This window comes from Chryseobacterium sp. MEBOG07, assembly GCF_021869745.1.
Lineage (GTDB): Bacteria > Bacteroidota > Bacteroidia > Flavobacteriales > Weeksellaceae > Chryseobacterium > Chryseobacterium viscerum.
The window spans coordinates 4,729,064-4,786,734 of the sequence record NZ_CP084579.1; the positions used below are offsets into that span (position 1 = coordinate 4,729,064).

The 57,671-nt window shown below is 35.9% G+C and carries 56 protein-coding genes, 1 tRNA gene and 4 pseudogenes (2 of these 61 running past the window's edge); 15 read left to right on the forward strand and 46 right to left on the reverse strand.

The genetic code is table 11. The annotated features are described in order from the left end of the window. The 3 genes and pseudogenes from LF886_RS21750 to LF886_RS21765 form a co-directional block, all read right to left on the reverse strand. Window positions 1–163 carry the 5' portion of an NADP-dependent malic enzyme gene (locus LF886_RS21750; protein ID WP_236851660.1) on the reverse strand. Its footprint begins 2,123 nt before the window's first position, so only the first 163 of its 2,286 coding nucleotides appear in the window; the start codon lies at window positions 161–163; the stop codon falls past the left edge of the window. Window positions 164–179: 16 nt separating this feature from the next. Then, window positions 180–1,030 (reverse strand): annotated as a pseudogene (locus LF886_RS21755) (ATPase). Between the two features lie 85 nt (window positions 1,031–1,115). Next, complete coding sequence (locus tag LF886_RS21765) at window positions 1,116–1,379, reverse strand: hypothetical protein (RefSeq protein WP_236851664.1); 264 nt, start codon at window positions 1,377–1,379, stop codon at window positions 1,116–1,118. A 362-nt stretch (window positions 1,380–1,741) separates the two neighbouring features. On the opposite strand from LF886_RS21765, the pseudogene LF886_RS21770 reads away from it, so the two are divergent. The 8 genes and pseudogenes from LF886_RS21770 to LF886_RS21805 all read left to right on the forward strand — a co-directional run bounded on the left by LF886_RS21770 (window position 1,742) and on the right by LF886_RS21805 (window position 11,801). Next, a pseudogene (locus tag LF886_RS21770) lies at window positions 1,742–2,199 on the forward strand (GtrA family protein). Window positions 2,200–2,202: 3 nt separating this feature from the next. Beyond that, window positions 2,203–2,940, forward strand: a complete 738-nt coding sequence (locus LF886_RS21775) for a lysophospholipid acyltransferase family protein (protein WP_236851668.1) — start codon at window positions 2,203–2,205, stop codon at window positions 2,938–2,940. 30 nt (window positions 2,941–2,970) lie between these two features. Further along, window positions 2,971–4,416 (forward strand): MFS transporter, encoded by a 1,446-nt coding sequence (locus tag LF886_RS21780; RefSeq protein ID WP_236851670.1) that lies wholly within the window; start codon window positions 2,971–2,973, stop codon window positions 4,414–4,416. 144 nt (window positions 4,417–4,560) lie between these two features. Next, a complete protein-coding gene (locus LF886_RS21785; protein ID WP_236851672.1) occupies window positions 4,561–5,466 on the forward strand; it encodes a DUF3810 domain-containing protein in 906 nt (301 codons plus the stop codon). 835 nt (window positions 5,467–6,301) lie between these two features. Then, a complete protein-coding gene (locus LF886_RS21790) occupies window positions 6,302–7,816 on the forward strand; it encodes a thioredoxin domain-containing protein (RefSeq protein ID WP_236851674.1) in 1,515 nt (504 codons plus the stop codon). A 190-nt stretch (window positions 7,817–8,006) separates the two neighbouring features. Beyond that, complete coding sequence (locus tag LF886_RS21795; RefSeq protein WP_236851675.1) at window positions 8,007–10,202, forward strand: peptidase domain-containing ABC transporter; 2,196 nt, start codon at window positions 8,007–8,009, stop codon at window positions 10,200–10,202. 61 nt (window positions 10,203–10,263) lie between these two features. After that, complete coding sequence (locus tag LF886_RS21800; protein ID WP_236851677.1) at window positions 10,264–10,458, forward strand: hypothetical protein; 195 nt, start codon at window positions 10,264–10,266, stop codon at window positions 10,456–10,458. A 44-nt stretch (window positions 10,459–10,502) separates the two neighbouring features. Then, complete coding sequence (locus tag LF886_RS21805; RefSeq protein WP_236851678.1) at window positions 10,503–11,801, forward strand: HlyD family secretion protein; 1,299 nt, start codon at window positions 10,503–10,505, stop codon at window positions 11,799–11,801. A 420-nt stretch (window positions 11,802–12,221) separates the two neighbouring features. On the opposite strand, the gene LF886_RS21810 is transcribed toward LF886_RS21805, so the two are convergent. The 7 genes from LF886_RS21810 to greA all read right to left on the reverse strand — a co-directional run bounded on the left by LF886_RS21810 (window position 12,222) and on the right by greA (window position 18,148). After that, window positions 12,222–12,295: transfer RNA gene (locus tag LF886_RS21810), tRNA-Met, on the reverse strand. 44 nt (window positions 12,296–12,339) lie between these two features. Beyond that, the gene (locus tag LF886_RS21815; RefSeq protein WP_236851680.1) at window positions 12,340–13,632 is read right to left on the reverse strand and encodes a TlpA family protein disulfide reductase; all 1,293 of its coding nucleotides are present in this window, start codon (window positions 13,630–13,632) and stop codon (window positions 12,340–12,342) included. 61 nt (window positions 13,633–13,693) lie between these two features. After that, window positions 13,694–13,909, reverse strand: coding sequence for a signal peptidase (locus LF886_RS21820; protein ID WP_236851682.1), 216 nt, complete (start codon window positions 13,907–13,909; stop codon window positions 13,694–13,696). 5 nt (window positions 13,910–13,914) lie between these two features. Beyond that, complete coding sequence (locus LF886_RS21825) at window positions 13,915–15,900, reverse strand: T9SS type A sorting domain-containing protein (RefSeq protein ID WP_236851684.1); 1,986 nt, start codon at window positions 15,898–15,900, stop codon at window positions 13,915–13,917. 78 nt (window positions 15,901–15,978) lie between these two features. Further along, window positions 15,979–17,166, reverse strand: coding sequence for an ATP-dependent Clp protease ATP-binding subunit ClpX (gene clpX / locus LF886_RS21830; RefSeq protein ID WP_103232364.1), 1,188 nt, complete (start codon window positions 17,164–17,166; stop codon window positions 15,979–15,981). Between the two features lie 71 nt (window positions 17,167–17,237). Further along, window positions 17,238–17,627, reverse strand: a complete 390-nt coding sequence (locus LF886_RS21835; RefSeq protein ID WP_103232365.1) for an HIT family protein — start codon at window positions 17,625–17,627, stop codon at window positions 17,238–17,240. A 50-nt stretch (window positions 17,628–17,677) separates the two neighbouring features. Next, on the reverse strand, window positions 17,678–18,148 hold the full coding sequence (gene greA / locus LF886_RS21840) for a transcription elongation factor GreA (RefSeq protein ID WP_103232366.1): 471 nt from the start codon (window positions 18,146–18,148) through the stop codon (window positions 17,678–17,680). A 109-nt stretch (window positions 18,149–18,257) separates the two neighbouring features. Here greA and LF886_RS21845 point away from each other — a divergent pair, with 109 nt between their 5' ends. From LF886_RS21845 to LF886_RS21860, 4 genes are all read left to right on the forward strand, one after another. After that, entirely contained in the window at window positions 18,258–18,713 is a 456-nt protein-coding gene (locus tag LF886_RS21845; protein WP_152291030.1) for a hypothetical protein, read from the forward strand. Between the two features lie 8 nt (window positions 18,714–18,721). Beyond that, window positions 18,722–19,171 (forward strand): D-aminoacyl-tRNA deacylase, encoded by a 450-nt coding sequence (gene dtd, locus LF886_RS21850; RefSeq protein WP_103232368.1) that lies wholly within the window; start codon window positions 18,722–18,724, stop codon window positions 19,169–19,171. A 9-nt stretch (window positions 19,172–19,180) separates the two neighbouring features. Beyond that, the gene (locus LF886_RS21855; RefSeq protein WP_236851686.1) at window positions 19,181–19,777 is read left to right on the forward strand and encodes a M50 family metallopeptidase; all 597 of its coding nucleotides are present in this window, start codon (window positions 19,181–19,183) and stop codon (window positions 19,775–19,777) included. A gap of 287 nt (window positions 19,778–20,064) precedes the next feature. Continuing rightward, window positions 20,065–21,723: a S8 family peptidase gene (locus LF886_RS21860; protein WP_236851687.1), complete on the forward strand. Its 1,659-nt coding sequence runs from the start codon at window positions 20,065–20,067 to the stop codon at window positions 21,721–21,723. 86 nt (window positions 21,724–21,809) lie between these two features. Here LF886_RS21860 and LF886_RS21865 read toward each other — a convergent pair whose 3' ends face one another. The 14 genes from LF886_RS21865 to LF886_RS21930 form a co-directional block, all read right to left on the reverse strand. Then, window positions 21,810–22,322, reverse strand: coding sequence for a hypothetical protein (locus tag LF886_RS21865; RefSeq protein ID WP_236851689.1), 513 nt, complete (start codon window positions 22,320–22,322; stop codon window positions 21,810–21,812). A gap of 60 nt (window positions 22,323–22,382) precedes the next feature. Further along, window positions 22,383–22,922 (reverse strand): hypothetical protein, encoded by a 540-nt coding sequence (locus tag LF886_RS21870; protein WP_236851690.1) that lies wholly within the window; start codon window positions 22,920–22,922, stop codon window positions 22,383–22,385. Window positions 22,923–22,993: 71 nt separating this feature from the next. Then, window positions 22,994–23,683, reverse strand: coding sequence for a DUF1361 domain-containing protein (locus LF886_RS21875; protein WP_236851692.1), 690 nt, complete (start codon window positions 23,681–23,683; stop codon window positions 22,994–22,996). A 6-nt stretch (window positions 23,684–23,689) separates the two neighbouring features. Beyond that, complete coding sequence (locus LF886_RS21880) at window positions 23,690–25,060, reverse strand: DUF4173 domain-containing protein (protein WP_236851694.1); 1,371 nt, start codon at window positions 25,058–25,060, stop codon at window positions 23,690–23,692. A 59-nt stretch (window positions 25,061–25,119) separates the two neighbouring features. Then, complete coding sequence (locus tag LF886_RS21885; RefSeq protein ID WP_236851696.1) at window positions 25,120–25,416, reverse strand: hypothetical protein; 297 nt, start codon at window positions 25,414–25,416, stop codon at window positions 25,120–25,122. A gap of 8 nt (window positions 25,417–25,424) precedes the next feature. Next, window positions 25,425–25,718, reverse strand: coding sequence for a ubiquinone biosynthesis protein COQ4 (locus LF886_RS21890; RefSeq protein WP_236851698.1), 294 nt, complete (start codon window positions 25,716–25,718; stop codon window positions 25,425–25,427). A gap of 53 nt (window positions 25,719–25,771) precedes the next feature. After that, complete coding sequence (locus LF886_RS21895; protein ID WP_236851700.1) at window positions 25,772–25,909, reverse strand: hypothetical protein; 138 nt, start codon at window positions 25,907–25,909, stop codon at window positions 25,772–25,774. Between the two features lie 21 nt (window positions 25,910–25,930). After that, the gene (locus LF886_RS21900) at window positions 25,931–26,227 is read right to left on the reverse strand and encodes a hypothetical protein (RefSeq protein WP_236851701.1); all 297 of its coding nucleotides are present in this window, start codon (window positions 26,225–26,227) and stop codon (window positions 25,931–25,933) included. 29 nt (window positions 26,228–26,256) lie between these two features. Continuing rightward, entirely contained in the window at window positions 26,257–26,547 is a 291-nt protein-coding gene (locus tag LF886_RS21905; protein ID WP_236851703.1) for a hypothetical protein, read from the reverse strand. Window positions 26,548–26,612: 65 nt separating this feature from the next. After that, on the reverse strand, window positions 26,613–26,903 hold the full coding sequence (locus tag LF886_RS21910; RefSeq protein ID WP_109739256.1) for a winged helix-turn-helix domain-containing protein: 291 nt from the start codon (window positions 26,901–26,903) through the stop codon (window positions 26,613–26,615). 106 nt (window positions 26,904–27,009) lie between these two features. Beyond that, window positions 27,010–27,627, reverse strand: a complete 618-nt coding sequence (locus tag LF886_RS21915) for a hypothetical protein (RefSeq protein ID WP_236851705.1) — start codon at window positions 27,625–27,627, stop codon at window positions 27,010–27,012. Window positions 27,628–27,782: 155 nt separating this feature from the next. Continuing rightward, entirely contained in the window at window positions 27,783–29,303 is a 1,521-nt protein-coding gene (locus tag LF886_RS21920) for a RagB/SusD family nutrient uptake outer membrane protein (RefSeq protein ID WP_236851707.1), read from the reverse strand. Between the two features lie 11 nt (window positions 29,304–29,314). Next, entirely contained in the window at window positions 29,315–32,260 is a 2,946-nt protein-coding gene (locus LF886_RS21925; RefSeq protein ID WP_236851709.1) for a SusC/RagA family TonB-linked outer membrane protein, read from the reverse strand. Between the two features lie 434 nt (window positions 32,261–32,694). Further along, the gene (locus LF886_RS21930) at window positions 32,695–33,459 is read right to left on the reverse strand and encodes an enoyl-CoA hydratase/isomerase family protein (protein WP_236851711.1); all 765 of its coding nucleotides are present in this window, start codon (window positions 33,457–33,459) and stop codon (window positions 32,695–32,697) included. Window positions 33,460–33,710: 251 nt separating this feature from the next. On the opposite strand from LF886_RS21930, the gene LF886_RS21935 reads away from it, so the two are divergent. Further along, window positions 33,711–34,259 (forward strand): phage tail protein, encoded by a 549-nt coding sequence (locus tag LF886_RS21935; RefSeq protein ID WP_103234318.1) that lies wholly within the window; start codon window positions 33,711–33,713, stop codon window positions 34,257–34,259. A 36-nt stretch (window positions 34,260–34,295) separates the two neighbouring features. After that, window positions 34,296–35,117: a T9SS type A sorting domain-containing protein gene (locus LF886_RS21940; protein WP_236851713.1), complete on the forward strand. Its 822-nt coding sequence runs from the start codon at window positions 34,296–34,298 to the stop codon at window positions 35,115–35,117. Window positions 35,118–35,330: 213 nt separating this feature from the next. On the opposite strand, the gene LF886_RS21945 is transcribed toward LF886_RS21940, so the two are convergent. The 22 genes and pseudogenes from LF886_RS21945 to LF886_RS22055 all read right to left on the reverse strand — a co-directional run bounded on the left by LF886_RS21945 (window position 35,331) and on the right by LF886_RS22055 (window position 56,185). Next, window positions 35,331–37,889 carry a DEAD/DEAH box helicase family protein gene (locus tag LF886_RS21945; protein ID WP_236851714.1) on the reverse strand — a complete coding sequence of 853 codons (2,559 nt, stop codon included), beginning with the start codon at window positions 37,887–37,889 and terminating at the stop codon, window positions 35,331–35,333. Between the two features lie 58 nt (window positions 37,890–37,947). Further along, complete coding sequence (locus LF886_RS21950; protein WP_236851716.1) at window positions 37,948–38,634, reverse strand: SMUG2 DNA glycosylase family protein; 687 nt, start codon at window positions 38,632–38,634, stop codon at window positions 37,948–37,950. Between the two features lie 2 nt (window positions 38,635–38,636). After that, a pseudogene (locus LF886_RS24205) lies at window positions 38,637–39,406 on the reverse strand (DUF4241 domain-containing protein). Window positions 39,407–39,457: 51 nt separating this feature from the next. Beyond that, complete coding sequence (locus tag LF886_RS21965) at window positions 39,458–39,994, reverse strand: SMI1/KNR4 family protein (RefSeq protein WP_236851722.1); 537 nt, start codon at window positions 39,992–39,994, stop codon at window positions 39,458–39,460. 67 nt (window positions 39,995–40,061) lie between these two features. Beyond that, a pseudogene (gene paaZ / locus LF886_RS21970) lies at window positions 40,062–42,556 on the reverse strand (phenylacetic acid degradation bifunctional protein PaaZ). An 8-nt stretch (window positions 42,557–42,564) separates the two neighbouring features. Beyond that, window positions 42,565–42,786, reverse strand: a complete 222-nt coding sequence (locus LF886_RS21975; RefSeq protein WP_236851724.1) for a hypothetical protein — start codon at window positions 42,784–42,786, stop codon at window positions 42,565–42,567. Window positions 42,787–42,851: 65 nt separating this feature from the next. Beyond that, a complete protein-coding gene (locus tag LF886_RS21980; protein ID WP_236851726.1) occupies window positions 42,852–43,679 on the reverse strand; it encodes an alpha/beta hydrolase in 828 nt (275 codons plus the stop codon). Window positions 43,680–43,697: 18 nt separating this feature from the next. Next, complete coding sequence (locus LF886_RS21985; RefSeq protein ID WP_103233834.1) at window positions 43,698–44,291, reverse strand: transferase hexapeptide repeat family protein; 594 nt, start codon at window positions 44,289–44,291, stop codon at window positions 43,698–43,700. Between the two features lie 96 nt (window positions 44,292–44,387). Next, entirely contained in the window at window positions 44,388–45,593 is a 1,206-nt protein-coding gene (gene pcaF / locus LF886_RS21990; RefSeq protein WP_236851728.1) for a 3-oxoadipyl-CoA thiolase, read from the reverse strand. A 51-nt stretch (window positions 45,594–45,644) separates the two neighbouring features. Then, complete coding sequence (locus LF886_RS21995; protein ID WP_236851730.1) at window positions 45,645–46,340, reverse strand: DUF6624 domain-containing protein; 696 nt, start codon at window positions 46,338–46,340, stop codon at window positions 45,645–45,647. A gap of 37 nt (window positions 46,341–46,377) precedes the next feature. Continuing rightward, window positions 46,378–46,791 carry a PaaI family thioesterase gene (locus tag LF886_RS22000; RefSeq protein WP_236851732.1) on the reverse strand — a complete coding sequence of 138 codons (414 nt, stop codon included), beginning with the start codon at window positions 46,789–46,791 and terminating at the stop codon, window positions 46,378–46,380. Window positions 46,792–46,796: 5 nt separating this feature from the next. After that, window positions 46,797–47,105 carry a hypothetical protein gene (locus LF886_RS22005; protein ID WP_236851734.1) on the reverse strand — a complete coding sequence of 103 codons (309 nt, stop codon included), beginning with the start codon at window positions 47,103–47,105 and terminating at the stop codon, window positions 46,797–46,799. A 90-nt stretch (window positions 47,106–47,195) separates the two neighbouring features. Continuing rightward, window positions 47,196–48,332: a 3-hydroxyacyl-CoA dehydrogenase NAD-binding domain-containing protein gene (locus LF886_RS22010; RefSeq protein WP_236851735.1), complete on the reverse strand. Its 1,137-nt coding sequence runs from the start codon at window positions 48,330–48,332 to the stop codon at window positions 47,196–47,198. 79 nt (window positions 48,333–48,411) lie between these two features. Further along, window positions 48,412–49,212 (reverse strand): enoyl-CoA hydratase/isomerase family protein, encoded by an 801-nt coding sequence (locus tag LF886_RS22015; protein ID WP_236851737.1) that lies wholly within the window; start codon window positions 49,210–49,212, stop codon window positions 48,412–48,414. A gap of 142 nt (window positions 49,213–49,354) precedes the next feature. Further along, window positions 49,355–49,819 carry a 1,2-phenylacetyl-CoA epoxidase subunit PaaD gene (gene paaD / locus LF886_RS22020; RefSeq protein ID WP_236851744.1) on the reverse strand — a complete coding sequence of 155 codons (465 nt, stop codon included), beginning with the start codon at window positions 49,817–49,819 and terminating at the stop codon, window positions 49,355–49,357. A gap of 3 nt (window positions 49,820–49,822) precedes the next feature. Further along, window positions 49,823–50,632: an alpha/beta hydrolase gene (locus tag LF886_RS22025; RefSeq protein ID WP_236851746.1), complete on the reverse strand. Its 810-nt coding sequence runs from the start codon at window positions 50,630–50,632 to the stop codon at window positions 49,823–49,825. A 6-nt stretch (window positions 50,633–50,638) separates the two neighbouring features. Further along, window positions 50,639–51,388, reverse strand: coding sequence for a 1,2-phenylacetyl-CoA epoxidase subunit PaaC (paaC, locus tag LF886_RS22030; protein WP_236851753.1), 750 nt, complete (start codon window positions 51,386–51,388; stop codon window positions 50,639–50,641). A gap of 90 nt (window positions 51,389–51,478) precedes the next feature. Continuing rightward, window positions 51,479–51,760, reverse strand: coding sequence for a 1,2-phenylacetyl-CoA epoxidase subunit PaaB (gene paaB, locus LF886_RS22035; RefSeq protein WP_034679196.1), 282 nt, complete (start codon window positions 51,758–51,760; stop codon window positions 51,479–51,481). Window positions 51,761–51,863: 103 nt separating this feature from the next. Further along, window positions 51,864–52,802: a 1,2-phenylacetyl-CoA epoxidase subunit PaaA gene (gene paaA / locus LF886_RS22040; RefSeq protein WP_236851755.1), complete on the reverse strand. Its 939-nt coding sequence runs from the start codon at window positions 52,800–52,802 to the stop codon at window positions 51,864–51,866. 115 nt (window positions 52,803–52,917) lie between these two features. Next, a complete protein-coding gene (locus LF886_RS22045; RefSeq protein WP_236851757.1) occupies window positions 52,918–54,003 on the reverse strand; it encodes a 2Fe-2S iron-sulfur cluster-binding protein in 1,086 nt (361 codons plus the stop codon). Continuing rightward, a complete protein-coding gene (locus LF886_RS22050) occupies window positions 54,003–55,319 on the reverse strand; it encodes a phenylacetate--CoA ligase family protein (RefSeq protein WP_236851759.1) in 1,317 nt (438 codons plus the stop codon). Before LF886_RS22050 ends, LF886_RS22045 begins: the two co-directional genes overlap by 1 nt. 287 nt (window positions 55,320–55,606) lie before the next feature. Then, window positions 55,607–56,185 (reverse strand): TetR/AcrR family transcriptional regulator, encoded by a 579-nt coding sequence (locus tag LF886_RS22055; protein WP_124537038.1) that lies wholly within the window; start codon window positions 56,183–56,185, stop codon window positions 55,607–55,609. Window positions 56,186–56,555: 370 nt separating this feature from the next. Here LF886_RS22055 and clpB point away from each other — a divergent pair, with 370 nt between their 5' ends. Then, a protein-coding gene (clpB, locus tag LF886_RS22060) for an ATP-dependent chaperone ClpB (protein ID WP_236851766.1) crosses the window boundary here: on the forward strand, window positions 56,556–57,671 show its 5' end (the start). 1,479 nt of this gene lie beyond the right edge of the window; the window shows 1,116 of its 2,595 coding nt (coding positions 1–1,116); the start codon lies at window positions 56,556–56,558; its stop codon lies beyond the right edge, outside the window.

The following is a 57,671-nucleotide window of genomic DNA, read 5'->3' on the forward strand; positions in this document are numbered from 1 at the left end:
TACAAGGAACAGCTACCCCAGGAGAGTAAGCCAGTGACAGATCTCTTTGAGAAGAGTGTGGCTTTGACGGTATTACTTCAATTTTTCCTTTGGGTTCTGCTTTATGATAATCTAGCGCGGCCTGGCTAAAGTTCTTTTCGTCACGATTGTTGTTACTTGACATAAAATTTTGTTTTTTGTTAAAGTATATATTTAATGTGGTAATCTACTAAGCTTTCAATTGGTTTCTGCACAACATGTCCCACATTTAAATTAAGTTCTGTAGCTACAGAACGTAGTATGTTTTCATAATAATAGGCAATAGAGCCGATGAAATTGATCTCGGCATCTTTTGCTTCCTCATAAGGGAGAACCTGGTATTCAAAGAAGTTTCTCATTTCTTCAAAAACCATATCCTGGAAATAAGGATGATCTTTTCTTTCGATCACAAATTTGGTAAAGTTTGCCAAATAGGCGTTTGGTCTTGGAGTATGATACATATTTTTCAATGCATCTTCTACAGTAAGCTGATAGTCTGCTTCAAATTCTTTGTGAAGGTCTGAAGGCAGTTTTTTCATGAAATATCTGCGCACCAATTGCTTTCCGATAGCACTGCCACTTCCTTCATCCCCAATCAGGAATCCAAGTGAAGGCAATTCAATCTTCAGATTTTCACCGTCAAAAAAACAAGAGTTTGATCCTGTGCCCAAAATGCATACGATGGCAGGTTTTCCACCATATGCTGCATATGCTGCGGCCATCAGGTCTTCCTTTACAATAATTTCTGCTTTTCCAAATACCTTCTGCAGTTCTTCTTCGATGGTTTCACAATTTTTTTTCACTCCACATCCGGAACCATAAAAAAGACCTTGGTAATTGAATTTTTAACTGATATCAGATTGCTATTCTTCTGTATTTCAGGAGCGATAAGTTCTCTGTTGATAAAATTCGGATTGAAACCTATTGTTTCTGTTTTTAGAAAAACTTTTTTAAAGTCATCAAGTATTACCCAATCCGTTTTAGTAGAACCACTATCTACAATAGCAACCATATTTTAGATTTTAATTTAAGCTTGCTAAATTATGAATTTATCTTCAATTAGCATTTAAAAACAACCTGGAAGCTGTCTAAAATCATTAATGTTTAATCTCTGTTTTTTTTTCATTGAATTGTAAAAGCCAATCTTCTATTTCATCTTCCAGATAGGAAGTCTGTAATACCATTGCATTGATAAAATCATCGGGGACAGATTCCCCGTTGGAGTTTTCAAGATTCCATAATTCATTTGACATATTTTCATATTCAGAATACACTCTTTTGAAGCGGGAATTTTCTTTCTCAAGAGCTTCAATATTTTTCTGTTGAAGCTGGAATTTTCTGTATTTGTTTTGACGTTTCATACAAATATTATTAATAATTGGGTCATAAAATGTTGGAGTATATGCTCTTAATCGTGCACTACAAGATAGAAAAAACCATCAACACAAGGAGTTGAAAATGAATTTATTATCAGGTCATTATTACATCATTCTGAATATTAAAATTAGAAATAATTTTAATTAAAAAAATATTTTAACAACTTTTTTCAGTGTTTAACATATAGTTATAAATTTGCATATTCATATTATGAAGTTTTATAATTATTGGCATTTTAAAATCATTATGAACAATAAGAGTACAGTAAGGCCTTCACCTGCTGAGATATAAACATTCTCTTACTTCATACAATATGTATACAAATTTTTAGTTTTATATTAATTCAATGAAAAATATACTCATACGCCAGAAACAGGTTTTGTTCTTCATCATTGCAGGAGGACTGAGCGCTATTGTAGAAATAGGTAGCTTTAAGATTTTCAGCACCTCACTTCCTCATTTCTTTGTAAGGGAAACCAACTTTCATGGTATACATTATCCTTTAAGTAATATTTTTTCTACAAGCTGTGGGATCATCACCAATTATTTTCTGAGTATCTGGTTTGTGTTTGAAAGAGGAAAACATTCGAAGAAAAAAGAGTTTGCTTACTTTATGGCAGTATCCTTCTTTTCAACATTACTCAGCTTAGGATTTTTCCAGATATTTTATAGTTTTATATTTAAAGACAATATCAATTTATTTTTTTATACCTTGAGCCCGGAAATGATCAGTAAAATTGCAGCAATATTGCTGGTTTCCATTCTTAATTATTCGGTAAAAAGAAAGTAATTTTTAACGGTTAGGCTGTGACAAAAATTTTAAATTATCTATGGAGATTCTGGTTGCTGTTGTTGGCATTTTTTCTGACAGTTACCATTGGAATCCCGGTCTATATTTTATCTTTCAATAAAAAGCATTACAAGTACGGTTATAAACTTGTCAGACTCTGGTGTTTCGGAATGTTCTACGGCATGGGCTTCCGATATGATCTCATTAAGCTTTCGGAACAGGAAAAAGACAAAAACATACCGTATGTCTTTATCTCCAATCATACTTCCATCATGGATATTATGCTTACCTGTATCTTATTACCGAATCATCCGATATGTTTTGTAGGGAAGAAAGAACTGGTAAAGATTCCTATTTTTGGAACCGTATATAAAAGGATATGTGTCATGGTAGACAGAGCGAGTGCGAGAAGCCGTGCTGATGTATACCGAAGATGTGCAGAGAAGATGGAGGAAGGCAACAGTATTGCCATTTTTCCTGAAGGCGGTGTACCGGACGACACTTCTATTATCCTGGATGATTTTAAGGACGGAGCATTTATGCTGTCTTCAAAACATCATTCCCCTATAGCTGTTTATACCTTTATCGGACTCAAGGAAATGTTCCCGTTTGAAAACTCAAAAGGCTTTCCCGGAAGAGTAAAGGTGTATTTCAATGGAATCATTGAGCCTACAGATTCGCCAAAAGACTTAAAGGCAGAGGCTTATGAGAAAATAAAAAAAACCTTAATCAGGTATTCCGTTGAAAGGAAATAGTTATATTTGTTTGTGAAATCTATAATAAATATGTCAAATTATTCTAAACAAACCAATTGGGCCCAATTCATTCCGTTGGTTACTGTATTCTTCTTTTGGGGATTTGTAGCAGCCAGTAATGATATCCTGATCCCAGTTTTTCAAAAAGCCTTCAACTTATCACAAACTGAAAGTATGCTGGTCCAGATATGCTTTTATGTAGCATATACTGTAGGTTCTTTAATTTATATGGTCATATCAAAAAGCATTAAGCAGGATTTGATCAATAAAATAGGGTACAAAAACGGTCTTATTGTGGGACTTCTTATTTCTGCAATGGGAACCTTGTTGTTTTACCCGGCTGCCAATATGCATTCTTTTCCGTTAATGATCTCCGGATTATTTATTGTAGGTTTAGGATTCTCTCTTCAGCAGATTGTTGCTAATCCACTTGCTATTGAGGTAGGTCCTACAGAAACAGGATCTCAGAGATTAACAATGGCTGGGGGAATCAATAACTTAGGAACGACAATAGGACCGCTTATCGTTGCATTTGCTATTTTTGGTTCTGCAAGCGCAGCCAATACAGAAGCAAGTATCGAAAGTGTAAAAATACCTTATCTTATATTAGGAGCAGCTTTTGCTCTTGTAGCTTTAATGCTTAAATTCTCTTCCCTTCCTGCTATAACACCTACCAATAGTACGGATACAGATGATACGACTCCGGGAGAGCACAGAAGTTCAGCTTTCCAGTATCCTCAATTGGTAATGGGAATGATCGCGATCTTCGTGTATGTAGGAGTAGAGGTTTCCACAGCGAGTAATCTTCCTGCCTATATGGAAAAAAACTTAGGATTTGAAACGAAAGATGTAGCCCCTTACATCTCATTATACTGGGCTTCATTAATGATTGGCCGTTGGACAGGTGCTGTAGAGGCATTTGACGTGAATGCAGGCTTCAAAAAGATCTTAAGATTCTTAGCGCCTTATCTTGCGTTTGGTGTCTTTTTATTCGTAAACGCACTGGCTCATCATGATCTTTCTCCATTCTATGTATATGGATTTATCATTATTGCGATGATCATTTGCGATATCATGAGTAAAGGAAACCCGGCAAGGATGCTTTTAATCTTCTCATTAGCAGGGATTACGGCTCTACTTGTTGGTATGTTCACTTCAGGTATGGTTTCTGTGTATGCATTTACCAGTGTAGGTCTTTTCTGCTCTACTCTATGGCCATGTATCTTTGCGCTGGCTATCAACGGACTTGGAAAGCACACCAACCAGGGATCAGGGTATCTTATCATGATGATTATGGGTGGTGGTATCGTAAGCTTTATACAAGGTTATATTGCAGACGTTACAAATATTCACTTCAGTTATATCGTGGGGGTTGTTTGTTTTGCTTATCTTGCATTCTATGCGATCCGTGTGAGTGGGATTTTGAAAGCCCAAGGCATTGATCTGGATAAAGTATCTAAAGGCAATGGTCATTAATATAACAAGGAAAAGATATAATAAGAAAAGATTTTGGGCAGGTGTATTACTTGCCCAATTTCTTTTATTTTACGGTTTCTCAAAATCCAACATGATGATTTCTTTTTTGAAAGTTTCTTTGAGCTTCAGAAAGCAATACATCAGATGCTGTTCAGCTGGATTCCATTTTCTATGGGAGACCTTATCTATATTATATTCGGCGCTTTTATTTTGTACTATATAATCACTTTATTCAGAAAGCAACGAAGAAATAGTTCTATGATAAAGCTCCTGATTATCATTAATATCTTTTATTTTATTTATCAAATCTTTTGGGGGATGCTGTACTTCCAGACTCCTATCATTAAGAAGCTTTCAAGCCAGAAAGAACCGGATGTAGAAAAAGCAAAAAAACTGGCTCTTACCTACCTTGAAAAATGCAAACTAACGCGACAGTCTGTTCATGAAAATGCTAAGGGAGTTTTTATCATCACAAACCTTACTGCTATACAAAAAGAAATTCTCAATCAGCAGGCAAAATTACCCTCTTACATATCAGATAAAAAAACAACTCAGATATTAGCTATTAAACCGAGTGTATTCAAGAATGTGATGAGCTTTACCGGGATTTTGGGATATTACAATCCTTTCACCGCAGAAGCCCAATATAACTCTGAATTACCCCCAACTTTCATCCCTTTTACAACCGCTCACGAGAGTTCTCATCAGCTAGGTTTCGCCAGGGAACAGGAAGCTAATTTTGTGGGGTATTTAATAGGGGTTCATTCCACTAATCTGGAATTGCGGTACAGCACCGAGCTTTTTACTTTAAAGAGTCTTTTAAGGTTCATTGTAGAAGAAGATCCTGAGTTTGTGAAAAATGTTCTTCATCATTATTCTCCTGCTATGAAAAAAGACCGTGTTTATGAAAAAACTTTCGTGTTCAGTCATCAGGGATGGTTGGATGACTTCTTTGGATACACCAACAATCTGTTTTTGAAAAGTAACCAGCAAGAAGGTGCGGTCACCTATTCTTACTTCATAGATCTCCTCTTAAACTACGAAAAATAAACAAAAAAAGAATCGTATCAGGCGATACGATTCTAAAAACACAAATGATGAAAAAAAATTTATTACCTTGACTTGTTCCCTCATTCAAGGCGATGTAAAAGTACGACATATTTTATAAATACAAAAACATTTCCATCCTTTTTTAAAACTTTATGAAAACTTTATGATTTTTTAAGTTTTTTTGAGTTCACACCTAAATATCACAAATCGCAATCAATCCAGATTCCAATATGAAAACCATCAATTAAACACCATATAACCTATAAAAAGACTAACAAATTAAACAATTGTTTAAATATAATTCATTGCACTTTATTCGATTTTTCACACTTTTAAAATTGGAGTTATCACCCCTATTTTACATGATATTTCTAAAATTTGAGTTCAAAAAAACAGAGATATTTGGATCAGAATAGCGTCGTTTATTTTTCCTGTTTTTACCATAATTTATTCCTTGCAGAAACACCCTATATTTTGTTTAAAAGAAAGCTCTTTTTGCTCCCAAAAGGAAAATTTAATGTAAGCTTAACTCTGAAATCTAAAATATCTGCGTCCAAAAACGATCATTAATTTTGTCAAAAACATATCTTCTGAAAATCAGATATTTTACTCAAAAACCTGTTTTATCAAGAAATAATATATCTCTGAAAACAGGGAAAATCATCTAATTTTAATAAAAAAACATACTATAAAATTTAATTTTAAATTCAAGTTTTGTAAAATAAAATACTGAGATTCAAATAAAATCTACCAACACCTGCTTATATCTCACTAATAAAGGAGATTTTTTTTTGTATATTTAAAACATCTGTGTATTTTAGATAAAAATATTAACATGATTTTTGACAAACTAATTAACCACCTAAAACTCGATAAACAGGAATTCATTTTCCAGTTCAACTCACATCCTAACTACCCATCTGCACTTGCCTTTAGTGATACACTCAACTTTATGGGGGTAAAAAATGATGCTTATGAACTAGACAAAGAGTATTGGGATGAGCTTCCGGAAGAATTTATTGCAATTGTTGAAAACTCATTCTCTCTGGTGAAAAAGTCAGGAAGTAACTATTCAGTATATTCAGAAAAAGCAAAAACTTTGGGTAAAGAAGAACTTTATACCAAATCAACAGACTTTGTGCTTTTATTTGAAAAAACGGAGAATGCAGAAAGCAAAACAGCTTTCAATTTCAAACCTGTCCTTTATTTGATTTTTGCTGCTGTTCTGGCCTATTCTTTTATAAGCCAAACGATCTATGAAGCCCTGTTCAATCTTCTTTCGTTAGCCGGCGTATATATTTCATTGGAAATTTTCAATCAGAAATTCGGAAATACATCCACTGTAATTGGGAGTATATGTGGTGGCGGAGGTGCTGCTGCCAGCCAAACGGCCAATTCATGTGATAAAATTATAAAACAGGATAAAACAAGTATTTTAGGATTAAAGTTTTCAGACTTTTCTCTGATTTATTTTGCCGGGCTTGCTGTATTGGGTCTGTTTTTACCCGCAACAGCTTATATTGTAAAAGGCTTTACTTTTGTCTCTGTACTTGCCATAGGATATTCTTTATACATTCAGGCATTTGTAGAAAAAACATTTTGTAGAATTTGTCTCTTGATTATTTCAATCCTTGTGGGACAATTGGTCATCAGCAGTTTATTGTTCGAGAATCTCTCTTTCAGTGTTGGAACTCTTTTATTGACTGTTATTCTATGGGCGCTTGTTTTCTCTTCTATTATTTATTTTAATACTCTGCTTGAGCAAAAAGAAACGCTTCAGAAATCGAATGCTAAAAACCTTAGATTCAAAAGAAATTATGAGCTTTTCAAAAATCAAATGGAGCAAAACCAAAAAATAGAATTCCAGGATACTGAAACTTTTGCCGTTGGAAAAAAAGATGCTAAGCTTCGTATTTCCATCGTTTCAAATCCATATTGTGGTTTCTGTAAAGATGCTCATAAACTTGCAGAAGGTCTTTTGGAGAAATACCCGGATAACATCTCTTTACAGATGAGATTCAACTACAGCCCTGAAAGAGCTCCCGAAAAATACACTGGGCTTATTTCAGACTTAACTTATATCTATCATAACAAACCTGAAAAAGAGTTTTTACATGCTGTAGAAGAATGGTTTGAAACGAAGGATGAAAGCAAAATCAATGCTCTTTCCGGAGGAAATGTAACATCAGAAAACCTGAATCCACTTGTAGAGATGTCTAAGGAAAACAGTAATGCGGGATTAAGCTTTACTCCGATCTTTATCATCAATGGATACCAGTTCCCTGATAAGTATGATCGTGAAGATATTTTGTTCTTTATTGATGAATTAATTGAAGATGATGAGATTTAGTAAATAAATCTTATGCATTCAAAAATTTCACTATCTTAGGAAAAACAAAATAACCATCTGAAAAGGTGTAAAAGAGTAGAAAAGCGGTGATAAATGGACCTATTTCCGGTTCACCATTTCATTGAATTATAATTGAATTAAAGTAAAAATGTCGTCATGTATTGACGGCATTTTATAATGAGTATTAGTTTTGAAAAAAAAATTTCCTTTTTATAAGCAGCCAGATACCAAAGACTGCGGTCCTACCTGTCTCAGGATCGTAAGTAAACATTATGGTAAAAGTATATCCCTGCAGCAGATTCGTAATCTCTCCGAAACCACGCGTGAAGGAAGTAGCCTTCTTGGGCTGAGTGATGCTGCAGAAAATCTGGGATTCCGATCAATGGGAGTCCAAATTGACTTCAATACCCTTACAGAAGAGGTTCCATTCCCTTGTATTGCCCACTGGAATAAAAATCACTTTGTTGTTGTTTATAAAATTGATAAAAACAACAAGGTATATATTTCAGATCCCAGTTATGGGCTGATCACCTATACACGTGAAGAATTTATCAAATTCTGGATCGGAGAAAATGCAAATGAGAAAACAGAAGAAGGTATTGTCCTTATTCTTGAAACAACTCCTGCATTCTTCCAAACTGAATTTGATGCTGAAGAGAGCAAAGCCAGCTTTACTTTCCTTTCCAAATATCTTCTAAAGTATAAAACACTAGTTATTCAGCTTGCTGTAGGACTTTTAGGAGGAAGTTTACTATCCCTGATATTCCCGTTCCTTACCCAAAGTATTGTAGACGTCGGGATTCAGAATCAGGATATCAACTTCATCTATGTGGTTTTACTTGCCCAGATCATGTTGTTCCTGGGAAGAATGGGTATTGAAACTATTCGAAGCTGGATTCTTCTTCACCTTTCGGCAAGAATTAATATTTCGATCATTTCCGATTTCTTTATCAAATTGATGAAGCTTCCAATAAGCTTCTTTGACACGAGAATGACCGGAGATATCATGCAGAGAATAAATGACCACCATAGAATTGAGCAGCTACTTACAAGTTCATCTTTAAATACATTATTTTCATTGGTGAATCTTATCATTTTCAGTATTGTACTCCTGTTTTATGATTACAGATTATTCATTGTTTATCTTGTAGGAGCGATATTGTATATCGGCTGGATCACTTTCTTTTTGAAGAAAAGAAAAGAACTTGACTATAAAAGATTCTCTCAGGTGTCTCAGGAACAGAGTAAGGTGATCGAGCTTATCAACGGTATGCAGGAGATCAAAATGCATAATGCTGAAAAGCAGAAACGATGGGACTGGGAATTTCTTCAGGTAAAATTATTCAAAATCCGAATAAAATCGCTTTCATTAGAGCAATGGCAATCTGTAGGAGGAAATTTCATCAACCAGATGAAAGATATCCTGGTGAGTTTCCTTTCAGCAAAACTGGTTTTAAGTGGAAATCTTACCTTAGGGATGATGCTTTCTGTACAATATATCATTGGACAGCTGAACAGCCCTCTTCTACAGCTTATCGACTTTATCAAACAGACACAGGATGCTAAAATTTCCCTTGAAAGATTGGGAGAAATTCACGACAAAGATGATGAAGAAGATAAGAATGAACAATACGTCACCGATTTTCCAAAAAAAGACATAGAGATCAAAGATATGTCATTCAGATATATTGGTTCTGATGTTCCCGTTTTTGAAGACTTAAACCTTACCATACCTTATCAGCAGACTACAGCTATTGTAGGAGCCAGCGGAAGTGGAAAAACAACTCTGCTAAAACTCTTGATGAAGTTCTATGATCCGGACAAGGGGGAAATCAAAATTGGAAGCACCAATATGAAAAACATTTCTCCAAGAAACTGGAGAGATCATTGTGGAGTGGTAATGCAGGAAGGATATGTTTTCAATGACACTATTGCCAATAATATTGCGGTAGGAGAAGATCATATTGATAAACAAAAGCTAAGGCGTGCCGTAGAAATAGCCAACATCAAAGAATTTATAGAAAGTCTTCCACTTAGTTATAATACAAAGATTGGAAATGAAGGTGTAGGAGTCAGCGGTGGTCAGAAACAAAGGTTATTTATTGCAAGAGCGGTATACAAATCGCCTGAATACATTTTGTTTGATGAAGCAACCTCTGCACTGGATGCTAATAATGAGAAAGTGATCATGGAAAATCTTGAGCAGTTCTTTAAAGGAAAAACAGCTGTAGTTATTGCCCACAGACTTTCCACAGTAAGACATGCTGATAAGATCATTGTGCTGGATCATGGAAAAGTAGTAGAAGAAGGAACTCATGCCGATTTGGTAGATTTAAGGGGAGAATATTACAGACTTGTAAGAAACCAACTTGAATTAGGTAGTTAGCCATCACACAGCGGAATCCGAAAAGCTTGTAGAGTAGGAAAAATAAAAACTATAATTAATCATGAAAAACCTCAAAAAACTTTCGAGAAAAGACCTGGCATTTGTCAGCGGAGGCGTAGTTATTCCGGACAACAACTGCTGTGGTTCCTGGTGTCTTGGCAGCTGGATGTCATGCCATCTCCACCATATTGCATGTCCACCGGATGCAGATACTTCACCACCATCGTGGTATGACGGAAATTGCCCATTTGGTTAAATTATATTCCCTTTGAAATATTGGGGAAATTTTATCTTAGAAAAATGAAAGAAGACGTTTTAGACAATATTGAACTCCGCTCAGAAAGCGTACAGGATATTCTTACCCAGCCTCCTCATTGGATGATCCGCTGGGGGAATACCGTTATATTTATTATCCTCCTGCTCATTCTCTTTATGAGTTACATTATAAAATATCCGGAGTTTGTGCCAGCTCCCATTATTGTAACTTCTCAGAATCCTCCAGAGAAAATAGAAGCCAGAACAAGTTCAAAAATTGAAAAAATATTTATAAAAGATCATCAGGAAGTTAAAAAAAATGATGTACTGATGGTCATGCAGTCTGCAGCCAACTATAAAGATATTTTAGAGTTGAAAAAACTGGTAGACTCTATTACTCCTGATAAATTATACACCTTCCCTATTGCCCAGACTTCAAGTTTTAAATTAGGCGAATTACAGGGGGAATATAACAGTTTTGCCAAGGCATTTCAGGATGAGGCCCTATTTACAAGATTGCAGCCTTATGCTCCTGAAAACCTGGCAGCCAATCAGAGTATTTCTGAATACAGGATAAGAATAGCTACCTTAAAACAACAGAAGAATCTTGAATCTATAAAATATGATCTGACGAGGAAAAACTTCAACAGATCCCAGGAACTTTTTAATCAGGGTGTTATTTCAGCGATGGAACTTGAGAATGAAAAGATCAAATTTCTTCAGGCTCAGCAAAACCTTGAAAATCTTAAAATTTCCATATCACAAATGGATGAAGGTATTTCCAACCTTAATAAAACCAAAAGCGGAACTGCCATTAACACAGAAAAGGACAGAATTACATACTCTTCACAAACTTTACAGCTCCTTGAACAGCTGAGAAAGTCTCTAAAGCAATGGGAACTGAATTACCTTGTCATCTCATCTACTGATGGTGTTGCCAGTTTTCAACAGTTTTTTGGTGAAAATCAGTTTGTAAAATCAGGGGAGCCTATTCTTTCTATTCTCCCTAGCAATAAAGAGCAGTTAGTAGGCAGGATGTCTGTTCCTACAATCAATTCTGGAAAAATAATTCCGGGTGAAAAAGTACTGATTAAGCTCGACAATTACCGATTCCAGGAATACGGGATTATCGAGGGGAAAGTGCAGAATATTTCTCTTATCCCCGATGAAAAAGGAAATTATTATGTAGATGTGATTTTACCAAAAGGATTAAAAACAAGCTACAACAAAACGCTTACTTTTGATAAAGAACTAAGAGGAAGTGCAGAGATCGTAACACAAGATCTGCGATTGATTGAAAGATTCTTTTATCAAATCAGAAAGCTACTTGGATACCAGGTCTGATAAAGAACCTATACAAAAAATAAAAAGCCGTTTTGCAGATTGTAAAACGGCTTTTTTCATGATGTTTTAAGAAGTATTCTTCCAAGACTCTTTTTAAAGGAAAACAATCCATTACAAGCATCCGTTTTACAGATCAATTACGCGTCTTATCCGACTAAATAAGAGATGTCATCAAAATAAAATAGTTCTTTCAAAAAAAGCCTACAAGAAAGCAAATAAAAGGAACATATTAATTTCCCTTTATTATAAAAACAATAAGTGCTATGGTAAAAAGAGGTATAGACTTGAAATCCCTCAATTTTCTCTTGGAAAGTCAGAATCTATAAAAAAAGAAAATATTTTGAAAAAATTAGAAGATAATGTTTGTGACTATTCTAAAAATAAAAACCGCAATCATTGATTAATGATTGCGGTTTATTGTAGCGAAGACGGGAATTGAACCCGTGACCTCAGGGTTATGAATCCTGCGCTCTAACCAACTGAGCTACCTCGCCTTTTTGGTGGTGCAAATATAGAAAATATTTCTTTACCTCCAAAATTATTTTAGCTTAAAATATTCCAAAACATCCCCAACATGGTCTGGTTTACTGATTATCTTATTGTTAGCATCTAAAATAAAATACGTCGGAGTTGCATGAATATTGTACAAGTCAGTATAACTACTGTTCCACCCTCTCAATTCTGAATCATTCACCCATGGAAAGGCTGCAATTTTTTTAGAATAAGAGTTTTTATCAACATCCAGGGATAGCCCAATAATCTGAATATTTTTTGATTTCAGGTCATTGTATTTTTCCAGAAGTTTCGGAAGCTCGCTTTCACAGTGTGAACATGTAGATGACCAGAAAACAACAACCTTTTTATCTGCCTTTATATCGTATAATGACTTTGCAGTGGTATTAACAGGTGACTGGAATTTATAATTAGGAAAAGCAGCCCCCATTTCAATGTTCGCATTCGATTTCAATGTAGAAGCAAGCCTGTCAGTAATTGTACATTTAAGATTCTTGGCAAGCGAAAGGTATTTACTCTTGTATTCATCCATATCATAAACATCAAAGATATCGATCAGTTCTGATAAGACAGTCTGCCCTCTTGGAGTTTCCACTTTCAAATGATCTAATAGTTTATCAACGGAAGCTGTAACATTAGTATTACCACCTGAATTCAGATAGTTAACTAATACAGGTCTCAATAATGATGAGCTCTCAAGCATATCACCTGATTTATCCAGAAAGTTGATTATTTCTTCCTGATCTACTTTTTTGGTAGTATCCGTTGAATTGGATAAAAACTTACTATAATTCGTATTATAATATGTAATAAACGGATGCTGTGCTGCATCAATAGAACTAGAATTACCCGAAAGTCTGTCAATTTCTGTTTTCAAGGCTTTTCCGAAGTCTGTATTATCTTTATAATATTCTTTGATCTGAGATAAAGCTGGCAGAATAAGCTCTTTCTTTTGTGATCCTTCCTGCTGCTTACTCATCAGAGCATTGGCCTCGTCCAGATAAGTAACATCTTTAACCTTATTATTCTGGATATCCAGCTTAAAGTTGACATTTTTATTTTCAGAAATAAAGCTTACTGTATTATTAGAAACCGGGAAATAGACTTTCATCATTCCCATGTAGTTGCTTGGGTATTTAAAGGTCCATGTATTATTCTTACTTTGTCCTTTAGTAACAATAATATCTTTCGAGCCGTTTAATGTATATAGAATAGCATCCTGATCTTTAAAATCTGCCGGAGTCTGAATTGTAACCGTAAATTGAGCCTGTAGAGCAAATGCGGCCAAAACAGCAGATAGTGTATAAATCTTTTTCATAGAGTAAAAATAAAAAAACTCTCTGATTAATCAGAGAGTTTAATATTATTTTAATAAAATTTTATGCTTTTACGCTTTTATACTTTTTTGTAAAGTAAACAATAAATCCAATTGCTGCAATACCAAGTACATATACATACATATCAATGGGTGAAGCAAGTGATCCTGTACCATTTCCTCCGTTTCCTCCTCCGCTTGCTGGTGGTGGTGGAGCTGCATTTGCTAAAGATATAACAAATAGAAAAAGGGCCAATACTAGTTTATTAATAGTCTTCATGTGGTTTATTTTAAGATTTTAGTGTTAACAGTTTCTCCCTTGTCTGAAACGATTTTTACAACATATGAATTTTTAACTGAGCCATCAAGCTCGATTACAAAATCTCTGGATGTTTCAACCGCTTTTTTAGAGATTACCAGTTTACCGCTCATATCATAAACTTGAATATCTGCTTTTTTCCATTTTGGATCAAATCTTACAATGTAATTTGTAATAGATGGATCATACACTACAAGTGTTCTTGAAGCGTTAGCTACATTTTTATCTACTCCTAAAGTAATATTGCTAGGTTCTCCATAGTACAAATTAGCTTCCTCATTTGTTACAGGTACAATACCTCCTTGCTTAGCTTCTATTAAATTCCCATTTTCTGCTTTATAATAGAAACCAATTCCTGAAGATAACTGGTGTGCACCAGCTGGAATTAACTCAGTATTTTCTCTGATCTCGAATTTATAAGACTTCACCTGGTCGTAATAGCTCATTAACTTAACATTCTTACCCTGGAAGTTATTCTCATTAGCTTCGTTAATATATAACCAATAGTTTTGATTATTAGTATCATACCCGCCATTCAATGCTTCTTCATAAGTACCGATAAGATTTTTACCGGCTGAAGCCTGAACCGAAGTTGCAGCAGAAATCTGGTGTCCGGTTGTTAATGCTGGAGAAACAACATAGTATGTTCTGGAAAGTTCATTTCCATTAGCATCTAGTCCAATAACTCCAAGCTGTTTTATTGAATTGCTTGCAATCTTGCCATTAGCCATTTTAGCAGCATTCACATTATAATCAGTACCTGATGTTCTTGCTGTTGACTTAAATCTTCTCAGTGTATTAAAGTTTAAAGTCTGAAGTGAATTGTCTCTTAACTTTATTTTAAACGACTGCATAGGTTTGATAACCATTTTATCTAAGTTCACATCTCCAACTGCTGGAGCAACTCCATCACCTGTAGTTATGTAAGTAACTACCTGAGCCCCTGTAGCATAAGTAGAACCATTTGAAAGAGTAACCACTGTACCTGGGTTATATTCAATACCCCAGATATTTTTCACTGCATTTCCATCAGTTGTTGTACCACCTTCAGTATATCCAATATTAGCTAAATCTATATTGGTAAGGAAAGGGTTTCCGAATTGATAGAAATTTTGACCAAATGTTCCAGCCCATGGGGTTGTAGTAAACTCAAAACTGTCATCAAGATAAGTATTATACTTCTCGTTGTATTGGTTTACAGCATTACCATTAATTCCAAACACTACATTAGAAGCACCTACATTAGATTTCCCTGCATTCTGTAATGTTACAGCACCAGCATAGGGTGCATATGGTTTACCATTAATATTGAATACAGTCGCCGCACCTGTAGGAGCACTTGGATTCCAGTCATTATTGCTAATTTTTAGCATATAATAACCTGAAGCATCCCAAGTAGTCGAGGTAGGGGCTAGATTCAAAGTAGTAATAGAAACAGCATTAGCATTATCCCACTTTAGAATTGGGTTACTATACCTTCCGGTATTGAAAGTTTTACCAACTTCAGTAGATAATGAATTGTAAGCTTTACCAAAGAAAGGTAAAGCAACTTGCTGGAAATAATTACCGCTACCGTTACTTGTAGCTCTGTATTCTTTGGTGACAACACCAGTAATGTTGGACTGGGATAATCCATCGATGTACAGCTGACCATACGTGGAAGCAGCAAAAGTAGTAGGGGTATTAAGTCTTAAAATAATATTTCCACCATCGGTTTTATCTGCACCGGCAGCATCAATTGTTTTAAAACTATCTGTACCAGATCCTACGACCATGATATTCCCATGTACGTCCAAAATACCATTGGCTTTTGTTTGTACACCTCCACCGCTATAAACTAGGGTGCCTTCGCTCACATACATATTAGCATTAGTGTCAACATGACATAGTATCTGCGCCTGAACAGAATAACTAATTGCTAAAAGACCTATAGCAAATAAACTTTTTCTCATTGTATAAATTATTTGTGTGTTGTTAATACAATCTTCACCCGCAAAGGTATAATATTTTTTTCTAAAAAAAAAAAAAAATTATCTATTAATCAAAACATTATCCTCTGTCAGGACAATATCTTTCTCCTCTCCGATTGAAAACATGTAGTCTTCCAAAACTTTTTCAGTAGTGCCTCTTAGTCCTCGGGCACCTAATCCTTTTTCAAGGGTCTCTTCAACAATTTTTTCAATTGCCCCATCCGTAATTGCCAAATTCGTGCCATCCATTTTGAATAGTTCTACAAATTGGTTCACGATTGAGTTTTTAGGTTCCTTCATGATTCTTACCAGCGTCTCTTTTGTGAGTTTATCGAGGTAAGTGATGATTGGAAATCTTCCTAAAAGTTCCGGAATTAATCCGAAAGTACGAAGATCAATTGCATTAATATTTGTTAATACATATTCGTCTTCATCTGTTTTATTAATTTTTTCAGAGCTGAATCCGATTGCCTGCTTGTTCATTCTTCTTTCGATAATCTCTTTGATTCCGTCAAAAGCTCCTCCGGCAATAAATAATATGTTCTGAGTATTCACCTGAATATATTTTTGATCCGGATGTTTTCTTCCTCCCTGTGGTGGAACATTCACAATACTTCCTTCCAACAGTTTCAATAATCCCTGTTGTACTCCTTCTCCGGAAACGTCTCTTGTAATACTTGGATTGTCAGATTTTCTTGCAATCTTATCAATCTCATCGATGAAAACAATTCCTTTTTCAGCTTTTTCCACATCGTAATCTGCGACCATCAGAAGTCTGGACAGGATACTTTCAACATCCTCTCCTACATATCCGGCTTCTGTTAAAATAGTAGCATCTACGATACAAAAAGGAACATTAAGTTCTCTCGCGATTGTTTTTGCAAGAAGGGTCTTACCTGTTCCGGTCTCCCCGATCATGATGATATTTGACTTTTCAAGCTCCACCTCTCTGTTTTCGTCCTGAGCGTGAAGTAATCTCTTATAATGATTATATACAGCAATTGAAAGCTGTTTTTTCGCCTGATCTTGCCCGATCACGTACTGATCAAGAAACACCTTGATCTCCTTAGGTTTTTTAAGTTCATCCATGTTGTCTGCAGGTGAATGTTCTGTTTTGGATGCACCGTCTTTTACAATAGCATGTGCCTGCTCTATACAATTTTCACAAATAAAACCATTCTGGCCAGAAATCAGCATCTGCACTTCATTTCTTTTTCTGCCACAGAAAGAACATTGGTTTGAGTTCATATGATATAATATATATGTATATGTTATTAAAGAAAATCGTAAAAAATTACTTTTTTACGATTTTCTGTTTTTTAAGAATTAATAATTGAGTTTTGAATCTCTGTATATTCTTCGTTCGTTAATTTTAATCTTTCATTTCTAAAATTCATTTCTTCCACCTTGTTTAAAGGGATGAGATGGATGTGCGCATGAGGGACTTCAAGTCCTACGACCGCCACTCCTACTCTTACACATGGAATTGCAGTTTTGATCTTCTTGGCTACCTCTTGAGCAAATCCCCAAAGGTTTTTGTATTCTTCACTTTCAAGATCAAAAATCAAATCCACTTCTTTTTTCGGAACTACTAAAGTATGTCCCTTCACCAAAGGCATTGCGTCTAAAAATGCAATGAAATTTTCATCTTCTGCAATTGTATAGGAGGGAATTTCGCCATTGATGATTTTTGTGAATATAGTGCTCATTTTATATTGAAGTTGGATATCAGAAGTTAGAAATAGAATATGGTATCAGACTATAAAGAAATGTCTAATACTTCAAAAGATAGTTTGTTTCCGTTGGGTAAAGTAATTTCAGCAGTTTCGCCAATTACTTTTCCTAACAGACCTTTTGCGATAGGAGTGTTTACAGAAATTCTTCCTGTCTTCAGGTCGCTTTCGTTATCCGGTACCAATTTAAATACCTGTTCTTGCTGTGTAGCATTATTTTTAAGTTTCACTGTTGTTAAGATTGAAACTTTTGAAGTATCTAATTGGCTTTCGTCTATAATTTTAGAAGTAGAGACAACGTCTTTCAGCTTAGAAATTCTCATTTCAAGCATACCCTGAGCCTCTTTAGCAGCGTCGTATTCTGCATTTTCTGACAAATCTCCTTTGTCTCTGGCTTCTGCGATCTGCTGAGTAATTTTTGGTCTTTCCACAGTTTCCAACTGTTCAAGCTCAGCTTTCATTTTCTCTAGGCCCTCCTTAGTTACATAGCTTGCCATAATTTTCAAAATTTAGTTTTAGTATAAAAAAATAATCCGACATTTGCCGGACAATGTTTTCGTGTTGTAATCGTTTAACTTTTACAAATATATAAAAATTTAAATTGAAATGAAAAAAACTTTCTCAATCTTATCTATTTTCAGTTTATTGATTTTCAGTAATTTAACTATAAATTCTTGTGGAAGCAGAGAAGATACAGTGAGCTGCTTTCCCAATACTCCGATCAATGTATCACTTAATTTAAATCTGCCTGCCTACTATGCTTTGAACAATATCAACGGTTGGATTTACGTCAATGAGCAGCAATCTGGAACTAGAGGGCTAATCATTGTCCGAACAGCAAACGGATTTAAAGTATATGACAGGAATGCTCCTCATATATGCCCTGATAACAATACAACTCTTGAGGTAAAAGACAATATTGCCGTTATATGCCCTCAGGACAACACAAGATGGATATTAAGTACGGGACAGCCAGAGTCGGGCGCTAAAACGTCTCTTCCGCCTAAGACCTATCCTTACAGTTATGATGCGCCTAGCAAAACGTTGAATGTTTACTTTTAGAATATAAAATGAAGATCGTTATACAAAGAGTCTCCGAAGCGAGTGTAAAAGTAGAAGGGAAAATAGTGGGTGAAGTCGGAAAGGGACTCATGCTGCTGGTAGGTGTAGATGAAAATGATGAAAAAACAGATGCAGATTGGCTTGTACAGAAGGTTTTAAATCTTAGAATCTTTGGAGATGAAGAGGGAAAACTGAATCTTTCTGTGAAGGATATTTCAGGAGAAATCCTTTGCATCAGCCAGTTTACATTAATTGCAGATTATAAAAAAGGCAATCGCCCTTCTTTCATAAAGGCGGCAAAACCTGATAAAGCTGTTCCTCTTTTTGATTATTTTAAAGAAGAAATAGCTAAGTCAGGATTAAAGACAGAAAGCGGAATTTTCGGAGCCGATATGAAAGTATCCCTGGTCAATGACGGACCTGTCACAATTGTAATGGATTCTATTACCAAAAACTAATTCAGAGAAATGAAGAACAAGAATATAGTCATTGCTTATCTGGCGGTGACTTTAATTTTTCTGTTTGGGATCGTATTAAGCCTGAACCATTACAGTTTTGCCGGATATTATATTGATAAAATAATTAGCTGGATTTGGTTGGCAATGACCATTTTTATCATCATTTGGTTCTGGAAGAAAAAAATAATCAAAGTATACTTTGGTCTTTTGATATCGGGAATTATTCTGAGCATTCTACCGATGATGATTCCTTTTTTTAGTATGCTCCTTTATTTCTGTACCACAGGGTGTGAACAGCGAGTTCAGCTGGATGATACTTACAGAATGGAAAGGGGTCGGCCGGGAGCATTGTCCAGACCGCTCATTACGATTTACAAAAAAGAAGGAATCTTCGAAAAACAAATCTCAAGAACACCCTATTCAGAAGTTATAGAGAAGGTAGTACAGCCTTCCCCTGAAATTTATTTAGATGAAAAAAAGCAGTCAATTCAGGAAGCGAAACTCATCAATGTCAACCAAGATAGCATTGGTATTGAATACCGGATTATGAATAAAAATAAAGTGATTTACCACAAAAATACATTAAACTGGTTTGACGATATATAAAGAATAAACCTGTACCCCTCAACAATACCATTCAGCGATTCTGAGTGGTATTTTTTTGTGATAAACAGAGGGAAATTTAAGATTGAAATACTATTAATATCATTCTTTCAAAACCTCATCGGTTTTAAAAATCGGTAAGGGTTATTATCAAAAAACGATAAAATGCCCTACCCATAAGGCAAAGAAAAAAAATTCAATAATAAATTCACAAAAATGTGATTTGTTTTCATTTTATTATTATTTTTGATGTAAATCAGTTTTGATTTACAACCATTTAACAAAATAGTATGAAAACAAAAATCAACCTTCTCGCATTATTTGCGTTCTGCTCTTCTATGTCATTTGGCCAGGACAGCCAAGCCAAAATGGCTAATGATCAAAATTCAGTGATCTATGTATGCTTTTCAAAAGGCATTAATTCAGAGAAAACAGCTTTTAGCAGAAATGCTGATCTGGAGAGATTTTCAAGAGAAAATCATATTTCGTTTAAGTATGATCTGGATTTCACAGACCATAAACTTGATGAAATGGCCAGAAGCAGCAAAGCTATCGGCAACTCTGGAGAATCTGTGGAAAAACTGAAAAGGATTTACAAAGCAGATCTACCTGTTCAAAACCAGGAAGCAGCACAGAAAATCATTCAGACCCTGGAGAGATTTCCGGAGATAGAATATGTATCTGTGATGAGTGCTACTCCTATAGAACCCCCCTTGGTAAATGCTTTTGTAGCGACTCCAGATCTTGAAAGCCTGCAGACTTACCTGAATGACAATCCGGGAATTAATGCAAAATATGCATGGTCAAGAGGAATCACCGGACAGAATATTCGGGTACGTGATGTAGAATATGGTTTTTACAAAACTCATGAAATGCTGACCAACCAAAATTCTATACAACTTGAACCTGGATATTCTCCGAATGCCGGGTTAGCTAATAATAATTATCGTGACCACGGAACTGCTGTGGTAAGTATTTTAGGTTCCATAAAAGATAATATCGGACTTACAGGAGCGGCTTACAATACTTCTGAAATAAAGGGATTCATGGAATGGACCACGGTGGGATACAACAGGGCTTCTGCAGTGAGCAGATCTATAAACGCTTCCCAGGCCGGCGATATTATTTTATATGAAATGCAGACGGGTGGAAAAGACGGACAGTATTGTCCTGCAGAATATGATAAAGTAATCTGGGATCTTACAAAAGCGGCTACTGATTCGGGAATTATTATCATTGCAGCTGCGGGTAATGGAAATCAGAATCTGGATGATCCGTTTTATGCGACATATAATGCAAGAGGAAACAGTGGTGCTATCATTGTAGGAGCTGGATCTCCCAATACAACCCATTCAAAATTAAGTTTCAGTACTTTTGGAAACAGAGTGGATGTTCAGGGTTGGGGAAGCAGTGTTATGGCAGCAGGGTATGGATCTTATGCGAAATATGACAATGACAACAACAGAACTTATAATTATTTCAGTGGTACAAGTTCTGCTACACCGGTAGTCTCTTCTGCAGCTATTTTGATACAATCTTTCTATCGCCAAACTACAGGTCAATATTTGACTCCAACAGCGATGAAAAACCTTTTAATTTCTACAGGGATTCCTCAGGGAGGAACCGTGACAGGTCAGAAGATAGGACCTCTTCCTAATGTGAAGAATGCCATTGTTCAACTGGAGAGTAAATTTGCAACACCTATTAAAACTTTGGCTGCTTTAGAGGTTAAAATTTATCCTAATCCATCAAGCAATTCTATTGCTATTCACAATGCAGAAAACAAAAAAATGGATTTTGAAATCATCAACCTTCAGGGGCGTACCGTGATCAAAAATTCTGTTTTATCTGATGAAAAGATCGACATTTCACAGTTGCCAACCGGACAGTATATTATTAATATCAATGAAGGGCAAAGAAGAGTTGTTGAGAAGTTCACAAAACTCTAATAGACAAACTTTATATACATTTTACTTCACATCAAACCGCCTTTCAGAATTCTGAAAGGCGGTTTTTTCTAAATATTTATTCGGTTTTATTTCGCAGGAACACTGCTGAAATTAAGGGCCACCTTAATATTCATATCTGAAGAGGTCTGATTCTTCAGCTCGTAAACCGTTCTTACGGTTAATCCTGAACTTTTCACAATTTCATCCAGGAATCCTGTATCATTCAGATCCAGATTTAAGCTGGAAGAATTAGCAGATATATTGGAACGAGATGCGATCAATCTTTCTCCTGTTCCGTTGGATGAAACGTATATTTTAATGGTTTTGAATGCACTCAGATTTCCTCCTGAGGGAGATGCCACAGAAATTTTTGCATCTGAAATTCTCACATCTTTGATCTTTGCATTATTATTTCCTCCGAACCACGTCTGTACATTGGTAGCGGTTGCAGTGGAAGAAACTTCTTTATCTGCAGGAACTCCTGTAGAAACTAAAACATTCGTTGTGTATGGAAATGTATTCTGAACCAGCGACTGTACGGTTCCGCAACTTACGAGTACGGCTGAGGCAGCTATGGCTGTTAGAACTATATTTTTCATAATATTAAATTTTAAACTTCAGGGTTTAGTTTGCAGAAACTGTACCAAATTGATTTCATCTTATTCTACAGTCACTGTAAAACTTCCCTTGGTATTTCCGGAAGCCATGTTACTTTTCCCTATAATCAGCCACACCTCTCCTTTTCCGGAAGTGTCATATGTAATTTCTCTTCCGAAAGGCCCATCATAGTCTCCGTTAGGAAGTTTGATCTGATTGAAACGGATATTGAAATCTTTCTCTTTGGTTGAAATTTTTGCTTTAATATTCGGTCGGTCGTAATGGGTCAGTTTTAAAACCAGTTCCTGATCATCTTTTGTAAATTCTTCACCCAAAGTAAAAGGAAGCTGAGTAGCATCGGCAGTTCTTATGATCTGACCTTCTTTTTCATTTCTCATTACGCCTTTGCGTAAAACATCTTTAGTGACCGGAGCATTGTTAATAATTGAATCTCTTTTTCTCAATGCAGCGGAATCAGCTTTTACCACAGAGTCCGGCATTTCTGTTACGATTGTAGAATCCTTATCCTGAATTGCTGTCACAGCAGGTTCTTTTTTACAAGCAACAATAATCAAAGGGATTAACAATAAGCATTTTTTCATAATATTAATTTTAAGGATGATCAACATTCATTTGTTGAGCTCATTTAAATGCTAAAATTGTTCCAATTCGTTTAATAATTTATTTTCTCCGGCTGTAATTCTCTTCCATTATTTGTCCCCATCCATTTAAAGGTAAAGTACATAAAGTTCAGCATAATTCCCATCAAAAGCGTAACGCCCCATGTTTTGGTATATTCCAGCGGATAGATAAACCGCACTACAATATCTGAGAAAAGACCAAAAGGATTATTGAGCACATCCCAGCTGTTCCACCTCAGAAATCGTCCCAGATATACTCCAAAGCTGCTCATGAAAAGGAAAAAAATAATCAACCCGTTGATGAAGTTTCTTTTACCATAATAGTCTGAAAGCCTTTGCTCAATATCATTAAGACTTATAAAACCACAGATCAGCCCCGTCCATGCATAAGAGAGAATGACAATCAGATCATACCAGATCGGGATCGTATTCCTTGCCTTCAGATGAAAAAGATCAGTGAGAATATAAGGGGAATTGGGGAAAAACAAAATCCAGACTATAATAATAAAGATCAGGGAGATTTTACTTTTGATGTTAAAGGCAAGAATAAAAGAGCTTAACAATAAAGGAATCCACGCCAGGAAAAGATTCCAGTTGAGGAATAAAAATACTTTTGTATCACTGATATAATATCTGAAAGCCGAGAGACTGAAACAGAATATAGTCATCAGTATCAATAATATATTGATTTTAAACCTTGAAGATTCTAGGAATTTTCTCATGATTGATTATTTAATAGTCTGATAATACATGATCTTTGAAAGGAAACTCTTGGAGGTTTCCATTTTCACTTTATTCTGTAAGGACTTTTTAAGCTTCTGATCATTTTTTTCATCTGCATATTTCAACAGCGCTTTTTCACTGAAATTGATAGAAGTTAAATGATAGTTGACCGCAAAATCTTTTCGCTTTATATTCTGGGAAGTAATAAAACCACCCCAATTGAAGTAACTGCACACTAAAATGGTTCCATAAAGATACCAGACCATCATATTCACCAGGAATATGTTTCTTTTTCTCTTTTGAATTTTAATAAAGGTTAAAACCAGTCCTACTATTGATAAAAGTAAAAAGGCAAAAACACCCAGTCTTTTATAGGTAAATGCGTAGTTTACAATATACTCGTAGTTCTTAAGAGCTGCAGACAGTACAAGGATGGCATTGAGGAAAATCCAGATTTTGGCCAATATTTTCAGGAGCCCTGCTTTTGGATCAAAATTAAATCCGGATTTAAAGTAAAACATGATCACAAGAATAGCCATTACAATAGACATGATCACTGCATTTACTCTTTCATGCGTTTCTTCTGAAAGCTGAACAGGTGTTTTTACCGCTTCATAAAACTGTTCATAATTGTAAGTGATAATGAAGAAGATCAATAGGATATTCAGTAAAACAAAAGATATTACTCCGCTCATTCTTTCAGCATCAAGATCAAGGAAAGAGTAAGTAGATTTGGGAGTTTGAGAATCTTTTTGAAAGTCATTATCCAAAAAATAATTGTTTTTATAGATCAGTTTTTCTACGGCATAGTTCCAGTAATTGAAGGCAATAAAAAACCCTAAAACAAAAAGACAGAAGACCTGCCAAAGATTAAGATCCAGCTCATAATCTGTAAAAAGGGCTGCAAAATGGTTGCTTCCCGCAGAATAGATACCAAAGAAAACCGAAACAAGCACAAGTGGAATCAAAATAAAAGCCAACGCCTTCTGCCATAATCCGGGAACATTCTTTTGAGGAATCCATTTATCGAAATTAAAAAAACGACAGAAGGAAGTACAGCAGTTGACAATAAAAACCGGAACAAGAAGAAGAATTTTCATCCTTCTATTTTTTGATTTATACCCCAGCAAAAGAAGCGAACTCACCACCGCCAAAAAGGATGGAAAATCTCCATACCAGGCAAAAGCAATACTGGAAAGAATACTTGTTGCAAAAAGGACATACAGGGTTCCGGTTTTATTTTTTTTCGGAGTTCTGAAAAGGGTTAATACTGCATAGACAATTCCAAGAATTCCAAGGTTCAGCCCTACATCCTGGTCATAAAATAGAATGACAAATAGAAGGGCTGTCAGAAATATATAGTGATGTGTTTTCATGATATTTAAAGATTTAAGAATTAAAAAATTGAAAGATTTAAGGTGACCAATTATAGAGATTAGCAAATATTAAAGAATAGAGTGAGGTATGTAAAAGCAATAGGAATGTTGAGTAACAATAGGAGTACAGAATTTCCTGAACTTTTGTTTTCTGAGATATCATTCAGATATTCCATGAGTTCATATAAAGTGATCAACAGGTTAATAACTGCAGCAATAACAACATAGTAAAACCCGAATATTATAAGAAATTCTGCCCTTGTAATCCAGAACAAAAGCAATAAACATGTTCCCAGCAAAAAGGAGATTATGAATGTTTTCTCTCCTAACGGACTGAATTTTATTTTTCTCATCATATCAAGTTTTAATGAAGAACAACGGTTTCTTTCTGTTGAATGAAATCCATCACATGCTCAAAATTCTGCCATAGCAGTTCTTCAAAATTCCAGTGATGGAAGGTTCTCATGTTCTGACCTTTTTTGTAGGCTTTGATATAAATTTTCACATATTCCGGAAGAATAATTGTTCCTAATACGATTGCCGCCAGAAGATGTGCATTGAGTTTACCGTTTCCAAGGAGCAGATACTGCATGGCAATTTCATCTTCGAAGTTGGTTCCACAGCCGGTAATCAGATGGTGTACATCATGGTTTTCCATTTTGGGGATCATAGAAAAACCATGTTTCCTATAAAATTCTCCCAGTTTTCTTCCTAGGGAATCTTCCTGAAATTCCAGCAGTTGTTTTTCGTTGAACTGCCATTGTCTTTTTTCTTTTTAAAGTATTTTCTGTATAATTTCTGCGTTTTATCGTACACAAAAAGCAGAAACTGAACGCGTATTTTTTTCATAATAGTATTGATATATGTATATTAATCGAAAAGACTAAGACCTATAATAGTGTAAGTAAATGCGATGGGAATATTGGCCGTCACAATGAGTATCGCTACCATGCAATCTTTGAATTTTGACGTATTTATCATACCATATATCAAAAATCCCAGGATGCATAATACGTTGACTGGCACTCCAAAAACAATTAACATATAGCCTGCCATGGCAAATCCGTCATTCTTTGTAATAAGTGCTCCTAAAAGGAAAAGTGTTCCCACTGAAAAAAACACACCGAATATAGCCTTACCTAGATTTATTATTTCCGAATCTTTCATTATTTAGTAATAGTGATTAAATCCTGTGTTTAGCTTCCTGCAAATGGACTTCCGAAAATCCCTATCGCCAGTTCCATCCATACCAATACAAGAGCTAGCAAAATGAAAATACAGATCAGAACTTTCTGACTTTGCTTTTTAATTTTGTTTCTGACCAGGTTGATCAAAAAAGCTGTTGTAAAGAGTAAAGTTCCTGCTATCAGAAAATCTGAAGCTGACCAGTTTATTTCCTTAGAAAATAGGTTCCCCAGCAATGGAATACACAGTAAAACCAATGGAAGGGCATAAATTGTGAGTGTTTTTTGTTTTTGTGTTATCATTTTATTTATGTTTTTATTCATAAAGTACTTTGTAATTCAAAGTAAATTTTCAAAAAAATATAGGACTATCGTCCCAATAATTTTTCAAGGCCATCTAAATGTTCTGTAAATGCCTGTCTTCCACTCTGCGTTACACGGTAGGAGGTTTTAGGCTTCTTCCCAACAAATTCTTTCTTCACTTCGATATATCCTGCTTTCTCCAATGCATTGCTGTGACTGGCCAGATTTCCATCTGTAATTTCGAGCAGGCTTTTCATTTCTGAAAAATCAACCCAGTCGTTGACCATAAGAACAGACATAATGCCCAATCTTACACGGCTTTCGAATTCTTTATTGAGTTGATTTATTTTGATCATTTTACTTTATCTTGTTTATTCAGCAATCACTGCTAAAGGCAACATTTATACTTATTCTACCGGTTCCACCATTCAATAGCAATAGCAAAACCATACCTAACTTCCACTACTTATACTTTTTATGCATAATCAATCCGTATACGATATGCAAAATTCCGAAACCAATTGCCCAAAAGACCAATCCCCATCCTAAAAAGAATAAAGAAATAAGTCCTAAAATGATCTCAAGATATCCTAAATACTTTATATCCGTTAATGTATACCGTTCTGCAGCCACCAGAGCCAATCCGTAAAAAATCAGAGTAGCCGGAGCAATGAAAACGAAAAGATGATGATAAAGAAGCGCAAGACAAAAGACTCCTCCTGCTACCAAAGGCACTGCAAAGGTAATCAAAAGCCGCTTTGTAGTAGCATCCCAGATCTTCAATCCTTTCTTTTTACTTTTATGAGCTGTAAAAATATATCCACTGAGGATAGCGACCAATAAAATTACGCTTGCAATCAGTACCAATTCTTTAACTAAGGCAGGGCCTAGAATATTTCTGTCTCCATCAAAATAGCTTATTCCTTCTCTTTGAAAAACAAAATACACATATACAGCCCCAATAATTGCCGTCAGTCCTGCAACAACTCCTGATAAACCGCTTAAGGAAATAAATCTGGAAGACCGTTCCATCATAGAACGGATATGAGATAAGTCTTCGTGATAGTTTTTTGAATCCATAAAAAGAACTTTGAATTACAAAGTTAAAATTTATTTTCAATCCAGCAATTATTTATTTTAAATTTTAAAAATAATTTTCATTGTGAATCTGACTTATAAAAAAGAGGACCTTACCAATGGCAGGGTCCTCAATCATATATTAAAATCTGTACGTGTTATAATGGATTCTGAACAATCAATGGGTTGGCATTGATTTCAGCTCTTGGAATCAGGAATTCCCAACGTAAATCTGTATTAGCAACGGTCATTACGTTATTGGTCACTACAGAAGAATGATTAGCTCCTGTTCTGTCCAAACCTAAATTCAGTCTTTTCAAATCTAAGAATCTGAAACCTTCACCCCATAGCTCAAGCCTTCTGGTATTAAGTACTTCTGTAAGATACGCAGATCCTGTAGCTGAAGTCCCTACATAATTAACCTCAAGATCAGTAAATCTTTTTTTACCTAATGTATTCAATGCTACTTTTGATCCTGCCTCATCACCTAATTTTGCTAAAGCCTCTGCTTCTATAAGATACATTTCAGCAGCCCTCATATAAGGTACATCTACTCTACTGTCGGCTTGGCTTGCGGCCAAAAATTTCTGACTTGTATATGGAAATTTAGAATATGTTGTTGGCAGCCCCAGGTTAGTATGAGCTCCTGTCGGGTCAAAGTTATCAATTCTAACGTCTTTTTTATTAAGAAACAATTGGTACAATTTACTATTGATTGCCTTTGGAGCCTGACGAATATTAGTTGAATTAAAGTTTCTTGACATATAAGCACCAAAGTTTGAGAATGAATCTCCCTGATCTGCTATTATTGTAGCACCCCACATCCACTCACTGTTTCCTGCCAAATTGTTGAATCCTGCAGTATAAGCAGTTTTATCCATCAAATCGAATCCTGCGCGGGCAGACTGAGCAGCAGTTACAGCAGCAGCATAATTCCCTTGCGTTAATGCGATTCTAGCCTTCAATCCTAAAATTACTTTATCATTAAAGTGCGATTTTGTCGCTCTGGCAACTCCAGTAAGTCTGGTTGCGGCTTCATTAAGATCTTTTCCGATCTGCGTATACACTTCTTCTACAGTATTTCTTGCCAAAGGTATTTCATTAGCAACTAATCTGATAGGAACACCAAGCTGTGTATTGTTTGTACCCGGCACATATCGTTTACCATAAATCTGAACCAGCATATAATAACAGAAAGCTCTAAATGCATATGCTTCACCAATAGCTGCTTTAATAGTAGTTGCATCAGCAGCACTAGGTGCAGGCACTGAAGGGCCATTAGCTATCACTAAATTTGCATTTCTGATCAATGCATAATAAAACTGATAAGGGTAAAAATCATTGGCAGCATTATCATTTACCTGATCCTGCCATCTTACCGTTGAAACATACCAGCCATTTCCGGTAGATGGGAAAACAAGGTCATCTGCTAAAGCATCCATCATAATCATAATTCCGCCCTGTCCATTTTGTCCCTGGTTATCATTTTGTCTGTAATACATATCTCTATGCATCCCATTCACAATTGCCATAAGGTTGGCAGCACTTGAATACGCTGCTTCTTCTGAAGCCGCAGTAGTAGGGTCTGTTTCGAGGTAATCACTCTCACATGAAACCACCCCTGTAAAGACTGAAAGAACAACAGCCCATTTTATATATTGTTTTTTGAAATTTTTCATTACTTAATTATTTAAAATGATACATTAAATCCTATCGTTACTACTCTCGCCGGCGTATATCTGTTTGATGCAGTACCATTGAAAGCTTGTGCCGGTTCTAACCCTTTTCTTGCTGTTTTGCTCCATAAGTTCTCACCCGAAACAAGGATTTTTAACCCTGATACTCCAAGCTGGGATAAAGTTTCAGGACTGAAACTATAGCTTAAAGTAGCCTGTCTAAATGTAATAAAATCTGAGCTTACCAGCCATCTTGATGAATTCCCGGCATTTGAGCTCGTATATGTTGACGAATTTAATGCAGGAATATCAGTAATCTGACCCGGAGTTGTCCATCTGTCAAGGATATCTGTACTTAAAGCTCCTCCTTGTGAGTAGCTGGACATCAATGCTGCATAATTGGAATCATATGTTTTTCCGCCTAACTGATAGGTAAACATTGCAGATAATGACCATTGTTTATACGTAATTGATGTTCCGAAACTTCCAAATAAATCAGGAATTGCTGTCCCAGAATAATCATATTTCGCTTTGTTAAAATTGGTGGTAACTTTTTGACCGTTCACAGTTCTGATATCAGCAGCTGTTGTATTAGCAAACGCATCAGCAGCCAGGAATAAAGGTGAGCCATCCGCCGGATCTACCCCATACCACTGTCTTAACCAGTAATCATATATTGAATGTCCCACAGAAACTTTCTTTGTTCCATTGATGATTTCCGTTATTCCATTGGAAAGTTCGGTAACCTGGTTTTTAAGGGTTGATGCATTCGCATTGATATTCCACGTGAAATTTTGAGTTTTAATAACGTCCGCATTAATGCTGAATTCGAATCCACGGTTATACATTGTTCCCACGTTTCTACTGATTGTATTATCAGGAACTCCGGAAGAAACCGGAAGTGGAACCGGGAAGATCAGGTCTTCTGTAACTCTTTTATAATATTCTACAGAACCTGTAATTCTGTTATTTAAAAATCCAAAATCAATTCCTATATCGGTTTGTTTATTTGCCTCCCAAGTAATGGTAGGATCAGCCAAAAAGCCAAATAAGATTCCAGGCTCCTGAGCATTATTATACCCTAAAGTATACGTACTTTTGTACATGTAATAACTGTCTGTTCTGTCATTCCCTACTTCACCATAAGAACCTCTTAGTTTTAATTCACTGATAAGATTAGAATTGCTTAAGAATTCTTCTCCTTTCAGTCTCCATCCTGCACCAATAGACCAGAATGAATCCCATCTTACATCTTTAGCAAATCTGGATGAGCCATCCCAACGGATAGATCCTGAAATTAAATATTTTGATTTATAGTCATAATTCAATCTTGAAAACACCCCTTCTTTTCTGTAATTGTCTGTACGGGAAGTAAGTGTAGCAGGCGTTACAAAGTTGATCAATTCATCATTATCGTCTACAATCTGTCCTTTTTTATATCCGTACAGATATTCATACATGAATTTATAGCTTTCATATCCAAAAAGGAACTCAAAATTGTGCTCTCCAAATTTTCTTTTGTAATTTAAGAGTTGGTTCCAGGTGAAGGTTTGTTCAGTAAAGCTGTATTTTTCAGCTGAACCTCCGGGAGCTGCATCCCCGATAATTTTATTTCCATAGGTACTTCTTCTGTTATTTCTAATATCATACCCTACGTTGGTAGATAAAGTAAGATAAGGATCTACTTTGATCTCAGCATAGGCTCTGGAAATGATATAATAGTTTTTAGAAAGATCTTTATTTAAAAGTGTTTCCTGAATTACGTTTCTTCCTGCCGCCGCATCAGCTCCTCTGGCACTTCCTGCATCGTAAACTATGTTTCCCGCTTTGTCATAAAGGGTAGCAAATGTATTGGGATCATGCGCATAAGGACTGTAAATAGGCCCCATTGTTCTTGTCCATCTGTAAGGGTTGATATAAGCAGAATTGTTATCTACTCCTTCTACAGAGTTATTTCCGTTAGAAGATACCCCACTTATACTTGTGCCTAACTTCAACCAGCTTTTAACTTGTGAATCTACTTTTAATCTTGCTGTAAATCTTTCAAAATCTGATTTGATAAGATATCCTGTTTCATTGGTATATCCTACTGAAGAAAAGTAGGTCGTTGTATTGCTTCCACCACTGTAATTCAATTCATAGTTCTGTCTGAAACCTGTATTCATCAAAGGTTTTTGCCAGTCTAAATCTGTATATTTAAGTTTTGCATTCGGGTTTAAAACTCCATTCACTACTAACTGATTATCGGGAACATTAAAAACATTGGTCTTCAAAACTCCTGAAATCAGCTGTGTTGTAGCATAAGTATTCGAGTCAGCGATAGTTGTACCAGGTACTGAGGTCATTCTGCCATTTCTTATGGACTCCCAGATAAGAGGATAATACTGATGAACATTCACTCTGTCGTATTCAGGAATTGATCTTCCAATTGCTCCGGTACTCATACTAAAGTTGAACGCATCTTTTCCTTTTCTACCAGATTTTGTAGTAATCAAAACAACACCATTAGCTGCTGCAGAACCATACAAAGAAGTAGAGGCAGCATCTTTCAGGATATTGAATGATGCAATATCATTGGGATTGATGGCAGCAAGAGAACCGGTATATATGGTACCATCTACTACATATAAAGGATTGGTTGTAATACCATACGAACCTATCCCACGGATTTGAATACTTGGTGAACTTCCCGGCTGTCCTGTACCGGTACTTACTTTTACCCCAGCACTGGCTCCGTCTAAAGCTTGTCCGATACTTGTAATAGGGCGGTCTGCAAATTGCTTGGCTTTTACTTCGGTATTGGAACCTACCATGGTTTCTCTTTTCTGGCTTCCATAGGCAACCACAACAATTTCATCAATCTTAGTGTCCTGAGGTATTGTGTCCCGTTTCACCTTTTGGGCTTCCACCAGATGTCCTCCTACAAAGAACAGCACAGCAGTGCTTAGTATTAACTTCATTTTCATATTTAACATATTTTAACAGTATTAATGCAAATATATATAATAAAAACTGTAAAAAATACAACAAAAAGATATTTAAATAAATTAAACGTAATTGATTTATAATTTTAATCAAGATTGTCAAATTAATTAAAAAATTAAGTTAAAATTTCGTTAAATTAGTTTTAAAAAAACTAAACAATTATTTAAAAAGCGTTAAAATGTTAAATATTTTTAATTAAAAAGACATTTTAAATACCATAAAACAGAAATAAAGAACAATAACATAAAAATATCCTAATCCCAACATACGTTAAATACAATTGATTTCCGATTCGATCAAAAATATTAAAATAGGACCCTTACGATAATAAATAGACATAAAAAATCCGGAGAAACGCTGTTTCTCCGGATCGTATACTGATTAAAATCCAGTATCTAAAAGAATAAGATTATTTTGCTCTCAATCTTTCTTTAATGGATTCGATATTTTTCTTCGCAGAATCTTCAAGGATAAGACTGGCACTCATATGGATTCTTGCAGGCATCAATTCATTGAAATGATCGGTCCCTTCCCATGAAACCTTTTTTATTAAAGCTAAAGCATCACTGCTTCTTGACGCTAAAGTCTGTAAAAACGCCTCCAATTTCTCATCCATTTCCTGAATAGAATCTGAAACGGAATGGTAAACATTATGCTGTTCAGCCCATTCTGCTGATCTGAAGTCAGCATCAATAGCCATTGCAGAGAATTGTGACTTTCCGATTTTTCGTTCTACATAAGGTCCGATTACAAAAGGTCCGATCCCAAGATTGATTTCTGTAAGGGCTAAAGCAGAGTCTTTTGTTGCAAAACAATAGTCTGCTCCACAGGCAATTCCTACTCCTCCACCGGTTGTTTTCCCTTGAACTCTTACTACTACGATTTTTCCACAATTCCTCATGGCATTTAAAACTTTTGCAAAACCACCGAAAAATTGAGTGGAAGCTTCGAGCTCTTCAATAGCTAAAAGCTCATCAAAACTTGCACCTGCACAGAATGCTTTCTCACCTTCACTTTTTACTAAAATAGCTTTAACCTCATCTTTCGCGCCTTCTTCAAGGATGGTTTCTGCCAGTTTTTCTAAAATTGCCCCCGGAAGAGAGTTACTTTTGGGTGTTCCGAAACTGATCTCTGCGATATTATTTTTAATTTCTGACGCTACAAATTCGCTCATTTTTATTTTTATTGGATTCTTACAAAAATACGAAATACAGCTCGTTCAGAGAAACTTAAAGAAGAAAAATTCTTTTAAAATATTGCTTTACAAAGGAGTCATTACGTAGAAATACGGAGTTTTCAATTTGGTATTTTCTACTCTAGTACCCAGCTCTTATTAATCGTTCCTTTGGACTAGAAATAATAACAAAAGGCGGAATCTGAAAAGCCCACAACAGAGTAAGAAATTTAAAACTAAAAATTATTATCATGGACGAGTACATTGGAATTGTTAAATTATTTGCTGGAAATTTTGCACCTAGAGGCTGGATGTTTTGCGACGGAAGCTTATTAAGAATCTCAAACAATTCTGCCTTATTTTCTATCTTAGGAACAACTTATGGTGGAGATGGTATCACAACTTTCGCTTTACCCAACCTAAAAGGACGTATCGCATTAGGAGCCGGAAACGTAAATGCTAATGAGTATTATCCTTTGGGAGTAATGGCTGGTACTACGCAAAATACCATTTTGTCTTCAAACCTTCCAAGTATCGGAAGTGGATTTCAGTTGAAAATAGCTAATCAGAACGCAAATTCGGTAACTCCTACGGCAGCATCTTCTTTTGCGATCACAGGAATTCCAAATGGAAGAAATTTTCAGGCGGTGCCAAGTTATATCGACACAGATCCTGACACTGCAATCAACGCCAGATCTATTTCATTTATCGGGCAAAATCTTCCAATGAATAATATGCCGCCATATCTTGGACTAAACTATATCATCTGCATTGAAGGTATATATCCTCCACGCAGTTAATACCTATACAATAACCTAACATTTAAAACAGAAATCATGAAAAGCACTACTTTTTTTCTAATGTGTAGTCTGCTCATTTCAACTCTTACCTTTGGGCAGACCAGTACAGAGACTTTCGAAACAGAACCTGCAGGAAGCACTAGCTTTACAGATAATGGAGTTATATTTAATATCATCTCCAATTCTTCTACTTTCAACATAGGAATTTTTCCTGGAACGGGATGGGGAGGCACTGCTAATGACAATAGGTATATCGATAATACATCTAATGTAGGGCCCGCAGCACCTTCGGTCAGTATAAAAACCACTTCTAATTTATACAAGATAAATAGATTCTGGGTATATGTCGCTAATCAGTTTTCAAATCCAGCTGTAACAGGGACATTAACTGTAACAGGAAAACTAAGTGGGATCACAAAATTTACTCAAACGAAAACTACTGGTTTTGCAACCACTCTAGGTACCACCAACGGATATACTCTTATTGATATGACTAACCTAAACGGCCAAAATTATTCAAACATAGTTATCGATGAGCTTCAACTAACCCTGGGAGGCAATTATTATTATCTTGGCGTAGATGCCTTCACCTGGGTAAAAGACAGTAACATTGTATTGGGCACTTCAGAAGCTAAAAGCATTCAAAAAAACATGACTGTTTATCCCAACCCAACCAATGGACTTCTTTCTATCTCTACTGAAAAAGCCAGTGAAACTAAAATATACAGTATGGATGGTAAAATGCTGAAAACGTTACAAACACAGAGAGGAAATAACGAAATTAATATTTCAGAGCTTCCAAAAGGAGTTTACATTATCAAAACAGCTAATGAATCTACCAAGGTCATTAAAAACTAATATCAGGAAATTTTACATAAGTTCCACATTCCCCTAAAGATTCTAATTCATAAATGACAAATCCCTTTCGACGAGGGGATTTGTCATTTTATCGGATCCATTTTTGGAGATGTTCTATCCTTGTATTTCTGTTGAGTAAAGACTGAAATCTCAGTTTTAATAAAATTCCACGCCCCTCAACAGTTCTTGTGAAGACCAACTCAGATTTTCCAATCATTTTATCCCATAGCTTTTTAAAAATTCTGCACTTTTTTTATTTTTTGCAAAAATCTCAGGTATTGGATAATACATATCTTTTTTCAAAAAGAATAAACTTCTTTTCTGTTTCAAAAGGTATCTTGGATTATCTATTTGTGATACCAACTCCTGTAAAGTTTGTATAAACTGGCCATTTTCATATTGGCTTCCTCCATCCAGATAACAAAATGCATTCTTATTTTTATCCATTGAACTTACTATTTTAAGTTTTTCAATAGAAGTACGAATTACTCTTTCATGAATCAAACCATATAAAACCACTTTTGCAAGTGAGTCCAGCTGCCTGCCAATATCTTTACATCTTAAATACTGCATTGTAGATCTGTATAGTTTTCCACCATATACAACAACACCGGCAATCCCAAATAAAGAAACCAATAACGAAAAACTTTTTATAGAATGAATTTCATCTATATTTCGGAGAAGTCCTATCAGAAGATCCTGCCAGAATAGCAATATTGTAGAGACCAATATCTTCATAAAATTTCCACTCATTTTACCAAGATAATCCATTCTCATCTCATCCATGGCAGCCATATTTGCTGAAGGCACCTCTATTTCTTCCACCAGTACATTTCCTTTATCTAAAGCTGTTTTCCACCTCTGTACAAGAGCTGCTCTATCTTTTGCCCATGTAAAGAATGTCTGATTGGCTTCTAATAGATCTTCTTTCTTTTCTATTGTTTTGACATTCAGTCTTTCAAAATTATTTTCAATGGTAGGATCGGCTTTATAGGAAATTCCTACAAAAGTTTTAAATCTCTTCTTCATATTGTTGAAGTCCTGCCCTCCATTCATATCATGGGAATCAAAACATATCAGATGCCAGATATTTCCAGTTTTGTGGTTATTATCTTTATCTGTTCTGATAACCCTTCCTCTCATCTGATTGGAGAGCACAAAAGAACTTACAAAACTCGCCAGCACAATACTATTCATTTTGGGAGCATCCCAGCCTTCTCCTAACAAAGACTTTGTTCCAATTAAAACCTGAATTTTTCCACATTGAAAAATTTCGGTAATAATATGAACTACATCATGCTTTATCTGATCTGTAAGACTGATTATCAAATAATCCTGATCATAAGGAAGAGAAGAAAAGGATACTCCAGATATATCTTTTTTTATACAAAATTGTTCAAATACTTCCTGCGCACTTACTGGAATTATAACCAGACTGCCTGTGAGGATTCCTATTTTCTTATTTTGAGAATTTTCTCTTCTCAATTTTTCAAATATTGGAACCGCTCCTATCTTATCCAAATCTAGTATATTTTGAGTTTCATTGGTCAGGTATTCTTTTTTTATAAAGTCAGTGAGGATGACCATTCTAAGATCTTCTTTAAGAACTGAAAACTCAAAATCTGCAATTTCTTTTATTCCCTGAAGCTTTCCAATACTTGAGTTGAGAATTTGATTTAAATTTTTGTTATTAAAAAAGCTAACAGTTCTTTGTTCAAGAAATCCAGACCTTCTAAGTCTGTTTCCAAGATCTGTCTGATGTTCTTCATATTTTTTAAAATTTACATCATTCAATAACAGGTAAAAATCAAGAAGTTCTTCCATCCAGAAGAAATCAAACTCAGGAATATATTTTTGCTGATCTCCAATGATATTAAAATGAACATCTGAAATCTCCTTGCCTCTGAAATGAAGATAAATGAGTCCGGAAGTATAAGATGATATATTTTCATAAATCCATTCCAGATGCTCAGCAGGATTCAGATAAACCGGATGTTGTTCAATTGCACCAAGTAGTTTATTATCATTTTTAACCTCTTCGAAAAATAGGACTGCCTGATCATGATGATATTCAATTTTCTTTTCCTCCTCCTGTGAAGGTGAGGTAAAGTAAACCAAATCCTGATGAGCACACAGATCTCCTTCAATCATCAGTTCGGGAACAGAAATTTCGACATCGATAGGACCATTTAACTGAATGTATTTTTGCCATTCGGAGCCGGAAACATCAAAAGGAGGTGTGGCAGTAAGAGCAATAACGGTAGGATTGATTCTGTTTTTCAATTCCATTATGCTCCTCCACCAGGCATTTTTCAAATGGTGCGCTTCATCCAGAATCAGAGTACCTACTTTTTGTTTCTCTAGCTTTTTAATAATTTCTGAAACGGAGATTCTTGAAGACTTTTTTATCTGACCCTCATCTTCTTCATCTGTTTCAGAAGCAGAATGAATTCCCTGGTAAGTCGTCACTGTAATAAGCCCAGGATTCTTAATATCTGAAGATATCCATTCCGGAACAGTTTCTATATCCAGAAATAGCTCACAAAACCTCTGAATCCATTGGTTTTTGATTGCTAATGTGGGGACGACAATCAATGCTGGCTTACCTAGTTTCAGCATTATTTCTAATCCAAGAACAGTTTTCCCAGAACCAGGAGGAGCCGAAATATGGAGATGATTATCTTGTAGATAGTCATCCATTTTGTCTAAAATTTTCTTCTGATAAGTCCGCCAGTTGTATTTAAAAGTAGTATTCTTAGGGAAAACATTCATACGCACAATTTAATAAAAACCAGACATACAATCATAGAAGATAATCTGACCGACTATTTCATTTTTTTAAAGCTAAAATATATTTGTTTATGTAAAGCTGTTTTTCTTTTGATTTGTATTGCTGGATATATCTAGGATGCTCCAGGATAGTCATGGTATCAAAAAGTTTCGCTTCTTTGTTCAACTTTGATATAAATTCGGCGTTCTTTTTACCGAGAATGAAAACCTCTGAGGTATCCAGGTTAAGACTGATATGCTTCTTCAGAGAATCAATCATAAAATCTTTGACTGCTTCAAATAGTTTTTTATCATCATAATAGTTGGCATTAAGCCATCCATTTTTTGTTTTTCTTACAATAGCCAGCGGAAACGGAGAATTGATATAAATGTCTTTGTAGAAAAGATCTGCACCTCCATATTCTTCGATCATATCATACATGAAAACAGAAGAGACTTCATGAGTACGGGCAGATTCCATTTTTATTCCGCAAATACTTTCCAGCCTTTTTGTATCAGTAAACGGAACTCCCGTAACGCCCGCTCCGTGACGGCTGGGATTGATTCCGATCATAAATTTTCTTTGAGCAGAATCATCATAGTATTTATGATAAAACTTTTGCATGACTTCCATCGTTTCCGGATGATCCAAATACGGATTCAAAACCTGAAAACCTTCAGGAAGATCTCCCAAATATTCCAGATTTTTATTGAACTGAACCACTTTATCAGCAAAAGTTTTATTCATATTTAGTTTTTAAGAAAAACGAAATTTTCAGGTTGATCATCGTCTTCTTCCTCGTCCTCATCTTCATCACTTAGAGCCAATTCAACATCAATAAATTGAATGTATAAACCACAAATTTCTTCGTTGCCATCATAAGCAAAGTAAACAGGATAACTACCATCACCAAAGCCACTTGCAAACATCGGAATCTGATAATTGGTATTGGGAACCGTCCAATTGATCCAGTCTCCTGCTTCTCTCTGATTGTTGGGATTATCTTGATAGCTTTGTGAGAAAAGCTCGGCGAAATAATCATCATACACATTGTCGACCTCTATTTCATCTACAAATTTATCCACAAAAGGAAGCACTTCCTTATCAGTAATACAACCTAAGCCTGCATCCACACCGAAACCAAAAAATCATCTTCGGTTATATCATTCAATTCTTCAATTCCTACTAAGGCTTCTCTGTAAATAACAGGCTTTTCTTTGGTAAATTCTACTTTTACAACAGCATATCTGTCACCCCAATCTTCAGATTTTACCACGGCAATAGTTACAGGAAAATTACCTTTCGGAGCCTGAATAAAGTAAGGTGATTGATTTGCATTTAGAGAAACCAACGGATCTCTTACCACCACTTTTCCGGAAGGAAGAGAAACATTTCCGATTTCCATCGTCTCCATTTTCTGCCCCAGAATTTCATCAGAAGTAAAATAGGTTTCCAGGTCTGTAGGACAAACCAAAATATTTTTCACTTCTTCCCATTTTTGCATCCAGCTTTCGTTCATTACTTTTTAATATTTATGATTTTAATTGTAAGCATTAAAAATACAGTTTATTTATTCGGCATCAAACTCATCTTCGTCTTTTAATCCTTTAATAAATGTTTCAAAATCCTTTGCCAGAAAAATTTTCCTATAATCATCTTCCTGATCTACATGCACCACTTCCGGCTCGCCCTCTTTTCCACACTTAGAATAATCGAGCAAGATCATATCATGACCTGCGGAAGGGCAATCTGCAATATACACTCCGATTGCAGGATATCCCCATTCATCAATCATAAATTGGCTTCCGAGTTCTCCGCAAACAGAATAGGTTTTCTCTCTTCCAATTCCCATAATTCCGGTAATTGCAATATGATCATCTGCCCAAGAGTTTTCTTCTGTTGTTGGAAAACAACTTTTATTTACCAATCCTCCGTTCTGGATTCTCATCAATTCAATATAAGAAGTAGGAAGTTTATAGCCCAATTCGTTTTCAATTGAAGCAATCATTTCATCATCAGGAAATTCTTCGATATAATCTCTTACTGAATAACTGCTTTCACTCCAGAAATCAGTAAAGTTAAAGTCTTTGAAAAAGTTTTGTTCCATAGTATTTTGTTCATTAAAAAAGGAAGCTTTTCAAAAAGCTTCCTCAAATATCTTTATTTATTTTGAATTAAATCAATCCAAACTGTTGGAAGTGATGCGTAAAATGCTTCTTATGCATCAGTTCCCACATTTCTTTATTCAGTTTTCCGAAAACATAATTCATGTGCTCTGCCTGTGGATTTTCTTTGTAATAGATCACAAATTTCTTCAGGTTATCCATGAATGACAATTTTGCTGCCTCCAGGTTTTTGTGTGTAAGTTCAGGAAGTGAACCATCCTGAGGAAGGAACGGAGCTGTAAATTCTTTTGGCATTGCCCTGTGATTGTAAAGAGAATCCTGCCATTTTTCAAGATTTTCTTCAGGAGTGAAACATTTTTCTGCTTCTGGTTCTCCAAAGCTTACCAAGACCGCTTTCTCCAGGTGTTCAATCATTTGCTGCGGAGACATTTTACCCCAAATTGGAGGAGTATTTTCCGTCAAACCGTTCAAACTTTTTTGAATATTTTTCACATTCAGATCGATGAAAGGGGATTGTTTTGCCACTAATGTCAGAATTGTTGCTACGCAAACTACCTCATCTCTTTGGTTTACCACTTCAACCAGCCATTTTACAACACCGGAAGGAATATTTCTTCCTTTTACTCCTCTGTTGATTTTTTCTTTTGCTGTTAAATAAACAGTGATAGTGTCTCCCGCGTATACTGGCTTGAAGAAACTGCATTCTTCCAATCCATAATTAGCAATTACAGGTCCTTTCTTACCGGAAACAAATAATCCTGCTGCTGCCGAAAGGATGAAATATCCATGGGCTACCGTTTTATCGAAGATTGTTCCCGATAAACTTGTTGCATCAGTATGGGCGTAGAAATGATCCCATGAAACATTGGAGAAGTTTACGATATCTGCATCAGTTACGGTTCTTCCTGCTGTTTCTAAAGAGTCTCCTACTTCTACTTCCTCAAAATATTTCTGGAAAGGATGCTTGTCTGAGAATTTTTTCTCTGCTCCTTGTTGATAAATTTTAGTAATTGCTTTCAATACATCTGGTGATCCCTGAATAGCTGTTTTCTGTAAGAAGAAATGAAGACCGCTCAATCCACCCATTTCTTCTCCGCCACCTGCTCTACCAGGACCTCCGTGCATTAATGTTGGAAGTGGAGAACCATGACCTGTACTTTCTTTGGCATTATCTCTGTTCAGAACAAAGATTCTTCCGTGCTGAGAAGCCATTTTCCATGAAGTTTCAGCGATAAAGTTCTCGTCATGAGAAACAATAGATCCTACCAAACTTCCTTTTCCTCTTTTTGCCAATGCAGCTGCTTCTTCAGCATCTTTATACGGCATCAAGGTAGATACAGGACCAAAGGCTTCTACATCGTGAGAGATATTTTTTTCGAAAGGCTTGTCGTTCAGGAATAATTTAGGACTCATAAATGCACCGTTTTCATAGTCGGCATCTACCAGTTCGTGTTTTCCGTCATAGACAAGTTCTGTTTCTGATTTTAAAATGTCTACTTTTCTAAGAACTTCTTCATACTGCTGTCTTCCCACCAAAGATCCCATTTTGGTTTCTCTGCTTAATGGGTTTCCGATTTTTGTTTGATCCAAAGCTTTAGACAAAGCATTCTGAACGTCACCGATTAAATGCTCAGGAACGATAATTCTTCTGATCGCCGTACATTTCTGTCCCGCTTTTGTCGTCATTTCGTTGCGAACTTCTTTGATGAATAGGTCAAATTCTGGAGTTCCCGGTTTTGCTTCCAATCCAAGGATAGAACAGTTCAATGAATCTGCTTCCATATTGAAACGTACTGCATTTCCAGCGATAGAAGGCATTGATTTCAATTTTCTTCCTGTATGGGCTGAACCTGTAAACAACACAGAGTCTCCATCCTGTATATAATCCAGAATATTTCCTGGTTCACCACACACTAACTGAACGGCACCTTCAGGCAATACTCCACTTTCAATCATGTCCTGGAATACAGCATTCGTAAGGTAAGATCCAAAAGGTGAAGGCTTCACAATGGAAGGAACACCCGCCAATAAGGATGTAGATAGTTTTTCCAGCATTCCCCAAACCGGAAAGTTATAGGCATTGATCTGTACAGAAACACCTTCACTCGGCGTTAAAATATGAGTTCCTAAGAAAGTTCCGTTAGCTGAAATTTTCTGAGTATCACCATCAACCCAAATGAAGTGTTAGGCAGCATTCTTTTTGCTAATCCTGAATAAGTAAAGAACGTTCCGAAACCTCCTTCAATATCCACCCATGAATCAACATGGGTAGCTCCTGTTTTATATGATAAGTCGTAATATTTTTTCTTTCTTTCCAGCAGGTAAAGCGCTACTTTTTTCAACATTTCTCCACGGTCGTAGAAAGTCATTGAAGAAAGGTTTTTATATCCCACTGTTCTTCCGTAGTCAAGAGCCTGTTCAAAATTAAGCCCTTCTGTATCGGAAACAGCTACCTGTTCTCCTGTAACGGCATTGTACAAAGGAACTCCGCTTCCGGTACCTTCTACCCATTGTCCGTAGATATAGTTTTTTAACTTTTCCATATAGTTTTTTACTTTTTGCTTAGATTATTCTTTTTAATAAAATTGCTAATAACCAGATAAGGGATAAAAAGCATCAGCCAGCAGTCTAAAATGATGACAATTTCAACAAATAATGTGTAGAAATTCTCTTTCTGCTTTAGCTCAACAATTACCTCATCTGATTCAATATGTTCCAAAGCATCTGAAATTCCTATTGACTCTTTTATCAAATAAAGCCCTAGAGCATTCATAATGATTATAAAAATCAATATTAAGATCCAATATTTTTTCAGAATGTTTATCAATGAAAACTGATTTATTTCGGTTCCTGATAAGGAAACTTTTTCACCAATCCTTCATATAAACTTCTGTGAAGAATGGTTGCATGGTTGTCTGTTTCCATCATTTTATATTCTAATGTCCAGTTTTTCTTTCCTGCTTTTTTCAAAACATCATAGAAAGCTTCAGCATCTTTTATCATTACAGGATGTTCTCCTTTTCCTACAGAAACATAGACGAACTTTTTAGTATCAGGAGATTTTGAAAGCAATGTTCCTGCCTGTTTAAGAAGGCTTTCATCATCCCACCACAAACTTGGACTGATGATAAAATAGTTATTGAACATTTCCGGTTTTTTCAAAAGAATTTCTGTTGCTAAAAGTCCTCCCAAAGATTGACCAAAAAGATATTTATCGGTTGTTTTAAACTGACTTTCCACATAAGGTTTTAATTCTTTTTCAAGAAATGCAATGAACTTATCAGAGTGTCCTGTTGTAGGATAATCTTTCTGTAAGTCTTTTAAATCCGTATGAAAAGTAAAGTCTCTTTTTCTGTCTACATTAGCAACTCCCACCACAATGGCTTCCGGCATGGAATACATTTGATTAAAGAATTGTACTAATCCTGTCACGTGAATAAAATCTTCATTCATACTTCCATCCAATAAATAGATCACCGGGTATGATTTTGTTTTATCAAATCCTTGTGGAAGATAAATATTCAGCGTTCTGTCTTCATTTAAGTTTTTGGACTTAATCGTCCTCACTTCTCCTATTGTAAGCGGTTTTGTAGCAACCGTCTGTGCTGACAGCGTACTCCCCACCGCAAACATTATGCTGCATGCAAGTGCAATTTTTTTAATCATATTTAATTGTAATGGTCTTTATTTTATATCATCCCAAATGCTGTAATCCACAATTTTCGTTGGGATCTGCTGAACATATTCCGTAAAAGGTTCACATGGCAGGATGGCTTCTTTTCCTTCTCTTGCCAGCTCCTGATATAATTTTGTTCCTTCTGTTTTCCAGTGAATCATTTCATCAGATACATCACGGATCACTTTTGCTGGGCTTCCAACGATCAGTTTTCTCGGTTCACATCTGAAATTAGCGGGTACAAAAGCCAATGCTCCGACGATACTTTCGTCACCAATATAGGCTTTATCCATTACCACAGCGTTCATTCCAATTAAGCAGTTTTTCCCAATGTGTCCGGAATGAATGATCGCTCCATGTCCAATATGTGCGGATTCTTCCAGTATGGTTTCTATATTCGGGAAAACATGAAGGGTACAGTTTTCCTGTACATTGGCTCCATCTTTAATGATGATTTTTCCCCAGTCCCCACGAATGACTGCATTGGGACCGATATACACTTCTTCACCTATTTCTACGTTTCCGATAATGACTGCCTGCGGATGAATGTAAGCAGATCGTTTTATAATGGGACGAATTCCGTGGTATGAGTAGATGTTCATATTTTTTAATTTGAAAATCTGAGAATGGGATAATTTGAAAATTAATAATGTCTTTAAACATTTTCAAATTCTCAAATTAACTCACTTTCAAACTAATTATACTTTTTCGATAACCATTGCATATCCTTGTCCTACACCTATACATAGGGCACACAATGCATATTTTTTATCTTGTTTTTGAAGTTCCATTGCTGCAGAACCTACAATTCTTGCTCCGGAAACACCCAGTGGATGACCGATGGCAATAGCTCCTCCGTTCGGGTTTATTCTTGTATCATCATCTTTCAATCCTAAGCTTCTTGTTACGGCAAGCGCCTGTGCTGCAAATGCTTCGTTGAGTTCAATGATATCCATGTCTTCAAGAGAAAGATTTAATCTTTTCAATAGCTTTTGAGCAGCTTCTACTGGTCCTATCCCCATAATTCTTGGCTCTACTCCTGCTACGGAAGATCCTAAAATTCTGGCTTTTGGTTTTAAACCATATTTTTTAACGGCTTCTTCACTTGCTAAAATCAAGGCAGCAGCTCCGTCATTCATTCCTGAAGCGTTACCAGCAGTTACCGTTCCTTCTTTTCTGAAAGCCGGACGAAGTTTTGATAAACCTTCCATTGAAGAAGTAGGCTTAATGAATTCATCTTTTTCAAAAACGATTGGATCGCCTTTTCTCTGAGGAATTTCAACTTTTACAATTTCTTCTGCCAGTCTACCGTTTTCCTGAGCTTTTGTCGCTTTCTGTTGAGACCAAAGGGCAAATTTATCCTGATCTTCTCTGTTGATTTGGTGGATATCTGCTAAGTTTTCAGCTGTTTCACCCATTCCGTCAACCCCGTACATTTCTTTCATTTTAGGGTTGATGAAACGCCATCCGAAAGTGGTATCAAACATCTGACTGTCTCTTCCGAATGCAGCACTTGGCTTTGACATCACATAAGGAGAACGTGTCATATGCTCTACTCCTCCTGCAATATAAATTTCTCCTTCTCCTGCAGCAATAGAACGGAATGCATTCGCTACAGCAGACATCCCTGAAGCACATAGCCTGTTAACAGTTTCCCCTCCAATTTTGTAAGGAAGACCTGCCAGTAAAAGTCCCATTCTTGCAACGTTTCTGTTATCTTCTCCCGCCTGATTGGCACATCCGAAAATAACGTCTTCAATTTCCTCCACAGGAACTTCAGGGTTTCTTGCTACTACTTCTTTAATAACAATAGCAGCCAGATCATCGGCTCTTACTTCTGATAATCCTCCCTGCAGTTTTGAGATGGGAGTTCTGACATAGTCTATGATGTATACGTTATTCATAAATATTTTAATATAATAATCCAGCAATGTAACCGTGTAACAATACCTGATTTATTTGTTTTTATTTCTTAGTTCTAAAACCTGTTTTAAAGTATAAGGCTCATATTTGAAGTCCTTTCCATACATTCTTTGGACGCTTTCTTCAAATGTGGAATCAAACCCTGCTTCTTTTCTTCTTTTATTTACATTTTTAAGATCTTTGACAGGCCATACAAAATTGACAAAGATTTGTTTTCCGTCTTTATCTTTTGTCATTTCGCCTTTTCCCTGTGTTCCGTAGATCTGTTCTTTGTTTTCATTCATCAGGTATCGGTCTTCCATCATAGCAACCCAGGTAAACGGAATTTCTTTATTTTTTCCGGCTTCTTTAATGAGTGGCAGATATTTTCCAATTTTGGTAGAATGCTGAATCACATACCATGCAGCCTGATTGGTAGGCTCACCCACCAGTGTTTTTCCCGGATAACCGTATTTTGAAATAATACTTTCTATTCTCTTTATGTTCAGAGTATCATGCTCAGCCACCAACTCCCATCTTCTCTTTTCAAACTCGTCACTGTCGATATTCAGATTTTTCAGAATCTGCTTTTTCTTATCCGGGGTTATTTCGGAGTCAAAAAGCATTCTGTATCCCTGATCCACCTTCATGATGTCATCAAGTTCTTTTTTCAAAGTTTCGTTCACTTTCTGCTGAGCGTTGATCAGAAGGGTTGAAATCCCGAAAAGCAGTGCAACTATTTTTTTCATTTTGTTTAATCTGGTGTCTGGTTTTAGTTTTAGTTTTTTATAAGTCGGTTACTTTCTTCCCGATTTTGTAGACTGTTCCTACAAATTTTGCTATCAGCTCCTGGTTTTGATTGGTAATCTGAATATCATAAACGGCTGTTTTTCTCGTGTCATTCACCAAAATACTTTCAGCTCTGAAAACATCGCCTTCTTTTCCTGCTTTGGTAAAATTGATGATACAGTTCAATGCTACAGCAGCATCTCCAGTATTGTTGGAAGAAAATGCCAACGCAGAATCAGCAAAAGCGAATGTAACTCCACCATGAACTGTTTTAAGCCCGTTAATCATATCCTTCTTAATCGGCATTTCTATTAAACAGTAATTTTCTTTTACTTCAATCATCTTGATATTCATCCACTGGGAAAAATAATCCTGATTGAACATATAATCTGCTACTTGTCTTGGATTCATTTCTATTATATGTTTGTTATTTCTTCATACAGCTCATCGGATAATCTGTCATAAACACTCATGGTCTTACCCAGAATGATTTGTTCATATGAAAGACTTTCTGAGTCTGATGAATTTTCAGCGGGATATGATTCGTTTAAATCAATTCCATTTTCGTTAGCTAACCTTTTGATCAGCTCTTTATATTTTTCATTAAACTTTCCTAATAGTTCTAGCCTTTCTTCACTATTTACAGAGGAAGCTTCTTGTGTTAAATACTGTTTTTCAATGAAAAGCCTGGTTTCCAGCTCAGCTCTGAATTCATCTATATCCATAATATTAATTTGAAAATTAAATAAGTTTGAAAATTTGAAAAATGAAAACCTGTTATAATCAATTTTCAAATTGGCACATTTTCAAATTATCTAATTCATTTTACGAAGTAAAGGGCTTTGTCTGTATCTTTCTTCCTGATATTCTTCGTAAAGATTCTGGAGAGTTTCGGAGATTTTTGCATACCCGATTTCTTTCCCCCAGCTTAATAATCCTTTCGGATAGTTTACACCTTTCTGCATTGCCAGTTCGAGATCTTCATCATTCGCAACTCCTAATCTTTTAGCTTCAACCGCTTCGTTGATCAGCATGGAAATGATTCTTAAAAAGATCTGCTGGTATAAAGCATCGTCTTTCTGAGCAACAGGTTTTTCTGCTCCTTCGCTATAATCGTAGAAACCTTTTCCCGTTTTTCTGCCATGAAGTTTTGCTTCAGATATTCTTTGCTGCAATAGAGACGGCTTGTATTTCGGATCGTAGAAATAATCTTTGTAAACGGTTGTTGTTACGGCAAAGTTTACATCCACTCCGATAAGATCCATCAATTCGAAAGGTCCCATTTTGAAGTTCCCCAGGGTTTTCATCGCATCATCCACCTGTTCTGGTGTAGCAATGTTTTCTTCAACAATCCTCAGCCCTTCCCCATAATAAGGTCTGGCAATTCTGTTGACAATAAATCCAGGGATATCTTTGGCAATAACAGGCATTTTTCCCCATTCTTTCATGAGGTTGTATATTTTTTCTGCTAAAGTATTTTCTGTTAGTAAAGATGGAATAACTTCCACTAAAGGCATCAATGGAGCCGGATTGAAAAAGTGAATTCCGATGAAACGCTCCGGTTTCTTTAGTTCTGCACCCAGAGAGGTGATAGAAATAGATGAGGTATTGGAACTGATGACACAGCTTTCTGAAACATACGTTTCAAGTTCTGTAAACACTTTGGTTTTAATGTCTTTATTTTCAATAATTGCTTCAATAACCAATTCACAATCTTTGAAATCTTTCAATTCTGTAGCAATGGAAATATTAGCTAAAATTTCAGTCATTTTCTCTGCCGAAATTTTTTGTTTATCAACCAATTTGGTTAATGTTTTTTCCAAACCTACGGTTGCCGTTTCTACTTGCTTTGCGTTGGCGTCATACACCCAAACTTTGCATCCGTTCGTTGCGGCTACTTGTGCAATGCCGATTCCCATCGTTCCGGCACCGATAATTCCAATATTTTTCATTTTTTTAGATGTTAGAAGCTAGAAATTAGAAGTTAGATTATTGACTAACATCTAACTTCTAAAATCTAATTTCCATTAATTATTTTCCTTTATAATTAGGTTTTCTTTTCTGTAAAAAGGCATTTACTCCTTCAAAGAAGTCTTCTGTTCCTGCTGCTTCCTGCTGAAGATCTCCTTCTAGCTCAAGCTGTTCTTTCAATGTGTTGGTATAAGAACTGGCAAAAGCCTTTTTCGTAAGTTTAAGCGCTGCTGTCGGCATGTTTGCCATTCTTTCAAGAATTTCCATAGATTTTGGAAGAAACTCTTCTTCAGTGAAAACTTCAGCAACAAGACCATGAGCTTTAGATTCTTCTGCAGATAACTTTTTACCTGTGAATGCTAAATAATTGGCCAATTGTCTACCTAAAAGCTTCGGTAAAAAGTAAGTTCCTCCTGTATCAGGAATTAAACCGATATTTGAAAATGCCTGAGCAAAATACGCTTTCTCATTCGCTAAAACGAAGTCGGAGATTAAAGCTAACATCGCTCCCGCTCCTACTGCAGGACCGTTTACTAAAGCAATAACCGGTTTTTTGCAACGGGTAACTTCCAACACTAAAGGATTATAATAATCTACCACAATTTTTCTGATAATATCATGATCGTGGTGTTCTTTGCCTGCCACAAATGCTTCATCCAGATTCTGACCTGAGCAAAATGCTCTTCCTCTTCCAGAAATGGCAACACATCTTACTGTTTCGTCTTCGCTGCATTCTTTAACAAAATCTCTAAGATCTGATAAAGCCGGCTTTGTAAGAGCGTTCATTGTTTCCGGTTGATTAAGATATGCGATTTTAAGCTTCCCGTCAAAATGCGTTTCGATATCGAGTTGTGTATACATAGTTTTTATAAATTTATTATTTAACAACGCACTAATTTAACAATATAAATTAATGTAACCGTCTAATAATTTAACAATCTAGCAATTCCTTCGTTATGCTTTGCATAGCCGTAAAGTTTGCTGCTGATTGATGAATAACTCATCAATGACATTTAAAATAATCAAATGGCTCCAGGCAATCTAAACATTGATAAGAAGCCTTACACAAAGTAGACCCGAATCTGCTGATCTGCTTGGTGTGCTCGGAACCGCAGCGTGGACATTTTTTCGGTTTCCCAATGTGATGTTCGTCTGCTCCTTTTTCGGGAGGTGTGATTCCGTAAGCACGGAGTTTTTCTCTCGCTTCATCAGTAATCCAGTCTGTTGTCCAGATCGGAAACATCTTGGTTACTACTTTTGCATCCCATCCGTTTTCTTTCATCATTTTGATAATATCCTCCTCAATGGTAAACATAGCAGGACATGCAGAATAAGTAGGAGTAATAATCACTTCACACGTATTTTCACCTGTGACCTGTGCCTCTCTTACGATTCCTAATTCCACAATATCAATGACCGGAATTTCCGGATCGGGAATTGTTTTTAATAAATCTAAAAGCTGATTCATATTTTATTTTTTATCAGAATCAAGAATTGTTTTCATTGCGTTCTGATAATCCAAATTATCTGTTATTCCGTTGTGATACTGATCTTTTAATACAATCAGGCTATCATCTTTTTTAAAGTTATTTTTAAGTTTTAAAGATGCATTATAGTTAATAACCTCATCTTTATCACCATGAAAAATAACTACTGGTGATTTAACGGTTTTTAAATATTCACCAGTCTCAAAATTATATTTCAGCAAAAATGTTGGAAGAAATGAGAATTTCTGACTCATTTCATTTTCTATACTGTAATAAGGCGCCTGTAAAATCAACAATCTAGCATTGTGCATTGATGCTACTTTTGCGGCTAACCCTGATCCTATAGAATATCCTAAAATAATAATTTTATTTTCCGGATATCTTTTCAAAAGTTCTTTGTAAGCAGTCTCAACGTCCGAAAAAAGCTGATCTTTACTATTAATTTTATCTTCGCTTTTTCCATAACCCCGGTAATCGAGTATCAATGTATCATAATTCATACTACGATATAATTGAGCTACTTCTCCCCAGCCTTTTATTGAACCTCCATTTCCGTGAAGATAAAAGATAACTCCTTTGGGATTTTTAGTTTTAAACAAAACTGAGCTCAAATGCTTATCATCCTGTGTTCTGATCGATATTTCTTCAAAATCACCATTAAAATTAAACTTGTAATTTTCCGGCAACTTTTCAGGGTAAAAAATAATTTTCTCCTGATAGAAATAGACTCCTACACATAGCACCACGTATCCTATAAGAAAAAAAGCAAGTATTCCCAGAAGCATCTTTTTCATGATCTATTACCAAGTACAACCCGGATATGCTCTCTGCATATACTGAAGTTCACAAAGGATAAATCCGAAATACTCTGTATGATATCCTGTTCTTGATTTTGGCTGCATGAAAGGATTTTCAGGATATTCTAACCCGAAATCTGTAAAATCTTTCTTCGTAATGGCAATGAATTCTTCGTAAAGAGCATCTGCATTCGGAACGATATTCAAAGCAATAAGATCATCTTCACCTTCTGTTTTGGCAAAAAGTCCTTTTGTATATTCCCAGATATTTTCAATAGCTTTCACCAAACGCTCACGGCTTTCTTCTGTTCCCTGAGCAAAAATCTTCATCCATGAAGCAGAGTGAGTATAGTGATATCTCACTTCTTTCAAGGATTTTTGAGCAATCGCCGAAAGTTCTTCATCAGCAGAGCTTGATAATGCTTCGTACATCAGTTTCTGATATACAGACAACACATATACTTTAAGAATGGTGTGGGCATAATCTTCATTCGGAAGCTCTGTCCAGTGTGCATTTACATATTCGTGTTCATATCTTAAAAAGGCTAAATCATCTTCACTTTTACCGTTGTCTATTACTCTTGAAGCATACACATAAAAGTTATTAGCCTGACCCAGCTCATCTAATGCAATGTTTGTCAATGCAATATCTTCCTCCAAATAAGGACCTTCACCGCACCATGCAGATAAACGCTGTCCCATAATGAAACTGTCGTCTGCTAGTTTTAATAAATAATTATATAATGGGTTCATTGTTTAGTAGATTTCAGATTTCAGACACTAGATTTCAGATTAACCAAAAAGTCTAGTATCTGAGATCTCATATCTTGAAGTCTTTATTAATTACATATTTTTTACGTCGTTTGGAATATCGTAGAAAGTTGGGTGACGGTATAGTTTGTCATCAGCCGGATCGAAGAAAGCTTCTTTGTCGATTCCTTCCGAAGTCACAATATATTTACTTGGAACTACCCAAACAGAAGTTCCTTCTTTTCTTCTTGTATAAACGTCTCTTGCATTCTGCAAAGCCATTTCTGCTGTTGGTGCCTGTACAATTCCAACATGTTTGTGAGATAATCCCGGTTTAGTCTGAATAAACACTTCCCACATATCTAAATTTGCCATATTTTAATTTGAAAATTTGAGAATTTGAGAATTAGGTAATTTGAAAATTAATCTACAGTAGTTACATTTTCAAATTAGCATATTTTCAAATTGATACATTAAATTATATTACTTCTTTTTGTTGCTTCTCTGCAAAAGCTACTGCCGCTTCTTTTACCCAAGAATTTTCTCTTTGCGCTTTTCGTTTTGTTTCGATACGCTTTTTATTGCAAGGTCCATTTCCTTTTAAAATTTCCATGAATTCTCCCCAAGGAAGTTCTCCGAAATCATAATGTTGTCTTTCCTCATTCCATTTTAAATCCTTATCTGGAATCGTTAATCCTAAGAATTCAGCCTGAGAAACGGTAACATCTATAAATCTTTGACGAAGGTTATCATTACTTTCTCTTTTCACTCTGTAATTCATAGAGATCTTAGAGTTTGGCGAACTGTCATCATTTGGACCAAACATCATCAGGGCTGGCCACCAGAAACGATTTAACGAAGCCTGAGCCATTTCTTTCTGTTGTTTTGTACCACGGCAAAGCGCCATCAGAATCTCATATCCTTGTCTTTGGTGGAAAGATTCTTCTTTACAGATTTTCACCATTGCTCTTGAATAAGGACCATAAGAATTCCCCATCAGCATTACCTGGTTCATAATCGCTGCACCATCTACCAACCAGCCGATTGCACCGATATCGGCCCAGCTTAATGTTGGATAGTTGAAAATACTCGAATATTTCGCTTTTCCTTCCAACATATCATCATAAGTAGCGTCTCTATCAGCTCTGATCGTTCCGTTTCCTAGCGTTTCAGTTGCTGAATAAAGGTATAGCCCGTGGCCTGCCTCATCCTGAACTTTAGCCAGAAGAGCCATTTTTCTTCTTAATGAAGGGGCTCTGGAAATCCAGTTGGCTTCCGGCAGCATTCCTACAATCTCGGAATGAGCATGCTGTGAAATCTGACGAACCAATAATTTCCTGTAGTCATCAGGCATTACATCTTTTGGCTCTACTTTATTTTCTTCGTGAACGTATTGAACAAATTTTTCTAAGTCCATCTTTTTTGAATTTGAAAATTAAATAATTTGAGAATTTGAGAATTTGAGAATTTTGAAAATTTAAACACAATAATGGCATTTTCAAATTAGCACATTTTCTCATTTTCAAATTGTCTTAAACATCATAATTAAGCATCACCACATTGGTTGTCGGGTGACATTGGCAGGTAAGAACGAAGCCTCTGGCTACTTCTTCTTCGGTAAGTGCATAGTTTTTCTCCATGAAAACCTCTCCTTCCAGAACCTGCGCCTTACACGTACAGCAAACGCCTCCTTTACATGCAAAAGGAACCGGAAGCTGATCTTTCAATGCTTTATCTAAGATACTCTCTTTTTTAGAATTAAGGTGGAATGAATATTCATCATCATCAATGATTACCGTTACCATACTTTCAATATTGGCAATAGCCTTGAATTCATCGCTCATTTCCTCCGTATTTTCTTCATCCGGAGCGGTAAAATATTCAAATAATACCTGAATAGCAGGCACTTTTTTATCTTTTTTCAGATAATCCGCGATCCCTTTGATCATTTCTGAAGGTCCACAGATGAAATAAGTAGCTTCTTTTACATCAATATCGATGTATCTTTCAAATAACTGCTCTAGTTTTTCAGCAGAAATTCTTCCTTCAAAAACAGGATCTTCGTGTTTTTCACGGCTTACCAAATAAACTACTTTCAGCCTGCCATTGAAATGCTCTATCAGCTTATCAATTTCAGCTTTTCTTAAAATATGATTCATGCTTCTGTTGCTATAGAACAGATAAGCATTACTGTTAGGTTCCTGATAAAGGCTTTCTTTAATATTGGATAAAACAGGGGTAATTCCGCTTCCTGCTGCCAATCCCACATATGTTTTCACATTGGTCGGGTGATAAGAAGTATTGAAACCGCCCATCGGGGGCATTACTTCCAGGATCTCATCCATATGAAGATGCTCATTGAAATAGCCTGATACTTTTCCGCCTTCAAGCAGCTTTACCAATACTTCCAGCGTATTGCTCTTTTCACTTGGAGCATTACAGATAGAGTAAGAACGCCTTTCCTCATTTCCGTTGATCATCATTCGGAAATTCAGATACTGCCCTTGCTTGAACCTGAACTTATCTTTCAGTTCTTCAGGGACTTCTACCGCTACACTTACTGCTTCGGAAGTATCTTTCTGAACTTTAACTGTTTTAAGTTTATAAAATGAATTCATTATTTTTTAAGTATTCTATTAATTTTTCCACCTTCGCACTTCGGCAGGCTGTCCTGGGCATGAATTTTCACTTTCGTAGTGATCCCTACCCGTTTTTTTATTTCGTTTTCTATGCTTTTTCCAAAGTTCCCGACAAAATTAAAATAATCATCGGTATTTGCTTGTATTTTTTGTTCCTCTACCAGTTCATCACCTATTTCAACATCAATATCCAGGGCGATGCACATATGTTCTTTTTCAACAGGTGTTAAATAATAATTAGGAACCACTCCCTTTACATAAGAGAGCGCATCTTCAATCTGGCTTGGATATACATTGACACCTCTCACGATCAGCATATCGTCTGCTCTGCCAACGATAGGTTTCATTTTCACCATTGTTCTTTTGGCATTCTCATCATAATAAAGACTGGTGATATCATTGGTCCAATACCGTAAAAGCGGCATTGCTTTTTTCGTTAAAGTTGTAATCACCAACACTCCTTCTTCTCCAAAAGGCACCGGCTGTTTAGTAACCGGATCTAAAATTTCAGGGTAAAAATGATCTTCCCAGATATAAGAACCCCCTTTTTCTTCGAAATCCTCCATGGAAACTCCGGGACCAATAATTTCACTCAATCCGTAGATATTGGTTGCATGAACTCCTAATCTTTCTTCAATGTGGCCTCTGATAATTTCCGTCCATGGTTCTGAACCTAACACTGCGTATTGAAGACTTATTTCATCTGCTGGAATTCCTCTTTTGGCAAATTCATCAGCAATGGTCAAAGCGTATGATGGTGAACAGCAGATCACTTCCGGTTTGAAATCTATAATCAAATCTACCTGTCTTGCCGTCATTCCTCCTGAAATAGGAAGAACACTCATCCCTAACTTTTCTGCACCATAATGAAGTCCTAAGCCTCCTGTGAAAATCCCATAACCATAAGCGTTGTGTAACTGCATTCCTGGTTTTGCTCCTGCGGCATTTAAAGATCTCGCCACTACTTCACTGAAAAGGTCTACATCTTCTTTTGTGTATCCTACCACAGTCGGTTTTCCTGTAGTTCCGCTTGAACAGTGAATTCGCTGAAGCTCAGCTTTAGGAACTGTAAATAAACCGAACGGATAGTTATCTCTTAAATCCTGTTTGTAAGTGATTGGAAGTTTCGTGATATCTTCAATCGACCTTATTTCCTGTGGAGATATTTGCAATTCATCAAATTTCTTTTTATAAAATTCCGACTTCTCTCCCAAATAGCTGATCAAGCTGATCAACCGGTCGGATTGAAGCTGTCTCAACTGACCCAGCTCCAGATATTCAACTGAAAAATCCATAAAACTAACTAACATTTGTTAGGTGTAAATTTAAAAAGATTTTATAAGCTGGCAAAATTTTTATGACTTTTGTCATATTTTGAATGATTCTAAATAACGAAAGCAGGTTTTAAATTGCGGATTCTGTCATTCTGAATACAGACTGAAAGTCTGCGAACGTAGTTCTATTATTAAATACCAGAATGAATCGATTTCTCTATCTCGAAATAACAGACACAGTATTAAAATTCATGACTAAACAGCATAATTATCAGATTCTTCCTTCGTCAGAATGACAAAAGAAATGTCTAATTTTTCTGGTTTCCCAATAAACCAAAAAGAAGTTTTTCCCTGATTTCATCGGTAATTTCATCGGTGGAATCACTGCTTCTTTTAAACCAGAAATAGGAATTATTTAAAGTATGAAGGATAAATCTTGTGGTAAATGATGGTGATTTTAGCTCCCAGTTTTCAGCTTTGTAGATCTCAGAAATCAATTCTTCAACTTCCTGTTGATAATTTTTTCTTAACTCTACAAATTCGGGAAGCCTTTCTTCCAGATGTCTCCATTCATTGGAGTAAATATGGGTAACATCGCGGTTTTTAAGAACAACTGAAAGGTGTTTATCCAATAACAGATTCAGTTTTTCCCTTGGAGCAATATCTGTATTTTTTACATGCTGAAGTTCATCGAAAAATTCCTGGGCAATGCCAAAACAAATCCATTCCAAAATTTCTTCCTTTGAACGGATGTGCGCATACAGCGATGCTGCTTTGATATTAAGTTTCGTAGCCAGGTCTCTTACCGAGCTTCCCATATAGCCCTTCTCCTTGAAAAGTTCTACTGCTACGTCTAAAATTTTTCTCTGTTTTTCTTTAAGTTCCATCTGTAAAATGCAAAAGTAATTATTCTAAAATAAAAAGCTGAATTTTAACACTTACATTAAAGAAATTCAACCATTTTAAAATTTACTCATCAACTTTCCCCTTTATGATATGACTATTTGTTCATAGATTTCCAAGTGATAATTGTGAAATCGGAAATTTTGTCAAGTTAAACTTCCGTTAAAAATACAAAATCCGGAAAATTTGTCCATATTTTTTATAAATTTAATAATTGAACAGTTTTTGCGATATAGTCATCGAATAAATGATTAAATAATTGATGGCATTAAGAAACTGAGCCTTAAAATTTAGTTTCTTGATGTTTTTTAAAAGTTAAACTTAATACAAACCATTACCAAAAATATAAAAGATATGAAATTAAACCAATATACTGTAAAATCACAGGAAGCCATCCAGGCAGCACAACAGGTTGCTATGGAATTGGGCAATCAAAGTATCGAACCTCAACATCTCCTTGAAGGAATCTTCCAGATAGATGAAAATATATCGCCTTTCTTATTAAAAAAATCTGAAGCAGATGCCAATTTAGTAAGAGAGCGAAACCGTGAAAATTTAGAAAAACTTCCTAAAGTACAAGGAGGAAACATTTATCTTTCACAATCAGCAAACAAAGTATTGCTGGATGCCCCCAACATCGCTAAAAAAATGGGTGACGAATATGTAACGATTGAGCATTTATGGTTATCGCTTCTGGAAACCAGTTCTGAAGTTTCCAAAATGCTTAAAGATATGGGCGTAACCAAAAACCTGTTGGAAGGCGCTATTAAAGAATTAAGAAAAGGAAGTAAGGCAACTTCTGCAAGTTCTGAAGAAACCTATCAATCTTTAAATAAATATGCTAAAAACTTCAATGAATTAGCTGCAGAAGGAAAACTGGATCCTGTAATCGGACGTGATGAAGAAATCAGAAGGGTTCTACAGATCCTTTCCAGAAGAACAAAAAACAACCCTATCCTTATTGGAGAACCAGGTGTTGGTAAAACGGCGATTGCTGAAGGAATTGCCCACAGAATTATCAGCGGTGATGTTCCGGAAAATCTTATGGATAAAACATTATTCTCCCTGGATATGGGAGCTTTGATCGCCGGAGCCAAATATAAGGGTGAATTTGAAGAGCGTTTAAAATCTGTAGTCAATGAGGTGACCAAAGCTGATGGGCAGATTATTCTTTTCATTGACGAGATCCATACTCTGGTAGGAGCTGGTGGTGGTGAAGGTGCTATGGATGCAGCCAACATCTTAAAGCCTGCTTTGGCAAGAGGTGAGCTGAGAGCGATTGGAGCGACTACTCTGAACGAATATCAAAAATATTTTGAAAAAGATAAAGCGTTGGAAAGACGTTTCCAGAAAGTAATGGTAGAAGAACCGGATACTGAATCTGCAATTTCGATCCTTCGTGGTATTAAAGATAAATATGAGGCTCACCACAAAGTAAGAATCAAAGATGAGGCAATTATCGCGGCTGTG

Coding starts and splice junctions, on each gene's coding strand:
- LF886_RS21765 (WP_236851664.1), bottom strand. CDS start 1,379: ATGAAACGTCAAAACAAATACAGAAAATTCCAGCTTCAACAGAAAAAT.
- LF886_RS21780 (WP_236851670.1), top strand. CDS start 2,971: ATGTCAAATTATTCTAAACAAACCAATTGGGCCCAATTCATTCCGTTG.
- LF886_RS21785 (WP_236851672.1), top strand. CDS start 4,561: ATGCTGTTCAGCTGGATTCCATTTTCTATGGGAGACCTTATCTATATT.
- LF886_RS21790 (WP_236851674.1), top strand. CDS start 6,302: ATGATTTTTGACAAACTAATTAACCACCTAAAACTCGATAAACAGGAA.
- LF886_RS21800 (WP_236851677.1), top strand. CDS start 10,264: ATGAAAAACCTCAAAAAACTTTCGAGAAAAGACCTGGCATTTGTCAGC.
- LF886_RS21805 (WP_236851678.1), top strand. CDS start 10,503: ATGAAAGAAGACGTTTTAGACAATATTGAACTCCGCTCAGAAAGCGTA.
- LF886_RS21815 (WP_236851680.1), bottom strand. CDS start 13,632: ATGAAAAAGATTTATACACTATCTGCTGTTTTGGCCGCATTTGCTCTA.
- LF886_RS21820 (WP_236851682.1), bottom strand. CDS start 13,909: ATGAAGACTATTAATAAACTAGTATTGGCCCTTTTTCTATTTGTTATA.
- LF886_RS21825 (WP_236851684.1), bottom strand. CDS start 15,900: ATGAGAAAAAGTTTATTTGCTATAGGTCTTTTAGCAATTAGTTATTCT.
- clpX (WP_103232364.1), bottom strand. CDS start 17,166: ATGAACTCAAACCAATGTTCTTTCTGTGGCAGAAAAAGAAATGAAGTG.
- LF886_RS21835 (WP_103232365.1), bottom strand. CDS start 17,627: ATGAGCACTATATTCACAAAAATCATCAATGGCGAAATTCCCTCCTAT.
- greA (WP_103232366.1), bottom strand. CDS start 18,148: ATGGCAAGCTATGTAACTAAGGAGGGCCTAGAGAAAATGAAAGCTGAG.
- LF886_RS21845 (WP_152291030.1), top strand. CDS start 18,258: ATGAAAAAAACTTTCTCAATCTTATCTATTTTCAGTTTATTGATTTTC.
- dtd (WP_103232368.1), top strand. CDS start 18,722: ATGAAGATCGTTATACAAAGAGTCTCCGAAGCGAGTGTAAAAGTAGAA.
- LF886_RS21855 (WP_236851686.1), top strand. CDS start 19,181: ATGAAGAACAAGAATATAGTCATTGCTTATCTGGCGGTGACTTTAATT.
- LF886_RS21860 (WP_236851687.1), top strand. CDS start 20,065: ATGAAAACAAAAATCAACCTTCTCGCATTATTTGCGTTCTGCTCTTCT.
- LF886_RS21865 (WP_236851689.1), bottom strand. CDS start 22,322: ATGAAAAATATAGTTCTAACAGCCATAGCTGCCTCAGCCGTACTCGTA.
- LF886_RS21870 (WP_236851690.1), bottom strand. CDS start 22,922: ATGAAAAAATGCTTATTGTTAATCCCTTTGATTATTGTTGCTTGTAAA.
- LF886_RS21875 (WP_236851692.1), bottom strand. CDS start 23,683: ATGAGAAAATTCCTAGAATCTTCAAGGTTTAAAATCAATATATTATTG.
- LF886_RS21880 (WP_236851694.1), bottom strand. CDS start 25,060: ATGAAAACACATCACTATATATTTCTGACAGCCCTTCTATTTGTCATT.
- LF886_RS21885 (WP_236851696.1), bottom strand. CDS start 25,416: ATGATGAGAAAAATAAAATTCAGTCCGTTAGGAGAGAAAACATTCATA.
- LF886_RS21890 (WP_236851698.1), bottom strand. CDS start 25,718: ATGGAAAACCATGATGTACACCATCTGATTACCGGCTGTGGAACCAAC.
- LF886_RS21895 (WP_236851700.1), bottom strand. CDS start 25,909: ATGAAAAAAATACGCGTTCAGTTTCTGCTTTTTGTGTACGATAAAACG.
- LF886_RS21900 (WP_236851701.1), bottom strand. CDS start 26,227: ATGAAAGATTCGGAAATAATAAATCTAGGTAAGGCTATATTCGGTGTG.
- LF886_RS21905 (WP_236851703.1), bottom strand. CDS start 26,547: ATGATAACACAAAAACAAAAAACACTCACAATTTATGCCCTTCCATTG.
- LF886_RS21910 (WP_109739256.1), bottom strand. CDS start 26,903: ATGATCAAAATAAATCAACTCAATAAAGAATTCGAAAGCCGTGTAAGA.
- LF886_RS21915 (WP_236851705.1), bottom strand. CDS start 27,627: ATGGATTCAAAAAACTATCACGAAGACTTATCTCATATCCGTTCTATG.
- LF886_RS21920 (WP_236851707.1), bottom strand. CDS start 29,303: ATGAAAAATTTCAAAAAACAATATATAAAATGGGCTGTTGTTCTTTCA.
- LF886_RS21925 (WP_236851709.1), bottom strand. CDS start 32,260: ATGAAGTTAATACTAAGCACTGCTGTGCTGTTCTTTGTAGGAGGACAT.
- LF886_RS21930 (WP_236851711.1), bottom strand. CDS start 33,459: ATGAGCGAATTTGTAGCGTCAGAAATTAAAAATAATATCGCAGAGATC.
- LF886_RS21935 (WP_103234318.1), top strand. CDS start 33,711: ATGGACGAGTACATTGGAATTGTTAAATTATTTGCTGGAAATTTTGCA.
- LF886_RS21940 (WP_236851713.1), top strand. CDS start 34,296: ATGAAAAGCACTACTTTTTTTCTAATGTGTAGTCTGCTCATTTCAACT.
- LF886_RS21945 (WP_236851714.1), bottom strand. CDS start 37,889: ATGAATGTTTTCCCTAAGAATACTACTTTTAAATACAACTGGCGGACT.
- LF886_RS21950 (WP_236851716.1), bottom strand. CDS start 38,634: ATGAATAAAACTTTTGCTGATAAAGTGGTTCAGTTCAATAAAAATCTG.
- LF886_RS21965 (WP_236851722.1), bottom strand. CDS start 39,994: ATGGAACAAAACTTTTTCAAAGACTTTAACTTTACTGATTTCTGGAGT.
- LF886_RS21975 (WP_236851724.1), bottom strand. CDS start 42,786: ATGAATGCTCTAGGGCTTTATTTGATAAAAGAGTCAATAGGAATTTCA.
- LF886_RS21980 (WP_236851726.1), bottom strand. CDS start 43,679: ATGATTAAAAAAATTGCACTTGCATGCAGCATAATGTTTGCGGTGGGG.
- LF886_RS21985 (WP_103233834.1), bottom strand. CDS start 44,291: ATGAACATCTACTCATACCACGGAATTCGTCCCATTATAAAACGATCT.
- pcaF (WP_236851728.1), bottom strand. CDS start 45,593: ATGAATAACGTATACATCATAGACTATGTCAGAACTCCCATCTCAAAA.
- LF886_RS21995 (WP_236851730.1), bottom strand. CDS start 46,340: ATGAAAAAAATAGTTGCACTGCTTTTCGGGATTTCAACCCTTCTGATC.
- LF886_RS22000 (WP_236851732.1), bottom strand. CDS start 46,791: ATGAATCCAAGACAAGTAGCAGATTATATGTTCAATCAGGATTATTTT.
- LF886_RS22005 (WP_236851734.1), bottom strand. CDS start 47,105: ATGGATATAGATGAATTCAGAGCTGAGCTGGAAACCAGGCTTTTCATT.
- LF886_RS22010 (WP_236851735.1), bottom strand. CDS start 48,332: ATGAAAAATATTGGAATTATCGGTGCCGGAACGATGGGAATCGGCATT.
- LF886_RS22015 (WP_236851737.1), bottom strand. CDS start 49,212: ATGTATACACAACTCGATATCGAAACGCATTTTGACGGGAAGCTTAAA.
- paaD (WP_236851744.1), bottom strand. CDS start 49,819: ATGAATCAGCTTTTAGATTTATTAAAAACAATTCCCGATCCGGAAATT.
- LF886_RS22025 (WP_236851746.1), bottom strand. CDS start 50,632: ATGAAAAAGATGCTTCTGGGAATACTTGCTTTTTTTCTTATAGGATAC.
- paaC (WP_236851753.1), bottom strand. CDS start 51,388: ATGAACCCATTATATAATTATTTATTAAAACTAGCAGACGACAGTTTC.
- paaB (WP_034679196.1), bottom strand. CDS start 51,760: ATGGCAAATTTAGATATGTGGGAAGTGTTTATTCAGACTAAACCGGGA.
- paaA (WP_236851755.1), bottom strand. CDS start 52,802: ATGGACTTAGAAAAATTTGTTCAATACGTTCACGAAGAAAATAAAGTA.
- LF886_RS22045 (WP_236851757.1), bottom strand. CDS start 54,003: ATGAATTCATTTTATAAACTTAAAACAGTTAAAGTTCAGAAAGATACT.
- LF886_RS22050 (WP_236851759.1), bottom strand. CDS start 55,319: ATGGATTTTTCAGTTGAATATCTGGAGCTGGGTCAGTTGAGACAGCTT.
- LF886_RS22055 (WP_124537038.1), bottom strand. CDS start 56,185: ATGGAACTTAAAGAAAAACAGAGAAAAATTTTAGACGTAGCAGTAGAA.